Annotated in this window: 51 protein-coding genes; 28 read left to right on the top strand and 23 right to left on the bottom strand. The window is 67.7% G+C overall.

Going from position 1 to position 50,888, the window contains the following annotated elements:
• The 3 genes from ACK4HL_RS16330 to ACK4HL_RS16320 all read left to right on the top strand — a co-directional run.
• The coding region (locus tag ACK4HL_RS16330) for a (2Fe-2S)-binding protein (protein ID WP_409762349.1) at window positions 1–549 on the top strand (549 nt) is incomplete at its 5' end.
• Complete coding sequence (locus tag ACK4HL_RS16325) at window positions 533–1,408, top strand: NAD(P)/FAD-dependent oxidoreductase (RefSeq protein ID WP_409762346.1); 876 nt, start codon at window positions 533–535, stop codon at window positions 1,406–1,408. The genes ACK4HL_RS16330 and ACK4HL_RS16325, both read left to right, overlap by 17 nt.
• The gene (locus tag ACK4HL_RS16320; RefSeq protein ID WP_409762343.1) at window positions 1,405–2,838 is read left to right on the top strand and encodes an FGGY family carbohydrate kinase; all 1,434 of its coding nucleotides are present in this window, start codon (window positions 1,405–1,407) and stop codon (window positions 2,836–2,838) included. The genes ACK4HL_RS16325 and ACK4HL_RS16320 overlap by 4 nt, the downstream gene beginning before the upstream one ends.
• Here ACK4HL_RS16320 and ACK4HL_RS16315 read toward each other — a convergent pair.
• Window positions 2,835–3,362, bottom strand: coding sequence for a GNAT family N-acetyltransferase (locus ACK4HL_RS16315; RefSeq protein ID WP_409762340.1), 528 nt, complete (start codon window positions 3,360–3,362; stop codon window positions 2,835–2,837). The two genes, ACK4HL_RS16320 and ACK4HL_RS16315, sit on opposite strands and share 4 nt — an antisense overlap.
• Before the next feature lie 93 nt (window positions 3,363–3,455).
• On the bottom strand, window positions 3,456–4,592 hold the full coding sequence (locus ACK4HL_RS16310) for a type III PLP-dependent enzyme (protein WP_409762337.1): 1,137 nt from the start codon (window positions 4,590–4,592) through the stop codon (window positions 3,456–3,458).
• A gap of 332 nt (window positions 4,593–4,924) precedes the next feature.
• Between ACK4HL_RS16310 and ACK4HL_RS16305 the strand changes: the two genes are divergently transcribed.
• Complete coding sequence (locus ACK4HL_RS16305; RefSeq protein ID WP_409762334.1) at window positions 4,925–5,803, top strand: DMT family transporter; 879 nt, start codon at window positions 4,925–4,927, stop codon at window positions 5,801–5,803.
• Here the strand turns inward: ACK4HL_RS16305 and ACK4HL_RS16300 are convergent.
• The 7 genes from ACK4HL_RS16300 to ACK4HL_RS16270 all read right to left on the bottom strand — a co-directional run bounded on the left by ACK4HL_RS16300 (window position 5,763) and on the right by ACK4HL_RS16270 (window position 14,075).
• Window positions 5,763–6,380: a CDP-alcohol phosphatidyltransferase family protein gene (locus ACK4HL_RS16300; protein WP_409762331.1), complete on the bottom strand. Its 618-nt coding sequence runs from the start codon at window positions 6,378–6,380 to the stop codon at window positions 5,763–5,765. The genes ACK4HL_RS16305 and ACK4HL_RS16300 overlap by 41 nt on opposite strands.
• Window positions 6,373–7,017, bottom strand: a complete 645-nt coding sequence (locus ACK4HL_RS16295) for an ATP-binding cassette domain-containing protein (protein ID WP_409762328.1) — start codon at window positions 7,015–7,017, stop codon at window positions 6,373–6,375. The genes ACK4HL_RS16300 and ACK4HL_RS16295 overlap by 8 nt, the downstream gene beginning before the upstream one ends.
• Window positions 7,008–8,615: a hypothetical protein gene (locus ACK4HL_RS16290; protein WP_409762325.1), complete on the bottom strand. Its 1,608-nt coding sequence runs from the start codon at window positions 8,613–8,615 to the stop codon at window positions 7,008–7,010. The genes ACK4HL_RS16295 and ACK4HL_RS16290 overlap by 10 nt, the downstream gene beginning before the upstream one ends.
• Window positions 8,612–9,805, bottom strand: coding sequence for an ABC transporter substrate-binding protein (locus ACK4HL_RS16285; RefSeq protein WP_409762322.1), 1,194 nt, complete (start codon window positions 9,803–9,805; stop codon window positions 8,612–8,614). Before ACK4HL_RS16285 ends, ACK4HL_RS16290 begins: the two co-directional genes overlap by 4 nt.
• Before the next feature lie 99 nt (window positions 9,806–9,904).
• Complete coding sequence (locus tag ACK4HL_RS16280) at window positions 9,905–11,500, bottom strand: CRTAC1 family protein (protein WP_409762319.1); 1,596 nt, start codon at window positions 11,498–11,500, stop codon at window positions 9,905–9,907.
• Window positions 11,497–12,822, bottom strand: a complete 1,326-nt coding sequence (locus ACK4HL_RS16275; protein WP_409762316.1) for a vanadium-dependent haloperoxidase — start codon at window positions 12,820–12,822, stop codon at window positions 11,497–11,499. Before ACK4HL_RS16275 ends, ACK4HL_RS16280 begins: the two co-directional genes overlap by 4 nt.
• Window positions 12,819–14,075 carry an ROK family protein gene (locus tag ACK4HL_RS16270; RefSeq protein WP_409762313.1) on the bottom strand — a complete coding sequence of 419 codons (1,257 nt, stop codon included), beginning with the start codon at window positions 14,073–14,075 and terminating at the stop codon, window positions 12,819–12,821. The genes ACK4HL_RS16275 and ACK4HL_RS16270 overlap by 4 nt, the downstream gene beginning before the upstream one ends.
• 219 nt (window positions 14,076–14,294) lie before the next feature.
• Here ACK4HL_RS16270 and ACK4HL_RS16265 point away from each other — a divergent pair, with 219 nt between their 5' ends.
• From ACK4HL_RS16265 to ACK4HL_RS16230, 8 genes are all read left to right on the top strand, one after another.
• Window positions 14,295–15,341 carry a substrate-binding domain-containing protein gene (locus ACK4HL_RS16265; protein WP_409762310.1) on the top strand — a complete coding sequence of 349 codons (1,047 nt, stop codon included), beginning with the start codon at window positions 14,295–14,297 and terminating at the stop codon, window positions 15,339–15,341.
• A gap of 134 nt (window positions 15,342–15,475) precedes the next feature.
• Complete coding sequence (locus ACK4HL_RS16260; RefSeq protein WP_409762352.1) at window positions 15,476–16,822, top strand: sugar ABC transporter permease; 1,347 nt, start codon at window positions 15,476–15,478, stop codon at window positions 16,820–16,822.
• An 11-nt stretch (window positions 16,823–16,833) separates the two neighbouring features.
• Entirely contained in the window at window positions 16,834–17,661 is an 828-nt protein-coding gene (locus ACK4HL_RS16255; protein ID WP_409762307.1) for an ATP-binding cassette domain-containing protein, read from the top strand.
• A gap of 5 nt (window positions 17,662–17,666) precedes the next feature.
• Window positions 17,667–18,590, top strand: coding sequence for a sugar kinase (locus tag ACK4HL_RS16250; protein ID WP_409762304.1), 924 nt, complete (start codon window positions 17,667–17,669; stop codon window positions 18,588–18,590).
• A 149-nt stretch (window positions 18,591–18,739) separates the two neighbouring features.
• Window positions 18,740–19,216 (top strand): hemerythrin domain-containing protein, encoded by a 477-nt coding sequence (locus ACK4HL_RS16245; protein ID WP_409762301.1) that lies wholly within the window; start codon window positions 18,740–18,742, stop codon window positions 19,214–19,216.
• Between the two features lie 107 nt (window positions 19,217–19,323).
• A complete protein-coding gene (locus ACK4HL_RS16240) occupies window positions 19,324–20,934 on the top strand; it encodes a flavin-containing monooxygenase (protein ID WP_409762298.1) in 1,611 nt (536 codons plus the stop codon).
• A complete protein-coding gene (locus ACK4HL_RS16235; protein ID WP_409762295.1) occupies window positions 20,931–21,704 on the top strand; it encodes an MBL fold metallo-hydrolase in 774 nt (257 codons plus the stop codon). Before ACK4HL_RS16240 ends, ACK4HL_RS16235 begins: the two co-directional genes overlap by 4 nt.
• A complete protein-coding gene (locus ACK4HL_RS16230; protein ID WP_409762292.1) occupies window positions 21,701–23,257 on the top strand; it encodes an SRPBCC family protein in 1,557 nt (518 codons plus the stop codon). Before ACK4HL_RS16235 ends, ACK4HL_RS16230 begins: the two co-directional genes overlap by 4 nt.
• On the opposite strand, the gene betI is transcribed toward ACK4HL_RS16230, so the two are convergent.
• The 7 genes from betI to ACK4HL_RS16195 are packed head-to-tail and all read right to left on the bottom strand — an operon-like array spanning window position 23,241 to window position 29,882.
• Window positions 23,241–23,840: a transcriptional regulator BetI gene (betI, locus tag ACK4HL_RS16225; protein ID WP_409762288.1), complete on the bottom strand. Its 600-nt coding sequence runs from the start codon at window positions 23,838–23,840 to the stop codon at window positions 23,241–23,243. The two genes, ACK4HL_RS16230 and betI, sit on opposite strands and share 17 nt — an antisense overlap.
• A gap of 7 nt (window positions 23,841–23,847) precedes the next feature.
• On the bottom strand, window positions 23,848–24,846 hold the full coding sequence (locus tag ACK4HL_RS16220; protein ID WP_409762285.1) for a zinc-binding dehydrogenase: 999 nt from the start codon (window positions 24,844–24,846) through the stop codon (window positions 23,848–23,850).
• The gene (locus ACK4HL_RS16215; RefSeq protein WP_409762282.1) at window positions 24,843–25,694 is read right to left on the bottom strand and encodes an ABC transporter permease; all 852 of its coding nucleotides are present in this window, start codon (window positions 25,692–25,694) and stop codon (window positions 24,843–24,845) included. The genes ACK4HL_RS16220 and ACK4HL_RS16215 overlap by 4 nt, the downstream gene beginning before the upstream one ends.
• Window positions 25,687–26,553 carry an ABC transporter permease gene (locus tag ACK4HL_RS16210; protein ID WP_409762279.1) on the bottom strand — a complete coding sequence of 289 codons (867 nt, stop codon included), beginning with the start codon at window positions 26,551–26,553 and terminating at the stop codon, window positions 25,687–25,689. Before ACK4HL_RS16210 ends, ACK4HL_RS16215 begins: the two co-directional genes overlap by 8 nt.
• Complete coding sequence (locus ACK4HL_RS16205) at window positions 26,550–27,608, bottom strand: ABC transporter ATP-binding protein (protein ID WP_409762276.1); 1,059 nt, start codon at window positions 27,606–27,608, stop codon at window positions 26,550–26,552. Before ACK4HL_RS16205 ends, ACK4HL_RS16210 begins: the two co-directional genes overlap by 4 nt.
• The gene (locus ACK4HL_RS16200; RefSeq protein ID WP_409762273.1) at window positions 27,605–28,711 is read right to left on the bottom strand and encodes a PotD/PotF family extracellular solute-binding protein; all 1,107 of its coding nucleotides are present in this window, start codon (window positions 28,709–28,711) and stop codon (window positions 27,605–27,607) included. Before ACK4HL_RS16200 ends, ACK4HL_RS16205 begins: the two co-directional genes overlap by 4 nt.
• 40 nt (window positions 28,712–28,751) lie before the next feature.
• A complete protein-coding gene (locus ACK4HL_RS16195; RefSeq protein WP_409762270.1) occupies window positions 28,752–29,882 on the bottom strand; it encodes a PotD/PotF family extracellular solute-binding protein in 1,131 nt (376 codons plus the stop codon).
• Between the two features lie 164 nt (window positions 29,883–30,046).
• On the opposite strand from ACK4HL_RS16195, the gene ACK4HL_RS16190 reads away from it, so the two are divergent.
• Window positions 30,047–30,937 (top strand): DMT family transporter, encoded by an 891-nt coding sequence (locus ACK4HL_RS16190; protein WP_409762267.1) that lies wholly within the window; start codon window positions 30,047–30,049, stop codon window positions 30,935–30,937.
• On the opposite strand, the gene ACK4HL_RS16185 is transcribed toward ACK4HL_RS16190, so the two are convergent.
• Together ACK4HL_RS16185 and ACK4HL_RS16180 are read right to left on the bottom strand one after the other, a co-directional pair.
• Window positions 30,934–31,821 carry a fatty acid desaturase gene (locus ACK4HL_RS16185; RefSeq protein ID WP_409762264.1) on the bottom strand — a complete coding sequence of 296 codons (888 nt, stop codon included), beginning with the start codon at window positions 31,819–31,821 and terminating at the stop codon, window positions 30,934–30,936. The two genes, ACK4HL_RS16190 and ACK4HL_RS16185, sit on opposite strands and share 4 nt — an antisense overlap.
• 73 nt (window positions 31,822–31,894) lie before the next feature.
• Complete coding sequence (locus ACK4HL_RS16180; RefSeq protein WP_409762261.1) at window positions 31,895–32,269, bottom strand: hypothetical protein; 375 nt, start codon at window positions 32,267–32,269, stop codon at window positions 31,895–31,897.
• 253 nt (window positions 32,270–32,522) lie between these two features.
• Between ACK4HL_RS16180 and ACK4HL_RS16175 the strand changes: the two genes are divergently transcribed.
• From ACK4HL_RS16175 to ACK4HL_RS16135, 9 genes are read left to right on the top strand one after another with little or no spacing between them, the layout of a single operon-like run.
• Window positions 32,523–32,819, top strand: coding sequence for an STAS domain-containing protein (locus tag ACK4HL_RS16175; protein WP_409762258.1), 297 nt, complete (start codon window positions 32,523–32,525; stop codon window positions 32,817–32,819).
• The gene (locus ACK4HL_RS16170; protein WP_409762255.1) at window positions 32,816–33,181 is read left to right on the top strand and encodes a response regulator; all 366 of its coding nucleotides are present in this window, start codon (window positions 32,816–32,818) and stop codon (window positions 33,179–33,181) included. Before ACK4HL_RS16175 ends, ACK4HL_RS16170 begins: the two co-directional genes overlap by 4 nt.
• 14 nt (window positions 33,182–33,195) lie before the next feature.
• The gene (locus ACK4HL_RS16165; protein ID WP_409762252.1) at window positions 33,196–35,325 is read left to right on the top strand and encodes a chemotaxis protein CheA; all 2,130 of its coding nucleotides are present in this window, start codon (window positions 33,196–33,198) and stop codon (window positions 35,323–35,325) included.
• 5 nt (window positions 35,326–35,330) lie between these two features.
• The gene (locus tag ACK4HL_RS16160) at window positions 35,331–35,798 is read left to right on the top strand and encodes a chemotaxis protein CheW (protein ID WP_409762249.1); all 468 of its coding nucleotides are present in this window, start codon (window positions 35,331–35,333) and stop codon (window positions 35,796–35,798) included.
• The gene (locus ACK4HL_RS16155; RefSeq protein WP_409762246.1) at window positions 35,795–36,685 is read left to right on the top strand and encodes a CheR family methyltransferase; all 891 of its coding nucleotides are present in this window, start codon (window positions 35,795–35,797) and stop codon (window positions 36,683–36,685) included. The genes ACK4HL_RS16160 and ACK4HL_RS16155 overlap by 4 nt, the downstream gene beginning before the upstream one ends.
• Window positions 36,682–37,710 carry a chemotaxis response regulator protein-glutamate methylesterase gene (locus ACK4HL_RS16150; protein WP_409762243.1) on the top strand — a complete coding sequence of 343 codons (1,029 nt, stop codon included), beginning with the start codon at window positions 36,682–36,684 and terminating at the stop codon, window positions 37,708–37,710. Before ACK4HL_RS16155 ends, ACK4HL_RS16150 begins: the two co-directional genes overlap by 4 nt.
• A gap of 11 nt (window positions 37,711–37,721) precedes the next feature.
• Window positions 37,722–38,111, top strand: a complete 390-nt coding sequence (locus tag ACK4HL_RS16145) for a response regulator (RefSeq protein ID WP_409762239.1) — start codon at window positions 37,722–37,724, stop codon at window positions 38,109–38,111.
• 10 nt (window positions 38,112–38,121) lie between these two features.
• Window positions 38,122–38,640, top strand: coding sequence for a chemotaxis protein CheD (locus tag ACK4HL_RS16140; protein ID WP_409762236.1), 519 nt, complete (start codon window positions 38,122–38,124; stop codon window positions 38,638–38,640).
• Between the two features lies 1 nt (window position 38,641).
• Window positions 38,642–39,019 carry a hypothetical protein gene (locus tag ACK4HL_RS16135; protein ID WP_409762233.1) on the top strand — a complete coding sequence of 126 codons (378 nt, stop codon included), beginning with the start codon at window positions 38,642–38,644 and terminating at the stop codon, window positions 39,017–39,019.
• A 7-nt stretch (window positions 39,020–39,026) separates the two neighbouring features.
• Here ACK4HL_RS16135 and ACK4HL_RS16130 read toward each other — a convergent pair whose 3' ends face one another.
• From ACK4HL_RS16130 to ACK4HL_RS16115, 4 genes are all read right to left on the bottom strand, one after another.
• Window positions 39,027–39,785: an SDR family NAD(P)-dependent oxidoreductase gene (locus ACK4HL_RS16130; protein ID WP_409762229.1), complete on the bottom strand. Its 759-nt coding sequence runs from the start codon at window positions 39,783–39,785 to the stop codon at window positions 39,027–39,029.
• 28 nt (window positions 39,786–39,813) lie between these two features.
• The gene (locus ACK4HL_RS16125; RefSeq protein WP_409762226.1) at window positions 39,814–40,797 is read right to left on the bottom strand and encodes a hypothetical protein; all 984 of its coding nucleotides are present in this window, start codon (window positions 40,795–40,797) and stop codon (window positions 39,814–39,816) included.
• A 134-nt stretch (window positions 40,798–40,931) separates the two neighbouring features.
• A complete protein-coding gene (locus ACK4HL_RS16120; protein WP_409762223.1) occupies window positions 40,932–41,840 on the bottom strand; it encodes a hypothetical protein in 909 nt (302 codons plus the stop codon).
• Between the two features lie 199 nt (window positions 41,841–42,039).
• A complete protein-coding gene (locus tag ACK4HL_RS16115; protein WP_409762220.1) occupies window positions 42,040–43,074 on the bottom strand; it encodes a zinc-dependent alcohol dehydrogenase in 1,035 nt (344 codons plus the stop codon).
• Window positions 43,075–43,157: 83 nt separating this feature from the next.
• Between ACK4HL_RS16115 and ACK4HL_RS16110 the strand changes: the two genes are divergently transcribed.
• From ACK4HL_RS16110 to ACK4HL_RS16090, 5 genes are all read left to right on the top strand, one after another.
• Window positions 43,158–44,024 carry a helix-turn-helix transcriptional regulator gene (locus ACK4HL_RS16110; RefSeq protein ID WP_409762217.1) on the top strand — a complete coding sequence of 289 codons (867 nt, stop codon included), beginning with the start codon at window positions 43,158–43,160 and terminating at the stop codon, window positions 44,022–44,024.
• A gap of 14 nt (window positions 44,025–44,038) precedes the next feature.
• Complete coding sequence (locus ACK4HL_RS16105; protein WP_409762214.1) at window positions 44,039–45,235, top strand: PotD/PotF family extracellular solute-binding protein; 1,197 nt, start codon at window positions 44,039–44,041, stop codon at window positions 45,233–45,235.
• Between the two features lie 72 nt (window positions 45,236–45,307).
• Window positions 45,308–46,408, top strand: a complete 1,101-nt coding sequence (locus ACK4HL_RS16100; RefSeq protein WP_409762211.1) for an ABC transporter ATP-binding protein — start codon at window positions 45,308–45,310, stop codon at window positions 46,406–46,408.
• A 4-nt stretch (window positions 46,409–46,412) separates the two neighbouring features.
• Window positions 46,413–47,279: an ABC transporter permease gene (locus ACK4HL_RS16095; protein WP_409762208.1), complete on the top strand. Its 867-nt coding sequence runs from the start codon at window positions 46,413–46,415 to the stop codon at window positions 47,277–47,279.
• Window positions 47,276–48,085, top strand: a complete 810-nt coding sequence (locus ACK4HL_RS16090) for an ABC transporter permease (protein WP_409762205.1) — start codon at window positions 47,276–47,278, stop codon at window positions 48,083–48,085. Before ACK4HL_RS16095 ends, ACK4HL_RS16090 begins: the two co-directional genes overlap by 4 nt.
• Before the next feature lie 57 nt (window positions 48,086–48,142).
• Here ACK4HL_RS16090 and ACK4HL_RS16085 read toward each other — a convergent pair whose 3' ends face one another.
• Entirely contained in the window at window positions 48,143–49,747 is a 1,605-nt protein-coding gene (locus tag ACK4HL_RS16085; RefSeq protein WP_409762202.1) for an ABC transporter substrate-binding protein, read from the bottom strand.
• 262 nt (window positions 49,748–50,009) lie between these two features.
• On the opposite strand from ACK4HL_RS16085, the gene ACK4HL_RS16080 reads away from it, so the two are divergent.
• On the top strand, window positions 50,010–50,888 hold an 879-nt coding region (locus ACK4HL_RS16080; RefSeq protein WP_409762199.1), incomplete at its 3' end, for a sulfatase-like hydrolase/transferase.

The raw sequence follows: 50,888 nt of genomic DNA, 5'->3' as shown, positions 1-50,888 counted from the left end.
GAGGGGGGTGGGGAGGAGTGGGAGATTGCTGCCGGTGGTGGCGAACCTCTCTTTCGGCTGCGCAGCCGCGCCCTGGAAATCCTTCCCGCCCTGGAAGGCGTGGGCGTCAACGCCATCTATGCCGGGCTGAGGCCCGCCTCAGAGCGCAAGGACTACGTGATCGGGGCGCTGGCGGAGCGCAACTGGATCACCGTCGCCGGCATCCGCTCGACGGGTCTCACTGCGGCGCTGGGGATCGCCCGCCACGTCGAAGGCCTCTATGCCGCGCATTTCGGATCGCTTCCGGCAGCCCCCGCTCCGGTGTGGACGCCGGTCGCGAACCTCGCCGAGCACCTGCCCCGCCCCTACATGGCAGGCGGCGAGGTGGTCTGCCACTGCGAGCTGGTGACGCGCGAAGAGGTGGCGTCGGCGCTCTCCGGCCCGTTGCCGGCCGGCGATGCGGGAGGCCTCAGGCGCCGGACGCGGGCGATGATGGGGCGCTGCCAGGGCTTCTACTGCTCGGCCCATGTGCTGGCGATGATGCGGGAGACCCATGATGGAGCAGCGTGACGTCGTCATCATCGGCGGCGGCCCGGCCGGCCTCTCGGCGGCACGGCGGCTGGCGGCGCGCGGCATGTCCTCGCTGACGGTGATCGAGCGCGAGCCCGTGGCGGGCGGCATCCCGCGCCATTGCGGCCATGTCGGTTTCGGCTGGCAGAGCCACCGCCGCATCTGGAGCGGGCCGCGCTTTGCCGAAGAACTCCGCCGCAGCGTCGAGGGCCTCGACATCCGCACCGGAACCACGGTGCTCGGCATGAGCGCCGATGGCGTTCTGCGCATCCGTGATCGCGGCGGCCTCGGCGAGATTCGCGCCCGGCGCATCCTCATCGCCACCGGCACGCGAGAGACGCCGCGTGCGGCGCGCTTCATCGGCGGCAGCCGGCCTGCCGGCGTGATGACCACGGGCGCCCTGCAGCAGCATGTCTATCTTCACGCTCACCGCCCCTTCTCGAAACCGGTGATCATCGGAACCGAGCTCGTCTCCTTCTCCGCCATCCTCACCTGCCGGCACCTCGGCATCAGGCCCGTCGCCATGATCGAGGAGGGGCCACGGATCAGCGCGCCGCGCCCGGGCGATCTCGTCGCCCGCCTCGTCTATGGCGTTCCCGTCCTGCTTTCGAGCCGCGTCACCAAAATCATCGGCACACATTCGGTCGAGGCGGTCGAGATCGAAACCGCGGGACGCCGCAGCCGCATCGCCTGCGACGGGGTGATCGTCACCGGCCGCTTCGTGCCCGAGCGCGCGGTCTTCGCCCAAGGGCCCAATGTCTTCACCGCCGGGAACGTCAATGCGCCGCTCAAGACCTCGGGCCAGTGCTGGCGCGACGGCCGGGACGCGGCGGACCTGATCCTCGCGAGCCTGTCATGAAAGCGCTCGGCATCGACCAGGGAACGACCGGCACCAAGTCCGTGATCCTCGGCGAGGACGGAACACTCGCTGCGGGCGCGAGCTTCGAGCACCGCCAGATCTATCCCCGCCCGGGCTGGGTGGAACATGACCCCGAGGAACTCTTTGCGCATGTCGCAGGAGCGATTGCGGCAGCACCCGGAGCGGGCTGCATCGGCCTCGACAACCAGGGTGAGACCGTGATCGCCTGGGACGCCGCCACGGGCCGCCCCATCCACAACGCCATCGTCTGGCAGGACGACCGCACGCGCGGCTTCACGGAGAAGCTGAAGGCGGATGGCTCGGAAGACCTGACGCTGCGCATCGCCGGCCTGCCGCTCGATCCCTATTTCTCGGCAAGCAAGCTCCGCTGGCTGCTCGACAACGTGGCCGAAGCCCGCGGACTGCTGAGGCAGAGGAGGCTGCGGCTCGGCACCAGCGATGCCTTCTTCCTCGCCCGCCTCACCGGCCGCTTCTCGACCGACGTGACGACCGCCTCGCGGACAAGCCTCATGTCGCTCGACAGCCTCTCCTGGGACCCTGGGCTCTGCGAGCTCTTCGGCGTGCCGGTCGAATGCCTCCCCGAGATCCGCCCGAGTGCGGGGGAGTTCGGCGAGGCCGGCGGCGTGCCGGTGACGGCGAGCCTCGTCGACCAGCAGGCCGCACTCTTCGGCCATGGCTGCGCCAGGCCTGGCGACGCCAAGATCACCTTCGGCACCGGCGCCTTCGCCCTGGCGCTCACCGGCGGGCAGCGCCTCGACGGCAGCCGCTTCGGCATCCTGCCGACGCTCGCCTGGAAGCTGGGCGATGGTCCTGCGGTCTTCGCCGTCGAGGGCGGTGTCTACAATGCCGCCTCCGCCGTGAACTGGGCGCGGCAGCTCGGCCTGTTCTCAGGCTTCGGCGAGATCGATGGCTTTGCATCCCGGCCCGCCATCCTGCGTGAGCTCGCTTTCGTGCCGGCCCTCTCCGGCCTCGGCTGCCCGCACTGGGACCGCAGTGCCGCGGGCCTGTGGATCGGCCTCGGCCTCGACACCACCCGGCAGGACATGATGCAGAGCATGCTGGAGGGGATCGCGCTCCGCGCCGCCGAGGTCGTCGCTGCCATGGCGGAGCTGGCGCCGCTCGGCGCGACGATCTCCGTCGACGGCGGCATGTCGCGCAACGCCTACTTCCTCTCGTTCCTCGCCAATGTGCTGGAGCGCCGCGTGATCGTTCCCTCGACGGGCGAGCTCACCGGCCTCGGCGCAGCCCGCATGGCGATGCTGGGGCTTGCGGGCGCCGAGGAGCGGCTTCCGCCCCTCCCTGCGCCGCGCACCGCGATCGAGCCCACGGCGGGTTGGGGCAAGGCCGCCCGTTCCCGCTTCGCCGAAGCTCTCCGCAGGGCGAAGGGCTGGAAGGAAGCCGGGCCTTAAGCGGCGGCGGCCTGCCTCTCTGCCGCGCGTGCGCCGCAGCCGGCGACCAGCCCCTCCGCCCCGTCGAGGGCACCGGGGACGAGCTCGAGGCCGAGGAAGCGATGACGCTCGACGGGGCCCGGCAGGTGCAGGTCCGCCACGGGCGCATGATCGAAGCCGAAGCGCGCGTAATAAGGCGCATCGCCGACGAGGATGACGGCGCCATGGCCGCGCGCGCGGACCTCGGCGAGCGCGCGCTGCCTGAGCGCCGCGCCGATGCCCTTGCCCTGGTGGCGGCAGTCGACGGCGAGCGGCCCCAGCAGCAGCGCCGGCCCCGCCGAGCCGGCGAGCACGTCCCACAGGCGGAGCGTGCCGACGAGCCGGCCCTTGCCGTCCACAGCCGCGAAAGCGAGGCCTTCCGCCGGCAGGCGGCCCTCCCGCAGGCGCTCGGAGGTCTTGCGGCGGCGGGTCTTGCCGAAGGCGCGGTCGAGCAGCCGCTCGCGCGCGGCAGCGTCCGTGACGGTTTCGGAGCGGATGGTGAGCATGGCAACAGCCTTCCTGTCATCCCGGCGGAGCGCGCCGGAAACCAAAGAGCGGGGTTGGTCCCCCGGCGCGAAGAGCCGGGGGCGACGGAATTGTCAGATGACGTAGGCCTTGAGCGGCGAGAAGCCGTTGAAGGCCACCGAGGCATAGGTCGTCGTGTAGGCGCCCGTGGCCTCGATCAGCACCTCGTCGCCCACCGTGAGCGTGACGGGAAGCTCGTAAGGCACCTTCTCGTAGAGTACGTCGGCCGAGTCGCAGGTGGGGCCGGCCACGACGCAGGGTGCCTTGGCGTCGGCATCCTTCGCCGTCACGATCGGGTAGCGGATCGCCTCGTCCATCGTCTCGGCGAGGCCGCCGAACTTGCCGATGTCGAGATAGACCCAGCGGTGGTTGTCGTTGGCGTGCTTCTTCGAGATCAGCACCACCTCCGCCTTGACGACACCCGCATTGCCCACCATGCCGCGGCCCGGCTCGATGATCGTCTCGGGGATCGCGTTGCCGAAATGCTTCGTCAGCGCATCGTGGATGGCGTTGGCATAGGCGCCGGTGCCCGGCACCTCCTTGAGGTAGCGGGTGGGAAAGCCGCCGCCGAGATTCACCATCTTCAGCGTGATGCCGCGGGCCTGCATCCGGTCGAAGATCGCCTTCGATTCGGCCAGGGCCGAGTCCCACGCCTCGAGCCTCGTCTGCTGCGAGCCGACGTGAAAGGAGATGCCATAGGCCTCGAGGCCAAGCGAGCGGGCGCGCATCAGCACCTCCACCGCCATCGCGGGCTCGCAGCCGAACTTGCGCGACAGCGGCCACTCGGCACCTGCCCCGTCCGTGAGGATGCGGCAGAACACACGAGCACCCGGCGCGGCGCGCGCGACCTTCTCCACCTCTTCCTCCGAATCGACCGCATAGAGCGAGACGCCGAGGGCATGGGCGCGCGCGATGTCGCGCTCCTTCTTGATGGTGTTGCCGAAGGAGATCCGCTCAGGAGTGGCGCCCGCGGCGAGAGCCATCTCGATTTCCGGCACCGAGGCGGTGTCGAAGCAGGAGCCCATGGAGGCCAGCAGCTTCAGGATCTCGGGTGCAGGATTGGCCTTCACCGCGTAGAAGATGCGCGTGTCGGGCATGCTGCGCGTGAAGGCGCGGTAGTTCTCGGCGATGACCTCGAGATCGACGACGAGGCAGGGGCCTTCGGGGCGTCGGTCGCGCAGGAAGTCGCGGATGCGGGCGGTTGCGGCCATCTGGGTTCTCCCGGAAAACAAGTATGCGTTGCCTTCGCCGGTAGGATGACAACCTCCCCACGCTTTGGAGACGTGGAAATGCTGGCTCGTACTGACGTTTCGCCTTGGCTTGACCGGGAAACCCCGGTCGCACATGGGGCAAGGATAGTGGTGCCTCTCAGTAACCCCGGCCTTTGGAGGAGCCGGCAGAGACCAAAAAGCCCGCACCGTCGTTGCTTTGGGGAAATCCTTGAGGCACGTGCGACTCTGGGCGCGCGGTATATGATTCACTTCGCGAGTCGATTCAAGAATTTTCCGGGGAGGGAGGGGATTATTTTGCGGATGGTTGAGACATGGTGACGAGAGCCCGCGGAACCTTCTTCGGGGCGCTGGCGATCGCCGCGTGGTCGGTCTACGGCGTGCTGCTCGCCGCGGAGCGCGAGACGGGCCCCTTCCTCTCCATGGCGATCGTCTTCAGCTTCGCCGTGGCGACGCTGCTGCTCTGGCGCCTCGCGCGCGGCGAGGGCTTGCGCGGCCTGCTGCCCATGCCGCTGCCCACGCTGGCGCTCGGCTTCATCGGCCTCTTCGGCAGCAACATCCTTTACGTGGTGTCGCTGAGCCTCGGGGGCGAGCCCGTCGCCGTCAACATCGCGGCCCTGTCCTGGCCGGTGTTCATGGCGCTCTTCATCGCGGTTTTCGGCGTGGCGCGGCCCGGCTGGCTCGACGGGCTGGCGATGGCCGTGGGCTTCGCCGGCGTCGTGCTGCTCGTCACCAGGGGCCGGAGCCTTGCGGTCGACTGGGCGGTGCTGCCCGCACTTCTGGGTGCCGTGTGCTGGGCGGCGCTCTCGGCGCTGAGGACCAGGGTGCCGCCAGGCCCGCGCGATGCCATGCTGCACTTCGCGGCACTCTCCTGTCTCGTCGCCTGGGTGCTGGCGCTCACCCTCGAGGGCCTCAGCCTTCCACCGCCGGGCGAGTTCCTGCGGCTGGCGGTCGTCGGAATGCTGACGGTCGGGCTCGCCAACCACCTCTGGGATGTCGCCACCCGCTATGGCGATCCCGTGCTGCTCGCCTCCATGAGCTTCATGGAGCCGGTGGCCTCCACCGCCCTGATCGCGCTGGTGCTGTCCCAGCCGGTGACCTGGAGCGACGCGGGAGCGCTTCTCCTGGTGCTCGCTGCCGTGGCGGCGAGCTTCATGAGCGAGCGCCGCCGAACATCTTCCAGCCGGCGATGAGGCGCGTCACCACCGTCACCGCGCACATCGCCGCATAGACGAGCGCGATCAGGGCGAAATGCTGCGGCCACAGGCACATGGCAAGGAAGCACAACACGGTCTCCGTGCCCTCGGTGAGCCCGCCCAGGTAGTAGAAAGACTTGTTCGGATAGGCCGTGCTCCTCAATCCCCGCTTCTCGGCGATGATGGCGAAGGCGAGGAAGCTCGTGCCGGTGCCGAGAAAAGCCGCGAGCAGCACGGAGGCGGCGAGCGCATTGTCTTGCGGCGCGGCGAGCGCGAAGGCGAGCGGCACGGCGCCGTAGAACACGAAGTCGAGCGAGATGTCGAGGAAGGCGCCGCGCTCGCTGGCCCGCGTGAGCCGCGCCAGCGCTCCGTCGACGCCGTCGAGGGCGCGGTTGGCCAGCAGCGGAAGGATCGCGGCCCATGGCTCGCCGAGCGCGATGAGAAGCGCCGCAAGCATACCGAAGGCGAAGCCGATGAAGCTCGCCTGGTCCGCCGTCAGCCCGCGCGCGGCGAGGTTCTGCGCCGCGCGCTCGATGAGTGGCCGGAAGAGCTTCAGCGCCATCCGGTCAAGCATGCCGCACCTCGCCGTTCTCGATCAGCAGCACGCGCCCGCCCTCGGGCACGTCCGCCGCATCATGCGTCACCATCAGGCAGGGAATGTTGCGCTCCACGATGTGGCCGAACACGAAGCCGCGCATCGCGGCGCGAAGTTCCTGGTCGAGCTTGTTGAAGGGCTCGTCGAGCAGCATGGCGCGAGGCTCGGCGAGAAGGGCGCGCAGCAGCGCCACGCGCGCGCGCTGCCCGCCCGAGAGCGTGGCGGGGGGCCTCTCCGCCATGCCGCCGAGTTCCGCCGCGGCGAGCGCCTCGTCCACGCGCTTCAGCCGTTCCGCCCGTGGCCCGGGGGCCATGCCGAAGAGCAGGTTCTCGCCGACGGTGAGGTGGGGAAACAGCAGGTCGTCCTGGAACAGCCTGCCGATCCGGCGCCTTTCGGGGAGCAGCCCGTCCAGCCGCTCGCCATCGAGGAAGACGGAGCCCGAGGCCACGAAGGCCTCGTCGATGTCGCCCGCGATGAAGGAGAGGAGCGTCGACTTTCCCGCCCCGCTCCGCCCCATCAGCGTTACGATCTCGCCGGGCGCGATGGCGAGCGAGAAGGGCGCGATGAGCGTGTGCCCGTCGCGCGCGATCGACACGGCCTCGAGCCTCAGCGCCATCTGGGCTTCCCCAGCAGTGCGGCGAGGAGGAAGGCTGCGAGCGGCGGCGCGGCAAGCGCCAGCGCAAAGGCGGCGGTGAGCGGCCGCGAACCTCCCGCCGACAAGGTCACCGCCTCCATCGGCACCGTGGAATGGCGCCCGGCGGCCACGAGCTGCGCGGGCACGAATTGCGCCATCGACACCGCGAATCCGATGGCCCCCGCGGTGAGGAGCGGCGCCTTGAGGAGCGGCGCCTTGACGCTGAGCCAGGCCCTCAGGCTAGAGGCGGAAAGCGCCCGCGCCGCTGCCATGTAGCGCATGTCGAAGCCGCGATAGGGGCCCGAGAGCACGAGCACCACATAGGCCGCCGCCGGCGTCAGATGAGCGAGGAACAGGCCCGCCAGGGTGCCGCTGAGATGGAGGCCGAGGAGCAGCCGGTATTGCCCGGCGGCGAGCGCGAGTTGCGGCAGCGCCAGCGAGGCGAGCGCCAGCCCCACCACCCAGCGGTCCCGCGCGGGCGGCTGCGTCTCGAACCACAGGATGGCAATGACGATGGCTGAAGTCGATGTCGCCAGCCCCAGCCCGAGGCTGAGCCACAGCGGGTTCGGCGAGGCCGCGAGCGTCTCCCACGCTGCGCCGCTGAAGCCCGGGGGCAGCAGCGCCGGATAGGGCCAGCGCGGCGCAACCGAGAGCATGAGCAGCATCACGACCGAGAGCGCGAATACGGCGGCAAGCGCCAGGCCGAGAGACATGGCCTGCCGGCGCGGCAGGCCGAGAGCCGAAGGCCCGCCGGTGAGGAAGCGCCGCAGCGGCCGGCGCAGCGCGGCCAGCATCGCCGCCGCCGCACCGGCTGCGAGGGCGAGCGCAGCGGTGAGAAGCAGCGCGCCGACAAGCCCCATGCGGTTCTGCGCCGGCTCCGCATCGTTGAGCGCATGCCAGATCACCACGGACATCGTCGGCGGCTGGGTGGGGCCGAGCACCAGCGCCATGTCGACGACCGTCGCGCCATAGGTGAAGACGGCGAGGATGGGCCAGCGCAATTGCCTGAGAAGCTGCGGCAGCACCACGCGCAGGAAGGCCGAGCCCGGCCCGTGGCCGAGGCTCCGGGCTGCGCGGCACTGGGCCTCGAGCGCGCCTGCATGCTCCCCGCGCTTCAGTGTGGCGAAGGCCGCCGTGGTGAGGAAGGGAATCTCCTTCAGGGCGAGGCCGAGGGTGAGCGACAGGCCCCACGGGTCCTGCACGCTGATCCACGAGGGGGGTTCTCCCCCGCCCACGAAAATCCGTGCCAAAAGCCCCGAGGGCATGATGAGGAAGCCCGCTCCGATGGCGAAGGCGAGATGCGGCAGCGCCAGGCCTGCCGCGGAAGCGGCCTCGAAGCTGCGCCGGGCGCCGGAGCCATGGAGCCCGGCCAGCAGGAGGAGCGATGCAGCGAGCGCCAGCAGCGTCGCGGCCGCACCCGTGGCGAGCGACAGCGCGAGGCCGGGAGCGAGCTGCGGGTGCGCAAGGAGCAGCTGCCAGGCTTCCCCGTCGAGCGCGGGCAGGATCAGGAAGGGCAGGGCCAGCACCACAGGCCCGCCCCACAGCACGGCGAGCGGCAGCGCGCCCAGGCTCCTCCTCATGCGCCGTAGCGTTCGAGCCATGCCGCCTCGATGAGGGAAACCCAGCTGCCGTGCGGCTCTGGTATGGCCGGTGCGGGATGGCGCACCGCCCCCGGCGCATCGCCGCTTCCGAACAGCGCCCGCTCCTCGGCCGTGAGCTTCGCGAGGTCGAGCACGGTGGGATCGCCCCAGATGGCGAGATCGGCCTTGCGCGCCTGCGCCTCGGGCGAGAGCAGGAAATCGGCGGCAACCTGTGCCGCGGCCTTCGCCCGCGCATTGACGGGGATGGCGAGGAAATGCGTATTGCCGATGGTGCCGCCGGCATGCTGCCAGGCGATGGTCGTCCGGGGCAGCGTCCCCGCCGCGACGAGATTGGCGGGCTCGTTCGGGTTGAAGGTGATCCCCACCTCCACCTCCCCGTCGGCCAGCATCTGGGTGAGCTGCGCTTGCGACAGCGGGAACTGCCGCCCTTCGCGCCAGAGGTGCGGGTGGAGCGCATCGAGGAAATCGAAGAGCGGCTTCGCGGCGTCCGCGAACTCAGCCTTGCCGATGCTCAGGCGCAGCAGCGACGGCTCGCGGATCGTCTCGGCCAGCACCTGCTTCACGAAGGTAGTGCCGTGGAAGTCCGGCGGTGCCGGATAGCTGCAGCGGCCGGGATTGTCGCGCGCGAAGCCGAGCAGCGCCGGCATGGAGAGGGGCGGCGCCCCGAGCCTCGCGCCATCGCCGAAGAATGTGAGCTGCGCCATGCCCCAGGGCGATTCGAGGCCTTCGGTCGGCTCCGCGAAGTCGATCCGCGTCGTCGGCTTTCCCGCGGTGTCGACGAGCGCGAAGTTGGGCAGGGTTTCGGCGAAGGGCCCGAAGAGCAGCTTCTCCTGCTTCATCGCCCGGAAGTTCTCGCCGTTGATCCAGATGAGGTCGGCGCTGCCGGGGCTTGCCGCCCTCACCTCCTCGCGCACCCTGCGCACCGCTTCCGCGGTGTCGGCAAGCTTCACGTGAATGAGCGTGATGCCGTGGCGCGCCTTCAGCACGTCCGCGGCCCAGGCGATGTAGCCGTTGACCTGCGGCGAGCCCGCCCAGGCGTTGAAGTAGACGGCCTGGCCGCGCGCCTCCTTCATGATCGCCTGCCACGCCCCTTCGGCCCTTGCCGCCGTCCGGAACGGCGCGAGGCCGATCAGGCCAAGAAGGCTGCGGCGGGTTATGGCGAAAGGCATGTCTCGGGGCTCTCCGTCTCTGCCGCTCGTCTTAAGCGTGTTCCCCGCAAAAGGAAATCACGGCGCCTCCACCGGGCATCAGCTTCCCGTGAACGACCTTCAGCGTGGCGGCGCCCAGCTCTCCACCGCCGAAACGCCGGGCCTGACCAGCACGAAGCCATTGGCCTTCACGCCGAGCGGCTTGCTCCAGCCGCCGCCCGGCCAGCGCACGCGGACCTGCGCCTCCGGAGCCTCGCCCAGCCCGAAATGCACCCAGCCCATCTGCCCCGAGACATGGCCTCCGCCGGCGGTGATCTCGCGTCGCTCCGCCCGGCCGCCCGCCTTCACCTCGATGAAGGCGCCGACGGCGTCCGCGTTGGGAGCCCCGGCGGCGAGCCGCAGCATGAGCCAGTTCCCGGCTGGCTCCGTCACGTTGCGCCAGACCTGCGCCGTCTCGCGCCGGTTCACGACGAGCAGGTCCACGCGGCCGTCGAGGTTGAAATCGGCGAGCGCTCCGCCGCGCGACATCCGCGTGCTGGCCACCCCCGCCTGGTCCGCCCCCTCGGCGAAGCGGCCGTCCTCTTGCTGGACGAGGAGGTTGTTGGGGTCGGCGATGGCGAAGTCCGGCATCTCGTCCACATTGCCCTTGGCGATGAAGAGATCGGCGCGGCCGTCGTTGTTCACGTCCTCGAACTCCGTGTGCCAGGCCGTCGAGGGCTTGAGGTCCTCTCCCATGAAGGGCCGGTGCGCGGTCACGCCCTTGGCGAAGGCGATGTCCTTGTAGTCGGGGCGGGGGCGCGAGGCGTCCTTCGGCGGCTTCGCCAGCGTCTGCAGCTTGTTGTCGGCCATGCTCGTGAGGAAATATTCCTGGTAGCCGTCGCCGTCGAGGTCGTGGCCCGCGAGGCCCATGCCCCAGATCCGGAGATATCGCCAGCCTTCCTCCCTGGTGTAGAGCGCCGGCGGCTTGCCGGGCGAGATCCGCCACATCTGCTCCTGCCCGCCCTCGTAGTATTCGCGGTCGTTCGAGACGCGGAGATCGGCCTCGCCCGAGTTGCTCCAGTCGGTGAACAGCATGGAAAGCGGACAGTGACTGGGTGCCAGCGTCACAGGCGGCGCGAACCCCTTCTCCCCCGCCTCAGGCCGGTGCAGCCAGTTCGCCGTGCAGGAGCCCCAGGGCTCGAGCTCCTCGTTGCGGTCGATGTAGTTGCCGATGGCGAGGGTGGGCCAGTGCTGCCCCTCTTCCCAGGTCGCGGCAAATGCGGTGGACCAGCCGTCGCCGCCATCGAAGCCCCAGGCCTCGTTGGCGCGCGTGAAGCGGCAATCGCCTTCCCCGCGCATCACGATGTTCTCGCCGACGCGCAGGACGACGAGGTCCATTCTGCCGTCGCCGTCGATATCGAGCGGGTAGGCGCCGGTCACGGCGCCGAACTCGAGCCCGCTCTCACGCCTGGCGAAGGAAAGGGGCCCGCCGCGCGCGCTGCGGTTCACATAGAAGGTGGCGGGATTCTCCCCTCCGGCGATCAGCACGTCTTCGAAGCCGTCGCCGTTGCAATCGAACACGGCGGCCCCGCCGCCCACCATGTATTGCCATTCCCCGGCATAGACGCTGTCGATGCCGGCGCTTGCCGTTTCCTCCACGAAGCGCGGCGTGACCGGTGCTGCGGCGGCGGGCAGCGTGAGCCCCAGTGCCGCGAGAGTGGACAGGAGAATTTTCATGTCGCTCCCCGGCTGCGCAGCTTCAGCGCATGCGCCGCCACGCAGCGGCCCTGCTCGAGGCCGCGCACGATGGCGGAACGGAAGTGGATGCCGCCGTAGAGCCGTGAGATGCCGGCCTCTTCGGCCGCCGCCGCGAAGCTCGCGAAGCGGCGCGGCTTCAGCCCGTCGCGCACATGCGTGCGGTCGGTGAAGGCGAAGGTCTCCCCGAAGGCCGCGCCGAGCACCGCTGCCGCGGCACCGGACTGCGTGCTGTGCCCGCTCGGGTATTCCGGGAAGGGCGGGGTGATGAGGAGCGGCTCCCATGCGGGGTCGATCACGCGGCGGATGTAGGTCACCGGCCGCAGCAGGTCATGCTCGAACTTGCTGTTCCAGCATGCGATGAAGGCGTCCGCCACGGCGACGCCGAGCCGCATCAGCACCTCGGACGTGCGCGCGAGATCGGCCTTCTCCGCTTCGAGGAGGTCGAGCGCGATCGCGATCCAGTGGCCTCCCGGCGTGGGCGAGAGCATCGGGTCGTCCGACCAGAACCGCGCGATCTCCTCCTGCTCGGGGGTGAGCTTCAGCACGGCCTCGCGCACCTCGAGCGCCTCGCGGTAGAAGGCGGAGGAGGGCTCTTCGCTGTAGGCGGGCGGCGGCGGCACCGGGCAGGCCGAACCGCTCGGCATGGCGAAGCTGCGGTTCCTGCCCCAGCCGGGAAGAAGCGGCGCCTGCTGCTGGCGGATGGCGCTCGTCGGCACCCAGCGCGCGGGGCCGGGCGTCAGCGGATAGTCCATGGGAAATCCCATGTTCTCGATCACCGCGCCGCCATCGCCTTCCGACCAGGCGAGGATCGCCGCGCTGAGCGCCTCCGCATAGGCGATGCTCTGTGCGGTGACCTCCGCCGGAACGCCGCGTGCGGCCTCCGCCTTCAGCTTCTTCTCGCTCGCCGTGAGCACGCGCTGCCCGGTGGGGCCGGTATTGCCGAAGAAGGCCTTGACGGCGGAGGCGAGCACGCAATGGACGATCACCGCGTCGTCATGGGCAGCGCCCGCCGGGCGGACGGGAAGGCTGGTCAGGCCGTTGAGCTGCCCGGCGAGCGAGGCGAGACCTGGCGAGCCCGAGGCCACCGCCTCGTAGGCGGCGACGCCGAGATAGGCGAAGGCGCGGCTCGCCACCGGCGGCGAATAGGTGGCGGTGTGCCGGACGAGGCGCAGGACGAGCCTGTACCACTGCCTGAGCGCCGCGCCGGAGGCGGCACCGGAGGCTGCCGCGGGAGCAGCCGCGCGCTTGAACAGCGCCAGCGCCGCCGCCCCGAGGAGTGCCTCCCGCCGCGACAGTCTCATGCGATGCTCTCCGCCACACGCGCCCGGCGCCCGAAGGGACCATGGGCGAAGATCTCGCGGTCGACATGGCGCAGCGCCCCGTCGATCGTGCCCTTGATGATCATGTCCATGCCGATCGGCACCGTCTCGATCTCCACGTTGCGGCGGAGCTCGTCGACCACACCCTCCTCGAGCGCCTTCCTGAGGTGGGGCGCGATCAGTTCCATGGCGCGGGTGCCGGGCCCCGCCAGCACGATGCGGCTGGGCGTGAGGATGGCGATGAGCCGCGCCAGCCCGAAGCCCAGCGCCTCGCCCGCCGCGGCATAAGCGCCCTTGGCGCGCGGGTCGCCCGCCCGCGCCGCCTGTTCGAGGGCCAGCATCTCCTGCTCGGGTATGGCGTTGAAGGAGGGGGCCTGCGTCTCGGCCGCGCCGGAGGCCCAGCGCAGCAGGCTGTAGTCGGCGACATAGGCCTCGACGCAGCCGCGCCGGCCGCAGCGGCACATGGGCCCGCCGGGCCGGTGGTTCATGTGGCCGAACTCGGCGGCAGCACCCGTCGGCCCGTGATAGACCTGGCCGTTGAGGATCAGCCCCATGCCGACGCCGTAGCCCATGAAGACCACCGCAGCCGTTCCGCCATAGCGCGCCCGGTCGGAGCCGATCAGGCCCTCGGCGATCATGTTGGCGTCGTTGCCGATGCTGCAGGCGATGCCGAGCCGATCCTGCACCGCCGCCGAGACGGGGATGTTGCGGGTGCGGAAGGCAGGGCTCCACACCACCGTGCCGGCCTTGGAATCCGCGACGCCCTGCACCGCGAAGCCGATCCGCGCCACGCGCTTGGCCGGTACGCGCGCCCGCGCGAGGAGCGCGGCGATCTCCTCCGCCACGCGCGCGCCGAAGGCTTGCGGTTCGGCACCATAGGTCGAGATCCGCGAGGTGCCGCGCGCCAGTATGCCGCCCCGCCCGTCTGCCAGCGCCATCTCGATGCCGTCGATCGAGATCTTCACCGCCACCACGTGGGCGGCGCGGGGATTGATGTCGAGCTGGGTGATGGGCCGGCCGCGCCGCATCGGAGCAGCGTGCTGCTGTCCGTCCGGGACTTCCTGCAGGATGCCGTCGGCAATCAGCTGCGAGGAGATCGAGGTGATGGAGGCAGGCGAGAGCCCGCTGTGGCGGCCCATCTCGACCCGCGCCAGCGGTCCGTGCTGGCGCAGCGCCTCGAGCAGCAGAAGCCGGTTCTGCCGCCGCACGAGATCGGTGTCCGCCTTCTCCCGCATGGCCCTCCCTTCGCGACTGCAGCAAAGTTTTGCGCTGCACTATTTTGTTTTTGTTGGTTTTGCATATTGACTCATGCTGCAGTTTGTCGCAACATTTTTTTGGACGCCGAAATAAAACAACAGAACGTCCATGGCCCAGGACCCCGTGCAACGGCTGCGACAGCCGCTTCAGGGAGGCGTCTCACGGGGGCCATCGCGGCTTGGAGGAGGACCCTACGAATGTATCGCAAGTTTCTGACCGTGGCGGCCGGGGCGCTCGTGCTCGGCCTCTCGTCGCTGTCGGCGCAGGCCGAGGGCAAGAACATCTGCGTGTCCTGGAAGACCTTCCAGGAAGAGCGCTGGAAGACCGACGAGGCGGCGATCAAGGCCGTCGTCGAGGCGGCCGGCAACAAATACGCCTCGGCGGACGCCCAGGGCTCCGCCGCCAAGCAGCAGGCAGACATCGAGGGCCTGATCACGCAGGGCTGCAACGTCATCCTCGTCGTCGCCTTCGACTCGGATGCGATCCTGCCCGCCTTCCAGGCCGCGGCCGATGCCGGCGTGAAGATGATCTCCTATGACGTTCTCGTCGAGCACCCGGATGCGCTCTACGTCACCTTCGACAATGTGGGCGTCGGCCGCCTGATGGCCCAGACCATGCTGGAGAAGGGCAAGCAGGAGGGCAACTTCGCCTTCATCAAGGGCGACAAGGGCGATCCCAACGCCACCTTCCTCTTCCAGGGCATCATGGAAGTGCTGAAGCCCAATATCGACGCGGGCAAGATCAAGAACGTCTGCGAAACCTTCACCGACGGCTGGAAGCCGGACGCGGCCCAGAAGAACATGGAGCAGTGCCTGACCTCGGTCGACAACAAGGTCGACGCGGTGATCTCGGAGAACGATGGCATGGCGGGCGGCGTCGTGGCGGCACTCGAGGCCCAGGGCCTCGCCGGCACGGTGCCGGTCACCGGCCAGGACGGCGACAAGGCGGCGCTGAACCGCGTGGCGCTCGGCACCCAGCTCGTCTCGGTCTGGAAGGACTCGCGCGTGCTCGGCCAGAAGGCCGCCGAATTCGCCAACATGATCGCCGACGGCAAGGCCCTCACCGAGATCCCCGGCGTCGGCAAGTTCTCGGGCGGTGCGAAGGGCGTCGAGGTGAACGCCGTGCTGATCCCGCCGAACCCCATCACCCGCGACAACCTCAACGACGTGATCGACGCGGGCTGGGTGACCAAGGAAGAGGTCTGCGCCGGCGTGGCTGCGGGTGCCGTCGCCGCCTGCAACTGATCCGCCGTTGATCTCGGGCGGTACTTGAAACATCATGACCGCGCCTCCCCCTCGTGGGTGGCGCGGTTTTCATGAGGCGGAAGCGCCAGGAAGAAGCGCCACGCCTGACCGGCATCCAGGATGGGGAGATCCCGATGGCAGCAATCGACAATACCCACAATCCGGCGCTGGCCCAGGAGGGCGCGCTGACGCGCTTCCTGCGCGCCACCGAGATCGACTCGCGCATGCTCGGCATGATCGGCGCCCTGCTCGTCATCTGGATCGGCTTCGACATCTACAGCGGCCTGCTGCGAGGCGGCGAGGGCCTGTTCGGCGGCAGCTTCCTCACGCCCCGCAACCTGTGGATCCTGCTCGTCCAGACCTCCTCCATCGCGGTGATGACCACCGGCATGGTGCTGATCATCGTGATGCGCCACATCGACCTTTCAGTGGGCTCGATCCTCGGCTTCACCGCCGTCTGCATCGGCACCATGCAGGTCTATTGGCTCGGCCCCGCGCTCGGCGTGGGGCACCCTTCGATCTGGATCGTGACCTTGGTTCTCGGCCTTGCCATCGGCGCGGCGATCGGCGCGCTGCACGGCACCCTCATCGCCTATTTCGGCATTCCCTCCTTCATCGTGACGCTGGGCGGCCTCATCGTCTGGCGCGGCGCCGCCTGGTCGGTGATCCGCGGCGAAACCGTCGCCCCCATGGACAAGAACTTCAAGCTCATCGGCGGAGGCATCTCCGGCATCACGCCCGGCTCGATCGGCGCCACCGCGAGCTGGATTCTCGGCCTCGCGATCTGTGCCGCCATCGTGGCGCTGATCTGGCACGGCAGGAAGCAGAGGAAGCGCTTCCATTTCGCCCTGCGCCCCATGTGGGCGGAATACGTTCTCGCCGGCGCCGGCTGCCTCGTGGTGCTGGGTGCCACCTGGCTCGTCAATTCCTATTACTGGCCGAAAGGCGTGGTGGACCGCTGGGCGCAGCAGACGGGCGCCACGGTGCCTCCCGAAGGTCTCGACATCGCCTTCGGCTACTCGATCCCGGTGCTGATCGCGCTGGGCGTCGGCATCGGCATGACCTTCCTCGCAAACCGCACCCGCTTCGGCCGTTACATCTACGCGATCGGCGGCAACCCGGAAGCCGCCGAGCTCGCCGGCATCAACACACGCAAGATCACGGTGATGGTCTTCTCGCTGATGGGAACGCTCGCCGCCATCTCGGCCTCGATCTCCTCCGCCCGCCTCGACTCCGCCACCAATGCCTTGGGCCAGTTCGACGAGCTCTACGTGATCGCCGCCGCGGTGATCGGCGGCACCTCGCTGGCGGGCGGCCTCGGCACCATCTACGGCGCCATGCTCGGCGCCCTCGTCATGCAGTCGCTGCAGTCCGGCATGACGCTGCTCAATTTCGAGTCCGCCACCAAGGACATGGTGGTGGGCTGCGTGCTGGTCTTCGCCGTCTTCGTCGACCAGGTCTACCGGCGCCGCGTGAAGTGAGGGAGGAAGAGATGACAGCGAAGCACCCGCACAAGCACCCCACCCGCGTGGAGCGGAAGGGCCCGCCGCTGATCGAGATGAAGGACATCTCGATCGCCTTCGGCGGCATCAAGGCGGTGGACCACGCCTCGGTCGACCTCTACCCCGGCGAGGTGGTGGGGCTGCTCGGCCACAACGGCGCCGGCAAGTCCACCCTCATCAAGATTCTCTCCGGCGCCTACAAGCGTGACCACGGCGAGATCTTCATCAATGGCGAGAAGGTGGAGATCTCGAACCCGCGCGACGCCAAGGCGCTCGGCATCGAGACGATCTACCAGACGCTGGCGCTCGCCGACAACGTGGACGCTGCGGCCAATCTCTATCTCGGGCGCGAGCTCCGCACCAGCTGGGGTACGCTCGACGATGCCGCGATGGAATCCGAGTGCCGCAAGGTGATGGGCCGCCTCAACCCCAATTTTCGCCGCTTCAAGGAACCGGTGAAGGCGCTCTCGGGCGGTCAGCGGCAGTCCGTGGCGATCGCCCGCGCCATCCACTTCAACGCCCGCATCCTCATCATGGACGAGCCGACGGCGGCGCTGGGCCCGCAGGAGACGGCCCAGGTGGGCGAGCTCATCAAGCAGCTCAAGGCGGAGGGAATCGGCATCTTCCTGATCAGCCACGACATCCACGACGTCTTCGACCTCGCCGACCGGCTGACCGTGATGAAGAACGGCCGCGTGGTGGGAACGGCGCTGACCAGCGACGTCGACCATGACGAGGTCCTCGGCATGATCATCGCCGGCAAGTGCCCGCCCGGCGCCATCCCCGGGCCCGGCGCCCTGCAGACCGCGGCCGCCTGACCCCCGTGCCGCGCTTCGACGTCGTCGCGCTGGGAGAGCCGCTCTACGAGCTGAACCGCCAGCCCGACGGCCGCTATCTCCCGGGTTTCGGCGGCGACACGCTGAACGTGAGCGTCGCCGCCCGGCGCCTGGGTGCGCGCGCGGCCTATGTCACGCGGCTGGGCGGCGACATCTTCGGCGCGGAGATTCGCGAACTGATGATCCGCGAGGGGCTGGACGTTTCGGGCGTTGCCACCGACGCGGAGGCCCCGACCGGCCTCTATTTCGTGACCCACGGCCCCCAGGGCCATGTCTTCACCTACCGCCGCGCCGGCTCGGCGGCGAGCCTCATCCGGCCCGAGGACCTGAAGCCGGAGCTGATCGGCGACACGGTGTTCTTCCATGCTTCCGGCATCAGCCAGGCGATCAGCGAAACTGCCGCCCGCACCGTTTCGGCCGCGATCGCGATGGCGAAGGAAAATGGCGCCCGCGTTTCCTTCGACACCAATTTCCGGCCCCGCCTGTGGAGCGCCGAACGCGCCCGCCCGGTGATCGCGGAAGCCGCCGCGAAGGCCGACATCCTCAAGACCTCGCTCGAGGATGCCGTGGCGCTCGCAGGGCTCTCCGAGCCCGCCGCCATCGCCGCGCATTTCCGGGGCCTGGGGGCGGGGGCCGTGGTGGTGACGCTGGGGCGCGAGGGCGTGTTCCTTTCGCATGCGGATGGCGAGGAATTCTTTCCGGGACGTTCCGTGTCCTCGGTCGATGCCACCGGCGCCGGAGACGCCTTCACCGGCGCCTTCCTCGCCGAACTCGCGGCGGGCCGCGGGCTTGCCGAGGCGGCGCGCTTCGCCAATGCTGCCGCAGCGCTCTCGACGCTCGGCTATGGCGCGATCGCGCCCCTGCCGCTGCGCGCTGCGGTGGAAGAGGCGCTGCACGGGCGTTCCCGTTGATTTCGCGCCGCCGAAATGATTGATCTGGATCAATGTTCTGCAGGGCGAGCGGCTTGAAGCTGAGCGCAATCTTTCAGGAAAACCCTCTGCCCATGCCGCAAGCCTTTCTCAGTGAGAGACCGAGTCCCTTTGCCAGGAATCCACTGGACATGATCGCCAATGCGCATGCCGTGCAGGTGCAGATGTGCGATGCGCTGGAGCGGATCGCAGACGGCCTTCCGGACGAAGTGGACCGCCGCCTCTGCGCGCAGGTCGCCTCCTGTCTCCAGTTCGACCTGCCGCTGCATCACCATGACGAGGAGGCGGCGCTCTTTCCGCTGCTCCGCGAACGCGCCCTGCCCGAGGACGGGCTTGCGCAGATTCTCGACCGCCTCGCCTCCGAGCACGCCTCCGACAACGACTTCGCCTCCGAGATCGCCGAGGCCCTGGAGCTTCTGGGGCAGGGCGGAAGGCCGGACAACCCCGACATGCTGGGCTACATGCTGCGCGGCTTCTTCGAGCGCTACCGCCGCCACGTTCACTGGGAGAACACCCTCGTCATGCCGATCGCAAGGATGCGGCTGACGCCGGAGGATCTGGAGCAGCTCTCCGCCCGGATGGACGAGAACCGCCGCCAGACCGGCTGATCCGCCATCCTCTTCCGCTTTTGGCTTGTGCGGAAGAAAATTGGATGCTTATCTAAAAGACCATGAACGCAAGCACCGGCGGTATCCGTGGCCGGGAAGGGAGGCCTATGGCCAGGCTCGACGTCCTGATTGTCGGAGCCGGCTTCGCCGGACTCTACATGCTTCACCGGGCCCGCCGGGCCGGGCTCTCCGCGCATGTGCTGGAGAAGGGCGGCGGCGTCGGCGGCACCTGGTACTGGAACCGCTATCCAGGTGCGCGCTGCGACGTGGAGAGCATGAGCTACTCCTTCTCCTTCAGCGAGGAACTGCAGCAGGAGTGGACGTGGAGCCACCGCTATGCCACCCAGCCCGAGATCCTCGCCTATGCCAACCACGTGGCAGACCGCTTCGACCTGAGGCGCGACATCACCTTCGGCACCAGCGTCACAGCCGCAAGCTGGAACGAGAAGGAACTCTGCTGGGAGGTCGAGACCGCGGGCGGGGGGCGCCGGCAGGCGCGCTTCCTCGTCATGGCCACTGGCTGCCTCTCCGTGCCGAAGCTCCCCGATCTGCCGGGTCTCGCGACTTACGAAGGCCGCGTGCTCCACACCGCCTCCTGGCCGAGGGAAGGAGTGGACTTCACCGGACATCGCGTCGGCATCATCGGCACGGGCTCATCCGGAATCCAGTCGATCCCGCTGATCGCGAAACAGGCCGGGCACCTCACCGTCTTCCAGCGCACGCCGAACTTCTCGATCCCCGCCTGGAACGCCCCGATACCGCCCGAGCGGGAGCGCGAGATGAAACGCCGCTATGCCGATCTCCGCGCCAAGTCGCGCGCCTCCTATGCGGGCGACTATGCCGACGAGGGCTACGTCACCATCCTCGACCTCGGCGAAAAGGAGCGCGAGGAAGCCTTCGAAAAGCGCTGGCGCGAGGGCGGCTTCAACTATCAATACGCCTTCTCGGACATCATGGTCTCGGAGGAGGCGAACCGCCTCGCCGCCGAATTCGTCCACAACAAGATCCGTGAAATCGTTCACGATCCGAAGACGGCGGAGAAGCTCTGCCCCAAGGATCACCCGATCGGCGCCAAGCGCCTCTGCGTCGACACCGATTACTACGAGACCTACAACCGGCCCAACGTCAGCCTCGTCGACCTGCGCGAGGAACCGGTCACCGGATTCACCGCGCAGGGCCTCCGCACCGCCAAGGCAGAGTATTCCTTCGACACGCTGGTGCTGGCCACGGGCTTCGACGCCATGACCGGCGCCCTGACGGCGATCGACATCCGGGGCAGCGAGGGCCGCCTGCTGCGGGACGCCTGGAAGGACGGGCCCGCCGCCTATCTCGGCCTCGCCATCGCCGGGTTTCCCAATCTCTTCGCCATCACGGGCCCTGGAAGCCCGTCGGTCTTCGCCAACATGGTGCTCGCCATCGAGCAGCACGTGGAATGGCTGGGCAATCTCCTCGAACACGCGAAGCGCCATGGCATCGCCCGCATCGAGGCGGAGGAGACGTCCCAGGCGGAATGGGTGCGACGCGTCACCGAAGGGGCGGACAGGACGCTCTTCCCCAAGGCCAATTCCTGGTATGTCGGCGCCAACGTGCCGGGCAAGCCGCGCATCTTCATGCCCTTCGCCGACGGCTTCTGCGTCTATGAGCGGATCTGCAACGACATCGCCGCCGCGGGTTACGAGGGCTTCCGCCTCAGCCATGTCGAGGAACATGCCGCATGAGCCGCAGGCTTGCCGTCGCCCGCCAGTGGTATGAGATCGCGGAGGTGGGCCCCGGCGTGAGCCGCATTCTCGAAACCCACGTCGCCTCCTGGATGAGGTGCAACATGTGGCTGGTGCGCGGGCGGAACCGCGACATCCTGATCGACAGCGGCATGGGGCTCCGGCCCCTCAAGGCTGAGATCGCGGCGCTGCGCGAAAGGCCCGTCACCTCCGTCACCACCCATTGCCACTTCGATCACATCGGCTGCACCCACGAGTTCGACGAGCGGCTGGGGCATGCGAGCGAGGCCGACATCCACGCCGATCCGGACAATCGCCGCACCTGTGCAGCGCCCTGGCTCGGCGCGGAACTCCTCACCGCGCTTCCGCACGAGGGTTACAGGCTCGAGGAGTTCCGCATCACGCCGGCACCGCTCACCGGCCATCTCGACGAGGGCGACGTGCTCGATCTCGGCGACCGTCACTTCCGCGTCTTCCATCTTCCCGGCCACTCGCCCGGCTCGGTCGCGCTCTACGAGGAGAAGACCCGCATCCTCTTCTCGGGCGATGTGATCTATGACGGGCAGCTGATCGACACCGCCTGGCACTCGGACGCCGCGGCCTATCGCGAATCGATGGCGCGGCTGCGCGAGCTTCCGGTGGAGATCGTCCATGCCGGCCACGAGGCCTCCTTCGGCCGCGAAAGGCTCCATGCGCTGATCGACAGCTACCTCCGGGGCGAGCTCAGCATGCCCTCGGTCGAAAGCTGGCTCCAGGGAGTCTCGGCATGAGGTTCCACCATCACATGGTGCATGTGCGCGACCTTCCCCGCGCCACCCGCTTCTACTGCGATGCCCTCCATCTCGAGCCTGCCGACCGGCATTCCTATGATGGCACGGAGCTCGTCTATCTCCGCGGCAGGGACGGGATCGAGGTCGAGCTGATCCGTCCGGCGAGCTGGACCTTCGACGATGGCCCCTCGCGCGGCCACAGCCACATCGCCTTCACGGTGGAGGATCTCGCCCGCGAGCACGCCCGCCTCGCCGAGTGCGGCCTCTCGCCCGGGCCCATCGCCGACTACGTGGCCGAAGGCCGCCTCCAGACCCGCTTTTTTTATCTCCATGATCCGGAAGGAAACGAGATCGAGTTTCTTCAGGGCATGGGCCGTTATGCGCGAGCAGAAGGAAACACAGCGATGCCGCTCACCAATCCAGCCGGTTCCGGCTTCACCGAGGATGCCGCCCGGAGCTTCACCCCCGATGCGAGCTTCTACTTCGACGAGGCGGTCTACAAGGCCGAACTCCGCGGCATCTTCAGCCGCAGCTGGCTCTATTTCTGTCACGGCTCCGAACTTCCCGAGCCCGGCGATTACGTGACGGGCGAGATCGCCGGCCAGTCCGTCTACGTGATCCGCGGCCGCGACGGGATGATCCGCGGCTTCTTCAACGTCTGCCAGCACCGCGCGCACCAGCTGCTCACCGGCTCCGGCAACGTGAAGAACGCCATCCGCTGCCCCTACCATTCCTGGACCTACGAATTCGACGGTGCGCTGAGAGGCGCCCCCAAATGCGAGGAGGTCGAGGGCTTCGACAGGGCGAGCGTCAGGCTGGCCCAGATCGGCGTCGACGTCATCGGCGGCTTCGTCTTCGTGAACCTGGACAAGTCGGCCCGCCCGCTTCGCGAGTCGGTTCCGCACTTCGGCGAAAAGCTCCTCGCCATGTGCCCCGAGGCCGAGCGGCTGCGCTTCGTGAAGCGCCAGGACTTCGCCATCAGGGCGAACTGGAAGGTGGTGGTGGAGAATTTCCTCGAGAACTACCACAGCTTCTATTCCGGCCCCGCTCATCGCCAGCTCTCGGACGTCATCGACCAGGACACCTACCGCTGGAGCATTGAAGGCAAGGTGATCGAGTTCCTCGGCCGCGGCGGCTCGGCCGAGAGGCTGCCCTACGCGATGCGCGGCGAGCGCCGCTTCACCGGCCGCAACGAGGGTTTCCAGATCGTCTTCCTCTGGCCCAACATGGCCTTCCTGATCCTTCCGGGCGCCAACATGCTGCTCGTCTTCCTGATGAATCCCGACGGGGCGGAGAAGACGGCGGAGCCTCTCCTCTATTTCGGGCTCGACGGCGGCATGGACGAGGGCACCGAGTCAGCGGTCGAATGGTTCAACGACATCCTGGGCCCGGAGGACGTGGAGCTCGTCGAGAGCGTGCAGCGCGGCCTTCACTCCATGGGTTACACGCGTGGCAGGCTGATGGTCGATCCCGGCCAGAAGGAGGCCTGGAGCGAGCACTTCATCCATCATTTCAACCAGCTGAACGTGAAGGCCATCACCGCCGCGGCTTGACGGCCGCGAGCCGCGCGTCGACCACCTCCTCGATGTGGCGGATAGCGGCGGCGGCGTTGTACTGGTCGTTCGACTTGGCGTGGCGGATCCACAGCCCGTCGATCATGGTGGCGATGGTCTGCGCGATCTCGCGGGCCGGCGCTTCCGCCGTCATCTGCCGCAGCGCATGCATCAGGTTGCTGTGCACGCGCCGGTCCAGCGCGTTCTGCATGCGCTCGAATTCCGGGTGCTCGCCGATCATCGCGTAATAGCTGACCCAGGCGCGTGCGATCTCGCGGGTGAAGATGTCGTCGGTGAAGTTCGCCCCGATCACGGCGCTGATCCGCTCGCGCGGGCTCTTCGCCGCCCGAAGCCTGCGCGCCCCGTCCGACAGGATGAGGAAGTTCGCCTTGCGCACCACGGCACTCAGCAGCTCGGCCTTGGTCTTGAAATAGTAGTTCACGATGCCGTGCGACATGCCGGCGCGCTCGCCGATCCGCGCCATGGTCATGCCCTTCATGCCGTGGTCGAGGAAGGTGAGATAGGCCGCCTCGACGAGGTCGCGGCGGCGGATCTGCTCGATGCTGGTGCGCGTTCCTGCCATTTCGGCCTCAAGCCATGTGGAGCGTGACCTTGCCGGTGGCGCCGCCGCTCTCGAGCAGCGCCTGCGCCTTGCCCGCCTCGGCGAGCGGGAAGCTCGCGGCATGGCGGATGGTGAGCTGGCCCTGCGCCACGATGGCGAGCAGCCTCCGCACGATCTCCGCCTGCTCGGCCAGCCGCGAGCCGAGGCCCTTCCACATCGGCGTCAGCATCATCACGTTATGGATGGTGAGGTTGAGGTTGTAGGCGGTGAGATCGGGATCGTCGCCCGGCGTTCCCATCAGCGTCACCACGCGCCCATAGGGCGCCATGGCGCGGAATGTCTTCTGCATCGTCTCCGCCCCGGCATTGTCGAAGGCGACGTTGACGCCGCCCGACCAGTCCAGCGCGGCCTCCACGAAATCCGTCTCGCGGTAGTTGATCGCCTCCTCCGCGCCGAGCGATATCGCGATCCTCGCCTTCTCGGGGGAACTCACCGTGGCGGCGACGCGCGCGCCGGCGAGGCTGGCGAGCTGCACGGCGACATGACCGGTGCCGCCCGCGCCGCCATGGATCAGCACGAATTCGCCGGGCCGGAGCATGGCGCGGTCGTGGAGCGATTCCCAGCAGGTGATGCCGACGAGCGGCAGTGCTGCGGCGGTGAGATCGTCGACCTCGTCGGGCACCTTCGCGAGCTGGGCCTCCGGCACCACGGCCGCCTCCGCATAGGTGCCCATCGTGCCGCCGATGCCGCCGTTGCAGAAGCAAACGCGCTCGCCCGGCCTCACCGCCGTCACCTCCGCACCCACCGCCTCCACTGTGCCCATGCCGTCATGGCCGAGCACGAAGGGAGCGGGCCCCTCGATGTAGCCGCCGAGCTGGCGGAAGAACACGTCCGCCGGGTTGAGCGCGGCGGCGCGCAGCCGCACCAGCACGTCCTTCGGTCCCTGCGGCCAGGCGAGTTCCACCTCCCGCGGCACGAGAACCTCGGGGCCACCCTTGCCCTCCGTGACGACGGCCTTGATCTTCATCGCGACACCTTTCGCAGTTGTCTCACATACCAGAACATGATCAGCGCCAGGCAGGCGAAGACGGTGAGCGCCAGGATCACCGAGGCGACCGCGAGCCGCGGCGTTCCGGCGGATCTGAGGCTCAGCCACATCAGCACGGGAAGCGTCTGCGTGTCCCGGTCGGTGAGGAACAGCGCCATGACGAACTCGTTGAGCGAGATCACGAAGGCGAAGAGCGCGGAAGAGATGATGCCGGTCGAAACCATCGGCAGCACGATCTCGAAGAAGGTCTGCACCGGCCTGCCGCCGAGGTCGTAGGAGGCTTCGACCACGCGGTGGTCGATGGTGCGGAAGGTCGCTTCCATCAGCATGAAGACGAGCGGCATCGCCCACAGCGCATGCGCCAGCATGACGAGTCCCTTGGTGCCGTAGACGCTGAACCCCAGGAACTGCAGGTTGCCCACCGACATGGCGACGCCGAGCCCCAGCACCACGCCCGGCATGAACAGCGGCAGCATGATGACGAGGTAAAGGGGTCCCCGGAACGGGAAGTCGAAGCGCTCGAAGGCCCAGGCGGCCATCACCCCGGCGGAGGTCGAGATCGCCGTGGTGCCGAGCGCGATCAGGATGCTGTTGTAGAGCGCATCGGTCCATTGCTGGCTGCCGAAGAAATCCTGGTACCACCTGAACGACCACTCGGCGATCGGAAAGCGGATCATCGCTGCGTCGTTGAACGACATCACCAGCGTCACGGCGATGGGCACCAGGATGTAGAAGACGATGAACACGGTGAAGGCGGCCGCCAGCGCCCTGAGCAGCATGGGCTCGGCGCTGCGGCGGGGAAGGGCCGTGAGGACCGCCTCAGACATGGAAGGCCTCCCGCTTGGACATCAGCGAGCGCGTGGCCGCCATCATCACCGCGACGCCGAGGACGAGGATCATCGAGAAGGCCGAGGCCATCGGCCAGTTGTTCTTGCCCAGCATCTGGTCCTGGATGAGGAAGCCCATGGTCCACAGCGTGTCGGGCCCCAGCGCCGAGGGTGTCGCATAGGTGCCGATCGTCCAGATGAAGGACTGCGAGAAGGCCACCGCAAGCCCGGTGCGCGTCATCGGCAGCAGCACCTCGCGGAAGGTCTTGAACGGCCCCGCGCCGAGATCGGCGCTCGCCTCCAGCACCCGCCTGTCGATCCCGTCCATCACCGAGAGCAGGATGAAGAAGCAATAGGGCAGGGTGATGTAGACGAGCCCCACGAAGGCCGCGAACTCGGTGTACATCAGGCTCACCTTGTCGGTGATGAGCCCGGCGGAGAGCAGCGCATAGCTCATCAGCCCGTTCTTCGGGAAGAACATCCACCACCCGAAGATGATGGCGATCTCGGAGATGAGCAGCGGGCAGAGGGCTAGGCCCACGAAGAGAAGCCGCCAGCCGGCGGGCTTCAGCCACACCAGCAGCGCGAAGCCGTAGCCGATGACGACGGTGGCGAAGGACGCCGTCAGCGCCAGCTTCACCGTCGTCCAGATGGCGCCGGTGAACAGCGGGTTGGAGAACAGCTCGCCGTAATGCTCGAAGGTGAAGCCCGGCACGTAGAGCCGCTGGTCGATGTGCAGGTTGAAGCTCATCCGCAGCATGTAGGCCATGGGGATGCCGAAGAAGACGAGCACGATCACGAGCGCCGGAAGCATCAGCAGCCAGGGCGCGGCCGTGCCCCCCTTGCGTGCCCCGCTCATCGGAAGGCCTGCATGTCCTGGCGCGCCCAGCCCACCGCGATGTCCTGCCCCGGCTCGACCGAAAGCGGCCCTGTGTGGTCGGCGAAGAGTTCGAGTGCCCCCGCCTTCAGGTGATAGCGGTAGATGTCGCCGAGGAATTCCATGAAATGGAAGCGCGCGGCGAGCCGGTTGGGCAGCCCCTCGGCGTCGCCCCCGATCCTGAGGCGCGATGGCCGGATGTAGAGCCGCCAGTCGCCGTCCTCGAGGCCGCGGTCGAGCGTCATGGAAAGGGGCTTGCCGGCCTTGTCGCTGAGCTGGCCGCCTCTTGCGGCGACGGGGAGCACGCAGCTCTCGCCGATGAAGGTATAGACGAACTCGTTCGCCGGCTTGTGGAAGATGATCTCGGGCCGGTCGATCTGCTCGATCCGGCCGCGGTTCATCACCGCGACCCGGCTCGACATCGCCATTGCCTCGCCCTGGTCGTGGGTCACGTAGATGGCGCTGAACTTCAGCTCGTCGTGCAGCCGCTTGATCTCGGCGCGCAGCTGCAGCCGGAGCGACAGGTCGAGGGCGGAGAGCGGCTCGTCGAAGAGCAGGATGGCGGGCCGCACGGCGAGGGATCGCGCCAGCGCCACGCGTTGCTTCTGCCCGCCCGAGAGCTGGGCCGGGTAGCGCCCTTCGTAGCCGCCGAGCCTGACGATCTCGAGCGCCTCCTTCACCCGCGCCTCGATCTCGGGCCGCGGCACCTTGCGCATGCGCAGCCCATAGGCCACGTTCTCGGCCACCGTCTTGTGCGGGAACAGCGCGCCCGACTGGAAGATCGTCGCGGTGTCGCGCTGATAGGCCGGCAGATGGTCGATGCGCCGGCCCATGATGTGGATTTCCCCCGCATCCAGCGTCTCGAACCCGCCCACCAGCCTGAGCGTCGAGGTCTTGCCGGATCCCGAAGGCCCGAGCAGCGTCACGAACTCGCCCTTCTGCATGTCGAGCGACACGTCGTCGACCGCCAGCACCGGCCCATAGCTGCGCCTTATCCCCTTCAGGGAGAGCGCCAGATCTCCCGCCACCGCGATCACCCTTCGGTCGTCCGGGCGATCGTGGTCTTCATGCGCGCGTCGAGGGCGTCCCAGTGCGCGCCGAAGATCTCCCAGCCCTTGAGGCTGAACAGGCTGAACATGCGCGCCATGTCCTCGTTCGAGGCCGGGTAGTTCGGCCAGTGCGGAGGCGCCTTGAGGTCTGATCGCGACATGAAGTCGGTCGCGACGTCGAGGAAGCGCTGCTGCGTCTCCTGCTCCATGAGATAGGCCATGAACAGGTCGGCAAGCTCGGCATGCCGCGTGCCCCTCACCTTCATGAACCAGTTGGTGTAGGAGGCCGTTCCCTCCTTGGGGATTGCCGCCTCGAACTCCGCGCCGTGCTCCTTGATGAAGCCGTGGGCGTCGGCGGAATACATCATGGCCACCTGCGCCTCGTCCTGCAGCATGAGGTTGGCGAGTTCCGCGCCGTCCTTGTACCACTTGGCCATCTTCAGCTTCTCGAGCTCGAGGAAGAGCGGTTCGAGCTCCTCGGGCGTTCCGAACACCTCGTCGATGCCGGGTTTCGCGTCCGAGAGTATCGCCGGGATGCAGAGGTCCCAGTAGAAGGCGGCCGCATCCATCGTCGTCTTGCCGCGAACGCTCTCGGCCCAGAAATTCTTCCAGCTGTCGGGCCTCATGCCGGTCGAGCGCGCGGTGAGCATCCACAGCGAGCCGCCGCCGAAGGGAACGCCGTAGTCCCTGGCCTCGCCCCGCGTCTCGTCGAACCACGGATGGACGGCGGAAAAGCCCGGGATCTTGCTGCGGTCGGTCTTGAGGAAGATCTTCTCGGCGAGGCCGGCGGACGTCGTGTACTCGTCGGCGATGGTGATGTCGAAGGGCGGGTTGTCGGCCGGGGCGGCGACGATCTGGGAAACCATCTGGTCCCAGCCGCCCACCGTCTCGGCCTTCGTCCCGTATTTCGCGTTGAACGGCTCGATCACGGCGGAGCGGAAGCTCAGCTCGTGATTGCCCGACCACGACACCACGATCAGCTGCTCGCCCTCGAAGGCCGCGCGCGCGGTCGAAACCGCGGCGCGGCCGATGATGGCGGGCGCAAAGACGGCTGCGGCCCCCTTGAGGATCTTGCGGCGGTTCAGCTTCATCTCTGCTCCTGTCGTGACGTCGTGGCGAGGTCTTCGAGGGTCAGCCCGAAGTGCGCTGCACCGTGAGCTTCATGCGGTCGTCATAGGCCTGGTAATTGGCGTTGATCTTGTCCCAGCCGTCCATGGTGATGATCTGGAACATCTTGTGATAGTCCTCGTTCGACTTGGGATAGTTCGATCCCCAGTGCTCGGGAACGGTCACGTCCTTGCGCGCCATGAAGATCATGGACTTGGCGAGGAAGCGGTCCTGCGTTTCCTTCTCCAGCATGTAGTTGAGGAAGAGGTCGGCGAGGTCGTTGTGCTTCGTGCCGCGCACCTTGAAGTACCAGTCGGCCCAGGCGGAGGCTCCCTCCTGGGGAAGTGCCGCGAGATATTCGCCGGGGCTTTCGGTGAGGAAGGTGTAGACGTCGGAGGAATAGCTCATCGCCGCGTCGGCCTCTTCCTGGTTGAGGAGGTTCGCCTGCTCAGCGCCATCCTTGTACCAGCGCGCCACCTTGAGCTGGTCGAGCTTGGCGAAGAGCGGCTCCGCCGTCGCCATGTCGTACATCTCGTCGAGGCCCGGGCTGGTCTTGTCCATCACGGCGGGGACCGAGAGCGTCCACCACCATGCGGCGCTGTCGGAGGTCACCTTGCCGGCGAGCTTCTCGTCCCACAGCAGCTGCCAGCTCGTCGGCTCGAGGCCGAGCTTCTTGCGGACGAGCAGCATGCAGGTGCCGCCGCCGAAGGGGATGCCGAACTCCTTCGCCTTGTCGGGGCGCGTTTCATAGAACCAGGGGTAGACGGCCTCGAGATTGGGAATCTTGGAGCGGTCGGTCTTGAGATAGAGGTTCTCGGCGAGGCCGGCGGAGGAGATGTACTCTTCGGCCACGGTCACGTCGAAGGGCGGGTTGTCGGCAGGGGCGGCCTTGATCTGGCTGACGATCTGGTCCCAGCCGCCGACGGTTTCGGCCTTGGTGCCGTACTTCGCGTTGAACGGATCGATCACCGTCTCGCGGAACACCTGCTCGTAATTGCCCGACCACGACACCGCGATCAGGCTTTCGCCTTCGAAGGCCGCCTTGGCGGTGGAAATCGCCGCGCGCCCGATGATCGCCGGTGCGGCGAGCGCGGTTGCTCCCAGCGCCGCGCCCTTGATGAAGCGCCGGCGGTCGAACTTATGCATATTCGGCATAGGATTGTCCTCCCTGGACAGTTGATACAGTTCTTGCCTAATCCCCCTGAACTGGATGATCATCTAATCAAACAAGTTTCGAAGCGGTCAAGGATTTTCGCTCGCCGAAGGTGCAGACAGGGATGCGCCGGCCGGCTCGTCCTGAGGGCCGGGAGCGAGGTGGAATGAGCGTCGAGGCCCAGCGCGGCTCCAACATCCGGATCTGGGCTTCGCTTGCCGTAGCGGGAAGCGGGGCGATGTGGGGCGGCTTCTGGCTGCCGCTGCGCTGGCTCGAGGAGCAGGGCCTCGGCGGCGCCTGGGTGAGCGTCATCTTCTTCGCCGTGGCCGCCGTCTCCCCGCTGCCGTGGATGCTGCGGCGGAGCGCCTGGGAAGGCTTCGGAACGCAGCTCGTCAACGGCGCGCTTCTGGGTCTCGCCTTCACGCTCTACACCGTGAGCCTGGTGCTGACGGATGTGATCAACGCCATTCTCCTGTTCTACCTGACGCCGGTGTGGAGCACGCTCGCCGGCATCGTGCTGCTCGGGGAACGCCTCTCGTTGAGCCGCGGGCTGGCCATGCTCTTCGGCTTCGGCGGCATGGTGTTCATCCTGGGCTTCGATCACGGCCTGCCTCTTCCGCGCAACGCCGGAGACTGGCTGGCGCTGCTCAGCGGCATGCTGTGGGCGGCGGGCACGCTCCGGAGCTTCCTCAAGCCCTCCCGCGGCGTCTCGCTGCCGGTCCTGACCTTCTGCATCGGCGGGCTCTGCGGTTCGGGTGCGGTGGTGGCGCTGGCGGCCCTGATCGGCTCTCCCATCGCGGCGATCGGCAATCTCGGGGTGGGCCTGCCCTGGGCGGTGCTTTTCGCGCTGATCTTCTTCGTGCCTCCCAATTTCCTCGTCCTCTGGGCAGCCCAGCGCATCGATTCCGGCCGGGTCGGCATCCTGCTGATGACCGAGGTGCTGGCCGGTGCCGTCACCGCCGCCCTGTTCTCCGGCGAGCCCTTCGGCCTCATGGAACTCGCCGGCACGGCGCTGATCCTCTGCGCGGGCCTCGTCGAGGTGCTGGGCCGGCGCTAGGCGTTCGCCGTCTCGTGCCGTTCGTTCCGCGGGTCGGGAATGAGGCCCTCGATGCGCGCCCCCTTGGCCTCGAGGATGGGGCGCAGCTCATTGAAGGCCGCCTCGTAGCGGTAATAGGGAATGGCCGGCAGCATGTGGTGGATCAGATGGTAGTTCTGGCCCTGCAGCAGGAAATTGGCGAAGGGGAAGAGCGAGACGCGGGTGTTGCGGTAGCGCCCCGTCTCGTGATGGTCGTGGTGCGGCGTCCAGGTGAAGAAGGTGAGCATCACCGTCTGGCCGATCCACCATGGCACGAACCACAGGAACAGCACCTCCTTCCAGTAGCCCGCCGCCAGCAGCCCGAGCAGCGCCGCCCAGTAGGCGGAGAAGCTCAGCGCGGTGTAGGCGATCTCCCGGTTGGTGCAGTTGAAGCGCCTGCAGTCGCGGTATTGCTGCACCGGATTGAAATAGTTGATGAGCGCCACCGGAAGCCTCAGGAACACCCAGCCGGGGAAGCTGCCGCGGGCATAGATGTCGGGGTCGGTCTCCTCGTTGGTGTGGGCGTGGTGCGCCATGTGCTGGCGCTTGTGCTGGTGGTAGTTGAGCCACAGCGGCACGCAGGCCACGATGCCCGCCGCCGTGTCGAGCCAGCGCAGCTCCTTGCGCCGCGAGCTGATGTTGGCGTGCACCGCCTCGTGCACCACCGTGTAGAGCGCGTAGATGAAGACGGTGTTGGCGATGAAGCCCGCCCACATCGGAATGATTCCCATCACCGTGAGCGCCGTCGCCGCGAGGAACAGCGCGAAAAGCTCGATCTCCAGCAGCAGCGTTCGGCCGCCGAAGTCGGGCGTGTGCCGGCGGCCGATCTCGGCCTCCTGGCGAACGGTCGAAGCCATCTGGTCCATCGGCAGCCTCCGTAACCAAAAAATTGGATGATCATCCAATAAGGCCTGAGGCGGGCTCCGTCAAGTGCGGAAATCACGTGTCGGGAGGGGCGAACAGGCAGTAGATGCCACCCTGCACGTTGTCGCGCCGGTAGGTCATCAGGCAGATGTGGTAGTTGCCGTCCTCGGAAGGCTGGATGCGGTCCCAGGTGACGATGGCATCGATGGGCGCCACCGAGAAGGGATTGATCTTGCGCGTCTCCTCGATGGAAAGCCGGATGCGGTAGCCCTCGGGCTCCGCGGTGAGAACGTCCCTGCTCACCACCAGCATGCCGCAGTCGGTTCCCCCGCAGCAGGCGAAGCCATAGACCGGATCGCTCTTGTAGGCATACCAGCCATGGGCGTGGACCGGAGCGCCCATGCCGAGCGCGGCCAGAAGCACGGCGGAAGCGGAAGCGAGTTTCTTCATGGGGCGGGTCTTTCGCAACGGGAACTGTGACCGAAAGCCCGCCGACGGCCTCCTGCAGACGCCTCAACGCGGCGCTTTCCGCGAGGGTTCCAAACTGCACGTTTGAGGCCGCTCCCCGATCGCTCCGCTGTGGCATTTCGGCGTCACCTCCAGCCTGGCACAAACTTGGCTCCCTAGCTTGCCCTCAGATCAATCGAGGAGCCGGAGCAATGACTCTTGTGCGCGCCACCATCGTCAAGCCGGGCCCCGCCCGATGACCGAAGCGGCCGGCATCACCGTGCTGACGCTGAAGCCGTCGCTCGACCTCACCGCCATCGAGGAACTGCTGCGCGATCTCAGGAAAGCGCGCAACACCGCCGTGGTGCTCGAGGCGGGCGCCGTCACCCGCGTGTCGACCATCGCGCTCCAGGCCCTCCTGTCGGCATGGGTCACGTGGAAGTCCGATGGCCATGACTTCCATGTCGCTTCCTCCTCCCCGGCCCTGCTCGACGCGGCCAGCCTCCTCGGCTTTCCGCCGGACTTTCTTCAAGGCGAAGGACTCTCCTCATGACAGTGACCATCCTGACCGTCGATGACTCCCGGACCATGCGCGACATGCTGCGCATGGCGCTCGTGGACGCCGGCTTCCGTGTCGTCCAGGCCGAGGACGGCCTGCACGGCCTCGACGTCCTGCGCAGCGAGACGCCGCAGGTCGTCATCACCGACATCAACATGCCGCGCATGGACGGCTTCGGCTTCATCGAGGCCGTGCGGCAGGACCAGAAATACCGCGCCGTGCCCATTCTCGTGCTCACCACCGAGAGCGACGAGGAGAAGAAGATGCGGGCCCGCCGCGCCGGCGCCACGGGCTGGATCGTCAAGCCCTTCGATCCCGCAAAGCTCATCGCCGCCATCCGGCGCGTGGCCGCCTGAGGGAGAATCGCTTCATGGATGCGATGGCCGAGATCAGGCTGACCTTCTTCCAGGAATGCGAGGAGCAGCTCGCAGCGCTGGAGAACGGCCTCCTGAGCATGCAGGAGGGCAATGCCGATCCGGATACCGTGAACGCTGTGTTCCGCGCCGTGCATTCGATCAAGGGCGGCGCGGGCGCCTTCAAGCTCCACGCGCTCGTGAGCTTCGCCCATGTCTTCGAGACGGCACTCGACCGGGTGCGCTCCGGCGAGCTCACGCCGGACGCCGATGCGATGAAGCTCTTCCTGCGCGCCGCCGACGGCCTCTCCGACCTCGTGGCGGCGAGCCGCGAAGGCGAGATCGGCGACACCGCGCCCTATGCCGCCCTCGAGGAGGAGTTCAACGCGCTGATCGGCGGCGGCAAGGCTGAGGAGGACGACCTCGCGGGGCTCGATTTCGAGGTGGTCACCACTGCCTTCGACGATGCGCCGGCCGCGCCTCCGGCACCCGCCCTCAACGTCTTCCACATCAGGTTCAGGCCGCTTCGCGAGCTCTTCGCCAAGGCCAATGACCCGATCGCGCTGTTCCGCGAGCTCTCCCGCCTCGGGCAGGTGACGAGCCACTGCGAACTCAAGAACCTTCCCTTCCTCGACACCATCGAACCGGAGGAGAGCTACCTCTCCTGGGATCTCAGGCTCGAGACGGCGAGCGAAATCGCGGCGGTGAAGGAGGTCTTCGACTTCGTCGACGGCGACTGCGACCTGTCGATCGAGGCCGAGGCACCGGCCGCACCGCCCGCCCCGGAAGAGAGCGCGGCCGAACTCGACATCGTGTCGATCATGAAGAAGGTCGAGGAGGAGGCACCCGGAATCGCCGCCGTCAAGGCTGCCGCGCTCGCCGCGAGCGCCGCCGCGCCGGAGTCGGGCGAGCCCGGCGCCAGGCCTGCGAGGGCGGCGGTCCAGCCGACGATCCGCGTCGATCTCGACCGCGTCGACCGCCTCATCAACCTGGTGGGCGAGCTGGTCATCAACCAGGCCATGCTCACCCAGCGCGTCCTCCACTCGAGCCACGTGCGCGACCGGGAGGTGACGAGCAGCCTCGAGGAACTCGAGCGGCTCACCCGCGAGATCCAGGAAAGCGTCATGGCGATCCGCGCCCAGCCGGTGCGGCCCTTGTTCCAGCGCATGTCGCGCATCGTGCGCGAGGTGGCGGACGCCACCGGCAAGGACGTGCGCCTGCGCACTGACGGGGAGGCGACCGAGGTCGACAAGACCGTGGTCGAACTCCTCGCCGATCCGCTGACCCACATGATCCGCAACGCCGTGGACCACGGGCTCGAGGGCCCGGAGCAGCGCATGGCGCTCGGCAAGCCGCCCGAGGGAACCGTGCGGCTCGCCGCCGCCCACCGCTCCGGCCGGGTGATCATCGAGGTGAGCGACGACGGGGCCGGCATCAACCGCCCGCGCGTCCTGCAGAAGGCCATCGCCAACGGCCTCGTCGCACCCGATGCGCAGCTGAGCGACGGGGAGATCGACAACCTTCTCTTCCTTCCGGGATTTTCCACCGCCCAGACCGTCTCCAACATCTCCGGCCGCGGCGTCGGCATGGACGTGGTGAAGCGCTCGATCCAGGCCTTGGGCGGCCGGATCTCGATCGCCTCCTCGCCGGGCCAGGGTTCCACCTTCACCCTGAGCCTGCCGCTGACGCTCGCGGTCCTCGACGGCATCGTCGTCTCGGTGGACGAGCAGACCTTCGTCATCCCGCTCACCGCCATCGTCGAGACGGTGAAGCATGAATCCTCCCGCATCCATCACATGGGCGAGCATTCCTTCGTGCTCAGGGTGCGCGACGTGCTCGTGCCGCTGATCGATGTGGGCGCCGAACTCGGCGTCAGGCCGCGTTCGGGCGAGGTGACGCAGGGCGTCGCCATCCTCATCGAGACGGCCAACGGCACCCGCAGCGCGCTCCTCGTCGACAATATCCAGGACCAGCGCCAGGTCGTTATCAAGAGCCTCGAGACCAATTACCGGCGCGTCGACGGAATCGCCGCGGCCACCATCCTGGGCGACGGGCGCGTGGCCATGATCCTCGACGTCGATGCGCTGGTGGGCCTCCGCCACCACGACCGCAGCCCGGCCGAGATCCCGTTTGCAAAAGCGAGCTGACAACCATGATCGAGAAATCCCCCCACGACCTTGCCCACGAGGCCGAATTCGTCGCCTTCCGCGCCGGCGGCCTGGAGTTCTGCATCAATATCATGTCGGTACGCGAAATCCGCGGCTGGACGCCGGCCACCGCCATCCCGCGCGCGCCCTCCTACATCCGCGGCGTCATCAACCTGCGCGGCGTCGTGCTGCCGATCGTCGACCTCGGCGTCAGGCTGGGCCTGCCGGGCACCGAGCCCACCGCGCGCCACGTCATCATCGTGGCGCAGGTCGGCGACCGCGCCGCCGGCCTCCTGGTCGACTCCGTCTCGGACATCCTCTCGGTCGAGGATTCGAGCATCCAGCCGACGCCGGACGTGGCCTCCAACCTCGCCCGCACCTTCGTGCGCGGCGTCATCGCCATGGACGGCCGGATGATCTCGGTGATCACGCTTGACTATGTCCTGCCGGCCATGGAGCTCGAAGCCGCATGAAGCCTGGTGCTGCGACTTACAGCCTTCCGGCGAAGCCGCAGCCGTTGCCGGCGGGTGAGTTCGGGTTCGAGAAGGAAGATTTCCAGTTCATCGCCACCACCCTCTACGAGGATGCGGGCATCCACCTGCCGCCCACCAAGGCGAACCTCGTCTACTCTCGGCTCACCAAGCGGCTGCGCAAGCTCGGCCTCGAGAGCTTCCGGGACTACTGCGCGCTGGTCGGCTCGGAAGAGGGTTCGGAGGAGCGCGCGCAGATGATCGCGGCGCTCACCACCAACGTCACGCGATTCTTCCGCGAGCCTCACCATTTCGATCACCTCAAGTCGCGCCTGGTGTTGCCGCTCATCAGCGAGATCAAGACGGGGCGGAGGTTCCGCGTCTGGTCGGCGGGGTGCTCGAGCGGGCAGGAGCCTTACTCGGTCGTGCTGTCGGTGCTCTCGCTGCTGCCCGAGGCGCGCTCGCACAATGTCCGGGTGCTGGCCACCGACATCAATCCCTACGTGCTCGAAACGGCGCGCAAGGGCGTCTATTCGGCCGAGGAATCGGCGAGCGTTCCGGCCGAGCTGAAGCGCAGCTGGATGGACCCCGCACCGGGCGGCGCCCACCGCCTCGATGAAGGCGCGCGCGCACTCGTCACCTTCCGCCAGCTCAATCTCATGGGCGCCTGGCCGATGAGCGGCCCGTTCGACGCCGTCTTCTGCCGCAACGTGGTGATCTATTTCGACGAGAAGACGCAGATGCGCCTGCTGAGCCGCATGGCCAGCCTCATCCGGCCCGGGGGCTATCTCTATCTCGGCCACTCGGAGCGCCTCATCGGAGCGGCGGAGGCGTTCTTCAAGATCGATGGAACAACTGTCTACCGCAAGCTCGGAGGAACAACGCCATGAGCAGGATCAAGGTGCTCGTCGTCGACGACTCTCCCACCATGCGCCAGCTCGTGACACGGGTGCTGGAGGACGACCCGGAGATCGACGTCGTCGGCTCCGCCCGGTCGGCCCAGCAGGCGCGCGAGCTGATCAAGCTGCTCGACCCGGACGTCATGACGCTCGACGTGGAGATGCCCGAGATGGACGGCCTCTCCTTCCTCGAGCGCGTCATGCGCCTCAGGCCCATGCCGGTGGTCATGGTCTCCTCGATGACGGCGCGTGGAACCGACACGGCGGTGGCGGCGCTGGCGCTCGGTGCCGTCGACTGCGTGGTGAAGCCGACGGCCCAGAACCCCCGGAGCTTCGAGGAGCTTCCCGAGAAGGTGAAGGTCGCCTCGAAGGTGCGGCGCCGGAAACCCCAGGCCCCAGCCGCCGATTACGCGCCGCGTCCCTCCGGCCCCTATGAGCCCGACGGCAAGCTCGTGGCGATCGGCTCGTCGACCGGCGGCGTGGAGGCGCTGATCTCGATCCTCAGCAGGTTTCCCGAGAACTGCCCGCCTACCGTCGTCACCCAGCACATGCCGCCCGTCTTCACCAAGAACCTGGCCGACCGCCTCGACAAGCTCTGCGCCCCCTCGGTGCAGGAGGCGACGATCGGCGCGCCGCTCCGCCCGGGGATCGTCTACATCGCGCCGGGCGGCGATCTTCATCTCGAGGTCGCCGGGCGGACCACCTTCGCCTGCGCGCTCAAGCCCGGCGTGCTCGTCAACGGCCATTGCCCCTCGGTCGACCGGCTCTTCTCCTCCATGGCGCGCGCCGTGGGCCCGCGCGCCATCGGCGTGCTGCTCACCGGCATGGGCCGCGACGGCGCCCAGGGCCTGCTCGACATGCGCCAGGCGGGTGCCCGCACCTTCGCCCAGGACGAGGCGACCTCCGTCGTCTACGGCATGCCGAGGGCTGCCATGGAGCTGGGCGCGGTCGAGTCGCAATACCCTCTCGAGCGGATGGGCCATGTCATCATCGAAGCGACGGCCAACAGGAATTAGCGGAGCCTTTCATGCCCTACATGCAGCACCTGAGGGTGATGGTCGTCGACGACACGTCGGTGAGCCGGATGCTCCTCGTCGACAGCCTGAACGAGATCGGCATCAAGAACATCGTTCTCGCGGGCGATGGCGAACAGGCGCTCCAGTCGATGATGGCGAATCCCTGCCACATCGTGTTCTCCGACATGAACATGCCGAAGCTGAACGGGCTGCAGCTGCTCAAGGCGCTGCGCGAGTTCGGGCCCACGCGCCAGTGCTGCTTCATCCTCGTCACCGGCAAGGGTGACCGCGCCATGATCGAGGAGGGCAAGAAATTCGGCCTCAACAACTTCCTCGCCAAGCCCTTCACCTCCGCCACGCTGAAGGCGGCGATCGAGGCGGTGGTCGGCAAACTGGTCTGAGCGGCAGTCAATGGACATTCAGCGCATCAATATCGTTCAGGGCGAATATCACGTGAGCGGCGAGCCCAACCTCGCCATCACCACGCTGCTCGGCTCCTGCGTGGCGGCCTGCATCAACGATCCGGTGGCGAAGGTGGGCGGCATGAACCACTTCCTGCTGCCGGGCGAGGACACCTCCTCGCCGCTCGTGGCGCGCCACGGCGTCTATCTCATGGAGCTGCTGATCAACGGACTTCTCAAGCTCGGCGCCGGCCGCCACCGGCTGGAAGCCAAGCTCTTCGGCGGCGCGCGCACGATGCAGGGCCTCGGCGACTATGGCGCGGAGAACGCCCGCTTCGCCCAGGAATTCCTGCGCCGCGAAGGGATCGCCGTGGTGGGCGGAAGCCTCGGGGGCGAAATCGGCCGCCGCATCCAGTTCTGGCCGGCGACGGGGAGGGTGCGCCAGAAGCTGGCGCGCGCCACCGAGGAGGCGCCGCGCTTCCCGGCCGCAAGTCTTCCCGATGCGGGCGGCGACCTGGAGCTTTTCTGACATGGCCGTTCCCGGGCACAGGATTCCGCAGCTCAGCATGCCCGAACTCCTCGAGCAGCTTGCGAGAGAGCTCGCCGCCCTGCAGGCGATGGTGGCCGAGATGGAGGGTGCCGTCGACGACATGATCGAGCGTCAGTCCGGCATGCTGGATTCGCGCAGCATCCGCAATCTCCAGCTCCTCGACATCCTGAGCCAGACGCTTGCAGCACTCTCGGCCTTCGCGGGGCTCACCGCCAGCCTCTCCTCGGCCGACTGGCGCGTCGATGCGGGGGCGGCGACGGCGGGGCTCAAGCTCGCCAGCCTCGCCCAGCGGCTGGCGCGCGGCGCGGTGCGCGAGGAAGAGGAGACCGCCGACGCCTACGAGCTCTTCGGCGACTAGCCCCGGATCAGATCCAGCCCCCGTCGACGACGTATTGCTGGTTGGTGCAGGCGGAGGCTTCCTCGGACGCGAGGAAGACGGTGAAGCGCGCCACCTCGTCCGGCATGATCTTGCGCTTCAGGCACTGGCGCTGCTCGAGCTCCCTCAGCGCCTCGGGCGTCAGCCACTTGTCGATCTGGCGCTGTGTCATGATCCAGCCCGGCGCGATGGCGTTGACGCGGATGTTGTAGGGCCCGTAGTCGCGCGCCAGCGAGCGCGTGAGGCCGAGCACGGCCGACTTGCAGGCGGTATAGGCCGCCATGCCGCCCTGTCCGATCATCCAGGAGATCGAGCCGAAGTTGACGATCACGCCCTGGCGCGCCTCCTGCATGCCGGGCAGCACCGCCTGCGCGGCGAAGAACTGGTGCTTGAGGTTCACCGCGATCCGCTCGTCCCAGTATTCCGGTGTCACTTCCGGCGTGGCGTGGCGCTCGTCATGGGCGGCGTTGTTGATGAGCACCTCGACTGGCCCGAGCGCCGCTGCGATGCGGGCTATGGCAGCGCGCAGCGCCGCGATGTCGCGCAGGTCGGCATGTTCGAAGCGCACGCGGTGGCCTTTTCCCGCGAGCTCGTCCGCCAGCGCCTCCGAGGCCTCGCGCGCGATGTCGATGAAGGCCACCTTGCAGTTCTGTTCGGCGAAGCGCCGCACGATCGCCTCGCCGATTCCCGATCCGCCGCCGGTGACGAGCACCACCTTCCCCGCGAGATCGCCGTAGATTGCCGCCATGTCCTTCTCCCGTTTGTTCCCATGCGCCTCAGGCGGCGAGCTGGCGGGTCTTTTCCACCAGCACGCGCGCGATCACGTCGAAGGCGCCGAACTGCGCGATCATGCGCTGCCGCCCCAGCTCGAGCGCCGCCTCCTCGCCGTGCTTGTCGGCCTCGCCGAGTTCCAGCCGGAGGTTGATGCCGCCCGACTGGCGCGAGGAGAAATGCCACGTGTTGCCGCCGGGATTGCACTCGATGAAGTGCAGCCGGCCGGTCTTCGCCTCGCGCAGCATGTCGATCGCCAGCAGCGGGACCTCGGCGAACGCTCTGCCGACGGCGCGGGCCATGTCCAGCACGTCGGGCAGGGCGTGCCAGGCCCTCCGCCGCTCGGCGGACTGGATGGCGATGTTGGCGGAGGCGAGCACCTCGTCGCTCGCCTCGAGCGGCGGGCGCGGCGTGGTGAGCTTCCCCTCCACGGCATAGATCGGTTCGCCGAAGAAGGTGATCACCCTGTTCCAGGCGGGATGCTCGCCCGTGTCGATGAATCTCTGGACGATGTAGCCCTCCGCGTCCCGGTGGATGAGGTGGGATTTCGGAAAGTCGGCGAGGCGCATCTGTTCGAGGCGGCGGCGGCGGAACAGCTGGATGCCCTCGCCGCTCGAGGTGAGGCTCATCGGCTTGATGATGACGTAGTCGCCGAACAGGATCGGATCGAGCTTCATGCCCGGCCGGAAGGGCAAGGCCGGCGGCGTGGCGATTCCCGCGGCGCGGGCCATCGCCGCCTGGGTGAACTTGTCGATGGCCTGGTTCCGCAGGATGGGTCCGCGCCGGATCACCGTGCCGAAGGCGCTCGTCAGCGCCACGGTGAGGGCGGGCCTTTCCCAGGCCGACTCCGGCAGCGGCGCCGTCATTTGCACCGGAACGCAATAGACGGTGATCGCGGGATCGCGCGCGAACACCTTTTCCGCGATCTCCTCGAAATCGCGCTGGTACTCGGGGCCCCGGTGAATCAGGATGAGGTTCAGTCTGTCCATGCGGAATTTCGAGGGCGGATGCCGTTCTGCGGCCCCCGAAGGCCCTGCCTAGTCCGGGCCTCCGCCCGGGTCAAGGCTGGGAAGGAGAGGAACCGCGGCCCGGGCGAGGGCCGCGTCCTTCGCGTGCTGGTGCGTCAGTCGTTGCGGTAGTCGTCGTACTGCTCGTCGTACCGGCTGTCATAGCCGGAGCCGCCCGAACCGGTGCCGCTGCCGCCGGAGTTGGACCCGTAGCTGTCGCGGCTGTCATAGCTGCGGTTGCGGTCGTAGTCGGAGGAGCGGTCGCTGCCGTCGAAGCCCGGCACCGCGTTGCGCCCGGACCGGCTCTGCCGGTCCTGGTAGTACCAGTTGGGATCGTTGCGGCGGCTGTCGTAGCTGTCGTAGGAGCCGGAACGGTCGTCATACCGCTCGGAGTCCCAGCTCCGGTCAGAGCCGGAACCGCGCTGGCCGCGATCATAGCCGAACCGGTCCATCATGTAGGGGTGCCATGGGTGATGCCAGCCCATGCCCATGCCCCAGCCAGGACCCCAGCCCATGCCCATCTGGCCCATTCCCATGCCCATGCGGTCGGCCGGGAAGCAGGCGAATGAGCCGGGCCCGCCCATCGGGCCGGGAGCCGGGCTGACGCAGAACATGTTGCCCTGCATGCCGCCCATGCCCTGACCCCACTGCCCGCCATAACCCTGGGCAGACCCCTGCCCGCCCGAGCCGCCATAGATGTTGGGGTTGGGCGACTGCGCCGTACCCGTCGAACCGGAGGTGCCGCCCGTGCCGGTGTCGGTCGTGCCCGAGGTGGTGCCGGTTCCACTTGTCGTGCTGCTGCCGGAGGTCGTGCCGGTGGAACTGCTGCCGGAGGTCGTGCCGGTAGTGCTGCTGCCGGTGGTTCCGGTGCCTGTGGTTCCGGTGGTCGTGTCGGATTCCGTGGAGGGCGTAACGGTCGTGCCGCTGCCGCTCGTGGTGTCGGTCGAGGTGCCGGTCGACTGTGCAAAGGCACCGGTGGCCAGAGCGGTCGAGGCGGCGAATGCCAGTAAGAGACTCGTCTTCATCGTCATTCTCCTGGTTGGGTGGTGATCTGCCTGCCCGCGGGAAGGCGCAAGGCATGGCGAGGGGCCGGGCCTCGCGAAGCCTCCTGACAGAACACGGCTCCAACCGGGGAGTTCCGGTCTTTCCCGAACGAAAACGGCCCCCGCCAAGGGGGGCCGCATCTCGATTGCCGTGGAGAAACGGCGCGCGCCTGGCGGGAACTCAGGCGAGCTTCAGCACCACCCGGCCCACGATCCTGCCCTGGCGCATCTCCTCGAGCACGGCGTTGATATCTTCCAGTGCCGCCGTGCGGATCGTCGCCTTGACGAGGCCGTTGGCGGCAAAGGCCACCGCCTCGTTGAGGTCGAGCCTGGTGCCGACATTGGAGCCCCGCACCGAAAGCTCCCAGTTGGTGATGGCGGAGATCGAGGCGCGGATCTCGTCCGCCTTGCCGCCCGGAAGCCCGATGTAGGTGACGGTGCCCGCTGGCCTCAGCATCAGGATCGCCTGCTCGAAGGCCTTGCTGGCGACCGCCGTGACCACTGCCGCGTGCGCCCCGCCGATCTTCTCCTGCACCGCCGCCACGGGATCGGTCTCGGCCCCGTTCACCACCACCTCGGCGCCGAGCGATTTCGCCAGCGCGAGCTTTTCGGGAGCGACATCCACCGCCGCAACCCGAAGCCCCATGGCGCGGGCATATTGCACCGCGATGTGGCCCAGCCCGCCGATGCCGACGATCGCCACCCACTGGCCGGGCCTGGCCATGCTGCGCTTCAGCCCGCGGTAGGTGGTGACACCGGCGCACAGGATGGGCGCCATGGCGTAAGGGTCCGTTCCCGCCGGAAGCCTTCCCACGAAGGCGGCCGGCGCCACCATGTATTCGGCATAGCCGCCGGGCTTGGTATAGCCCGTGGCCTCGCCCGCCTTGCAGATCGTCTCCATGCCGGCGAGGCAGAACTCGCACTGGCCGCAGGAGGAATACATCCACGGCACGCCCACCTCGTCACCTGCCTTGAAACCGCTGACGCCGGGCCCGACCTTTTCCACCTTGCCCGCCACCTCGTGGCCGGGAATGAGCGGGATCACCGGCGGCGGCGTCCAGTCGCCGTCGACCGCGTGGAGGTCGCTGTGGCAGACGCCGCAGGCCGTCACCTTGATGAGAAGATCGCCGTGGCCGGGCTCCGGCACCGGCACCTGCTCGATGCGGAGCGGCGTCTTGAGCGCGTGCAGAACGGCGGCTTTCATCGTCTTGGTCATGAAGGAAGTCCTCGTTGTCGTCCGATTGAGCATAGATTTCCGCGGCCCGATGTGGCCATATCCCCAAAGCGATAAGGACAGAGATGCCGACACGACCGTCGAACAAGCTCCTGCTGCTCGGGCACTGGAGCAGGGGGATCGCCGAGATCGCCGCCGCCCAGAGGACGCCGCGGTTCATCCCCGCTCTGCTCGCCAGCGTGAAGCGGCTGGTCGACTTCGACTTCATGATGGTCTTCGCCTATTCGGGAACGGCGCGTCCCATGATCCTGGGCGACACGCTCGACGCCCCGCGCCACCGCATCATCGCGGAGGACTATGCCGGCGGGCCCTTCCTGCTCGATCCCTTCTTCCGCCTGGTCGAGGAGGGCCGCCGCTCCGGCTGCTACCGTCTCCATGACGTGGCGCCCGACCATTTCCGCCGCAGCGAGTATTTCCGCGTCCACTACAGCCGCACCGGCATCGGCGAGGAGATCGGCATTTTCTTCGACATGGGCCAAGGCCTCACCGGCGTCACCTCCTTCGGCCGCTGGGACGACTCTCCCCGGCTCACCCGCGCCGATCTCGACATCCTGCGCGCCCTCGAGCCGGCGGTCGCCGCCCTCTGTGCCGGCCACTGGATGAGCCTGCATGGCGGCCGCCTGCGGAGCCCCCTCCCGGAGCGCGGCACGCATCCCCGCTTCGGGGCGCTGACGCTGCGCGAGCGCGAGATCGTCACCATGATCCTCCGGGGCCACTCGACGGAATCGATCGCCATGCAGCTCGGCATCAGCCCCGGCACGGTGAAGATCCACCGCAAGAACATCTACCGGAAGATGAAGGTCTCGACCCAGGCGGAACTCTTCGCCGCCTTCCTCGGGCTCGCCGCTCCGTCGCAGGCGGGCCCCGCCTATTCCCCCGGGGATATGGAAGAGGCCCCCGGAATACCGCAGTTTCGAAACTCGTCGCGATAATCGGAGGAAACCCCATGTCGAAGAACGTCTCGAAGAGCTGGTACAGCGACCTGCCGCACTATTACCAGAACCAGATCCGGGCCATGGGCCTCGACGAGGCGGGCCTCGCCCGGCGCCGCGTGCTGAAGGGCATGGCCGGTGTCGCGGGCGCTGCCGTGCTCGGCCTTTCCTCCTCACGCCAGGCGCAGGCCGCCACGCAGATGACCTACATGTGCTGGGAAGGCTACAACGACCCGCGCATCATCGATCCCTTCAGCAAGGCGAACGACGCCGAGATCAGCTTCGACCTGATCGTCGACAGCCCCGGCGGCTTCGCCAAGCTCCAGGCCGGCGCCTCGCGCGAGGTGGACATCGTCTCGAGCGACATGCCCTGGATCACCCGCATGGGCCCTGCGGGCCTCGCCCTCGAGCTCAACCCCGAGGACTATGCCGAGGTCTATGCGACCTTCTACGACCAGTTCAAGCCGCCCTTCGAGCCGCTGCTCACCGACGGCAAGACGATCGGCGTCGCCACCCGCTGGGGCTGGGTGGGGCCCTGCGTCAACACCGACGTCACCAAGCCCGAGGCCTGGAAGACCTATGACCCGGTCTTCGACCCCGCCAACAAGGACAAGATCTGCGTCATGGACTGGGGCGACTGGCCGATCCTGCCGATGGCGCTCCACGCCGGCATCAATCCCTACGAGGAGCTCGACCAGGCGGCCCTGGACGAGGTGCGGAAAGTGCTGCGCGCCATGTTCAAGAACACCCGCACGCTGGTGGGCGACCTGACCCAGGCGCAGAAGGGCCTGCTCGACGGCTCGCTCCTCGGCTGCATCGGTGCGGGCTCATACCTCACCTCTGCCGTGAGGAAGCAGGGCCACAAGAACATCCTCGCCCTCGTGCCGGACCCCAAGAACGGCCTGAAGCAGGGCATCATCTGGGTCGAGGCCACCGCCATCCTCAAGGAAACGGATCAGCCCGAACTCGCCCAGAAGCTTCTGAAGCACGTCGTCTCGAAGGAGTCCGGCCACATCCTCTCGCTGCTCGACACCACCTGCAACGTCGTCACCAACAAGGCGGTGGAGGAACTCTACACGCCGGAGGAGCGCGACATCCTGCAGATGGACTACATGTGGCACGCCTACGACAATTCCCAGATGCACCGCATCGCGCCCAACATCGACGAGATGCTGGCGATCTGGCAGGAAGAGCTCGCCGCCGCGCAGTAACCAGAACAAGGCAGCGGGCCGGGTGTGCTGCTGGGCGCGCCCGGCCCGGGCCTCCATAACCATCACGAGCGCATGACCGCCCCGATCCTCGAGATTACCGACGTCCACAAGTCCTATGGCGGCTACCCGGCGCTGAAGGGCGTTTCGCTCGCCGTCAGGCCCGGCGAGTTCATCGCCCTCGTGGGACCCTCCGGCTGCGGCAAGACCACGCTCCTGAAGCAGGTTGCAGGCTTCGAGGACACGACCTCCGGCTCGATCCGCATCGAGGGCCAGGACATGGCGGGCGTCCCGGCGGCACTCCGGCCCACCTCCATGGTGTTCCAGAAGCTCGCGCTCTTCCCGCACATGACGGTGGCGCAGAACATCGGCTTCCCGCTCAAGCTGCGCAAGGCGGAGCCTTCCGCCATTGCCGCCAAGGTGGACGAGATGATCCGCCTCATGGAGCTGAAGCCCGAATATCTCACGCGCTATCCGCGCGCCCTCTCGGGCGGCGAGCAGCAGCGCGTGGCTCTCGCGCGCTCGATGATCTCCTCGCCCAAGCTCCTGCTCCTCGACGAGCCGCTCTCGGCACTCGACGTGAAGCTCAAGAAGGTGCTGCAGGCCGAGCTGAAGCGGCTGCACCGCTCGGTGGGCGTCACCTTCGTCCATGTCACGCACGATCTCGAGGAGGCGATGATGCTCGCGGACCGCATCTGCGTGATGCGGACGGGAAAGATCCTGCAGCTCGGCGAGCCCGCCGACATCTACTATCGCCCGGCCGATCCCTTCGTCGCGGGCTTCATCGGCGAGACCAACCTGCTGCCCGTCACAGTGACCGCGAGGGATGACCAGCGCGTCGCCTACCGGAGCGAGGAGGTCGAGGACCGCGACGGCACCGTTCCGGCAGCCATGGCGGCCGAGGGCGTGGGCCCGGGCCCCGCGCTGATGATGGTGCGCCCCGAACTGATCCGCCGCTGCCGCGAGGGCGAGGAGATGGCGTGCGCGCTTCCCGCCACCATCACCGAGCTTTTCACCAAGGGCGGCACGGTGCAGTACCGCGCGCGCACGCCGAAGGGCCAGGAACTCGCCGTCGAGATCCAGGGCACCTCCGAGCTTCCCATGAAGCTCGGCGAGGCCGTCCGGCTCGGCTGGGAAAAGAAAGACATCTGGCTCCTCGAGCCCGGGGAGGCCTGAGACGGTGGAGAGCGAGGTTGCCAGAAGCTGGCGCGACCCGGAGCTCTGGGTGAAGGCGCTGCCCAGCGTTCTCCTGCAGACGACCTGCTTCCTGGCGCCGCTGCTGATGACCTTCGTTCTCACCTTCCAGCGCACCAGGGATTTCCAGCTGCGCTGGACCTGGGACCTCTACACCTGGACGGACGTCTTCTCGAAGCCGCATTACTGGACGATCCTCGGCCACACGCTGGTGATGGCGGTGGCCTGCGTCGTGATCTGCCTCGTGCTGGCCTTTCCCATCGCCTATGGGCTCGCCACGCGCTTCAGGAGCTACGACAACGAGATCAAGGTTCTCATCACATTCGCCTTCATCACCGACGCGACGCTGAAGACCTTCGGCTGGGTGCTGTTCCTCGACAAGAACGGCGCGGCCAATTACCTCCTGGCCCATCTCGGCTTCCCGCCCGACACGGTGTCGTTCCTCTTCACCGACTGGGCGACGCTCCTGGGCATGGTCTACAATCTCCTGCCCTTCGCCATCTTCACGATCTATCTCTCGATCGACAACATCGACCGCTCGCTGATCCTCGCCGCCTACGATGCAGGGGCGGGCAAGTTCCGCGCCTTCTGGGAGGTGACGCTGCCGCTCTCCAAGCCCGGCATCTGGGCCGGAAGCGTGCTGATCTTCCTCCTGGGCGTGGGCGTCTTCCTCGAGCCCAAGGTGCTGGGCGGCGGCAAGTCGCCCATGTCGGCGGAACTGATCCGGCAAACCTTCGAGACGCGCGTCAACTGGCCCCTCGGGGCGGCGCTGACGCTGGTCTTGATGGTAGTCGCCGTCTTCGTGGTGCTGCTCTTCACGCGCGTCGCGGGAATGCGGAGGGCAGCGCTGTGAGCCACCGCCTCGAGGCCTGGATCGCCGACGTCATCCTCTACGGCGCCATGGCCGCCGCGCTCCTCTTCTTCTATGTGCCGATCTTCACGCTGATCGCCTTCTCCTTCCAGGAGGGCCGCTTCCTCACGCTGCCTTTCGAGGGCGTCTCCCTCAAATGGTACGGCGAACTGTTCCGCAGCGGGCCGGCACTCACCGCGCTGTGGAACTCGACCGTCATCGCCGTCGTCGCCATGCTGCTGGCCACCGCCATCGGCACCATGGCGGCGATCGTCGCCGTGCGCTACCGCTTCCGCGGCAGGCGCGCGTTCCAGGGGCTTGCTGGCGCGCCTCTCGCCTTCCCGCAACTTCTCCTCGGCATCGTGTTGCTGCTGTGGTTCTCCGTGCTCGGCCGCTGGTTCGGCTTCAACACCGGTGTCCTCACCGCCATCATCGGCCACGTCGTCTACATCGCGCCCTTCGCCATGGTGATCGTGGCCGTGCAGGTTTACAATTTCGATCCGGTTCTGGAGGACGCCGCGCGCGACTGCGGCGCCACCACCTGGGAGGTCTACCGCCACGTGACGATCCCGCTTCTGTGGCCGGGCATCTTCTCCGCCGCGATCTTCGCCTTCCTGCTGAGCTGGGGAAACTTCTACATCACCTACAGCCTCGCCGGCTCGACGCGCACCATCCCCACCTTCATCTTCAGCGGCATCGCGGTCGGCTCCTCGCCGCTCTATCCGGCGATCGCCACGGTGGTCTTCGTGCCTGGCATATTGCTGGTGATCCTCGCCAACCGCCTGAGGCTCCGCGCCGGGTCCGCCTAGGAAAGCGAAGAGCCGCCCGAAGGCGGCTCCCGTTGCTTGTCAAGCTGTGCCCGCCCGTTACGTGGCGATCCACCAGCGCTCGGCGATCTTGAGGCCGTCGTTCTCCCAGTTGGGCGCCACCTCGCCATGGCCGAGCCGCTTCGAGGCCGCGGTGATGAAGTTGTTGAAGACCAGCACGATGTTGCCGTTGTCGTCGTGGTTGATCTGCTGCATCTCGGCATACATGGCCGCGCGCTTGGCCGTGTCGGTTTCCGCACGGGCCTGGACGAGGAGCTCGTTGAAGCGCGGGTTGTTCCAGTAGGTATCGTTCCACGCCGCGCCCGCGGCATAGGTCGTGGTGAACATCCAGTCCGCCGTGGCCCGGCCGCTCCAGTAGGAGGCGCACCAGGGCTTCTTGAGCCAGACGTTGTCCCAGTAGGAATCGGAAGGCTCGCGGATGATGTTCACGTTGATTCCGCACTTGGCGGCGGACTCGCGGATCAGCGAGGCCGCGTCGACGGCGCCGGCGAAGGCGGCGTCCGACACCGAGAGGTCGACGCTCAGCGTCTCGAGCCCGGCCTTCTTGAGGTGCTCCTTCGCCTTCTCCGGGTTGAACTCGAAGACGGGCTCCGGGTTGATCGCATATTTGATCGAGGGGGCGAGCGGGTTGTCGTTCGCCACGGTGGCGTGGCCGAGGAAGATCTTGTCGGCGATCTCCTTGCGGTTGATCGCCCACTTGATGGCGAGCCGCACGTCCTTGTTGTCGAAGGGCGCGATCGTGACGTTCATCGGCAGCGTGTAGTGGCCGTAGCCGGCGATCTCGGTGATCTCGATGTCCGGGTTGGCCTTCAGCATGTCGAGCGTCTTGAGGTCGGCGCGGCCGATGTAGTCGACCTCGCCCGCCAGCAGCGCATTGGTGCGCGCCCCCACGTCGGTGATGGCGAGGAACTGGACCTCGTCGAGGTAGGGCTTGCCGGACTTGTAGTAGTTCGGGTTCTTCTTGAGCCGGGCGGAGATGCCGGGCTCGAAGCTCTCGAACACGAAGGCGCCGGTGCGCACGCCCGACTGCCAGTCGGCCTTGCCGTCCTTGGCGGGCATGATCGGCAGGTGATAGTCGCTCACCACGTAGGGGAAGTCGGCGTTGCCGGCATTGAGCGTGAAGACCACGGTGTCCGGACCGTCGGCCTTGATGTCGGTGATCGATTCGAGGAGCGACTTCGCCGCCGACTTCGAATCCTCGCCGCGGTGGTGCTGGATCGAGGCGATGACATCCTCCGGGCTCACCGTCTTGCCGTCGTGGAAGGTGGCGCCCTTGCGGATCTTGAAAACCCAGCGCTTGGCGCCGTCGGCGGGCTCGAAGCTCTCGGCGAGGTCCGGCTGGATCTCGCCCTTGGCGTCCACCTCGGTGAGGCTGTTCGACATGGCGCCCCAGAAGGCGGTCTGGGTGAAGGTGTCGGGCCAGCTCGCCGGGTCCAGCGTGTCGGTGGCAGAGCCGTGCGCCATTCCGAACTTGGCCGAACCGCCGGACTTGGGCTGCGCCCGCGCCGTGCTCGAGTAGAGCGAGGTGGCGCCGGCAGCCGTCATGCCGGAGGCGATCGCCAGCTGCACGAACTCGCGCCGGGTGATCCGGCCGCTGCCGATCATCGCCATCGCCCGGTTGAGCTTGTCTTTCTGTTCGCTCATGTAGTCCTCCCTGGAAAAAATTTCCTCGTGCACGCTATCAATCAAGCGCGCGGTGCGAAAGCTGAGAGCCGCCGAATTCTGGCAGATGAGCGACCTCGGCTCTACCGGGGAGCCCGCGAATAACATAGCAAAACGTGCATGAAAGTGAGACGCGCAACCGCTGACTGATGCAATCTCCGCGCTGGCTTGACGCAGGTCAATGCAACCTGCCTTCATTTGGTCTAATTCCTGCGCTAGGAATGAAATCCGAAAGGGGGCGGGCATGGGACGGTTCTTCCGCTTTGCAGCGATCTTCGCACTGGCGACCTGGCTCATCGGCGGCCTGGCGGGAGCTCAGGAGGCCCAACCGGCGCCGGGCGCGCCCGAAGCCACCACCACGATCGCGGGTGACCGGCTTCCCGCGCTTCCCCCGCCATTCGGCGGCGTGATCAAGGAGCGCGGCAGCGACTCCAAGCCCTGGTGGCAGCCGCGCGTGGTGCCGCCCAGGGGCGCGCCAAACGTCCTCCTGATCCTCACCGACGACCAGGGCTATGGCGTCTCCGGCACTTTCGGCGGCGTCATCCCGACCCCGGCCATGGACGACATCGCGGCCCAGGGCCTGCGCTACACCCAGTTCCACTCCACCGCCCTGTGCTCGCCCACGCGCGCGGCGCTGCTTACCGGACGCAATCATCACTCCGCCGGATTCGGCATGGTGAGCGAGGGCTCGACCGGCTTTCCGGGCTACAATTCGGTGATCCCCCTCGACAAGGCGACGATCGCCACGACGCTGAAGCATCACGGCTATGCCACCTCGTGGTTTGGCAAGAACCACAACACGCCGGCCTTCCATCTGAGCGAGGCCGGGCCTTTCGACCAGTGGCCCTCCGGCATGGGCTTCGACTATTTCTACGGCTTCATGAGCGGCGAGACCAGCCAGTGGACGCCGTTCCTCTTCCAGGACCACAAGCAGATATTCCCATTCGTCGGCAAGCCCGGCTGGAACCTCACCACCGCCATGGCCGACGAGGCGATCGGCTACCTCCGCCAGATCAACGCCGCAGCGCCCGACCAGCCCTTCTTCATCCATTACGCGCCGGGCGGCACGCACTCGCCCCACCAGCCCACCCAGGAGTGGATCGACAGGATCCGCGCCATGAAG

This window comes from Aestuariivirga sp., assembly GCF_046294715.1.
Lineage (GTDB): Bacteria > Pseudomonadota > Alphaproteobacteria > Rhizobiales > Aestuariivirgaceae > Aestuariivirga.
This window is presented reverse-complemented; position numbering and strand designations above follow the sequence as displayed.

Coding starts and splice junctions, on each gene's coding strand:
- ACK4HL_RS16325 (WP_409762346.1), top strand. CDS start 533: ATGATGGAGCAGCGTGACGTCGTCATCATCGGCGGCGGCCCGGCCGGC.
- ACK4HL_RS16320 (WP_409762343.1), top strand. CDS start 1,405: ATGAAAGCGCTCGGCATCGACCAGGGAACGACCGGCACCAAGTCCGTG.
- ACK4HL_RS16315 (WP_409762340.1), bottom strand. CDS start 3,362: ATGCTCACCATCCGCTCCGAAACCGTCACGGACGCTGCCGCGCGCGAG.
- ACK4HL_RS16310 (WP_409762337.1), bottom strand. CDS start 4,592: ATGGCCGCAACCGCCCGCATCCGCGACTTCCTGCGCGACCGACGCCCC.
- ACK4HL_RS16305 (WP_409762334.1), top strand. CDS start 4,925: ATGGTGACGAGAGCCCGCGGAACCTTCTTCGGGGCGCTGGCGATCGCC.
- ACK4HL_RS16300 (WP_409762331.1), bottom strand. CDS start 6,380: ATGCTTGACCGGATGGCGCTGAAGCTCTTCCGGCCACTCATCGAGCGC.
- ACK4HL_RS16295 (WP_409762328.1), bottom strand. CDS start 7,017: ATGGCGCTGAGGCTCGAGGCCGTGTCGATCGCGCGCGACGGGCACACG.
- ACK4HL_RS16290 (WP_409762325.1), bottom strand. CDS start 8,615: ATGAGGAGGAGCCTGGGCGCGCTGCCGCTCGCCGTGCTGTGGGGCGGG.
- ACK4HL_RS16285 (WP_409762322.1), bottom strand. CDS start 9,805: ATGCCTTTCGCCATAACCCGCCGCAGCCTTCTTGGCCTGATCGGCCTC.
- ACK4HL_RS16280 (WP_409762319.1), bottom strand. CDS start 11,500: ATGAAAATTCTCCTGTCCACTCTCGCGGCACTGGGGCTCACGCTGCCC.
- ACK4HL_RS16275 (WP_409762316.1), bottom strand. CDS start 12,822: ATGAGACTGTCGCGGCGGGAGGCACTCCTCGGGGCGGCGGCGCTGGCG.
- ACK4HL_RS16270 (WP_409762313.1), bottom strand. CDS start 14,075: ATGCGGGAGAAGGCGGACACCGATCTCGTGCGGCGGCAGAACCGGCTT.
- ACK4HL_RS16265 (WP_409762310.1), top strand. CDS start 14,295: ATGTATCGCAAGTTTCTGACCGTGGCGGCCGGGGCGCTCGTGCTCGGC.
- ACK4HL_RS16260 (WP_409762352.1), top strand. CDS start 15,476: ATGGCAGCAATCGACAATACCCACAATCCGGCGCTGGCCCAGGAGGGC.
- ACK4HL_RS16255 (WP_409762307.1), top strand. CDS start 16,834: ATGACAGCGAAGCACCCGCACAAGCACCCCACCCGCGTGGAGCGGAAG.
- ACK4HL_RS16245 (WP_409762301.1), top strand. CDS start 18,740: ATGATCGCCAATGCGCATGCCGTGCAGGTGCAGATGTGCGATGCGCTG.
- ACK4HL_RS16240 (WP_409762298.1), top strand. CDS start 19,324: ATGGCCAGGCTCGACGTCCTGATTGTCGGAGCCGGCTTCGCCGGACTC.
- ACK4HL_RS16235 (WP_409762295.1), top strand. CDS start 20,931: ATGAGCCGCAGGCTTGCCGTCGCCCGCCAGTGGTATGAGATCGCGGAG.
- ACK4HL_RS16230 (WP_409762292.1), top strand. CDS start 21,701: ATGAGGTTCCACCATCACATGGTGCATGTGCGCGACCTTCCCCGCGCC.
- betI (WP_409762288.1), bottom strand. CDS start 23,840: ATGGCAGGAACGCGCACCAGCATCGAGCAGATCCGCCGCCGCGACCTC.
- ACK4HL_RS16220 (WP_409762285.1), bottom strand. CDS start 24,846: ATGAAGATCAAGGCCGTCGTCACGGAGGGCAAGGGTGGCCCCGAGGTT.
- ACK4HL_RS16215 (WP_409762282.1), bottom strand. CDS start 25,694: ATGTCTGAGGCGGTCCTCACGGCCCTTCCCCGCCGCAGCGCCGAGCCC.
- ACK4HL_RS16210 (WP_409762279.1), bottom strand. CDS start 26,553: ATGAGCGGGGCACGCAAGGGGGGCACGGCCGCGCCCTGGCTGCTGATG.
- ACK4HL_RS16200 (WP_409762273.1), bottom strand. CDS start 28,711: ATGAAGCTGAACCGCCGCAAGATCCTCAAGGGGGCCGCAGCCGTCTTT.
- ACK4HL_RS16195 (WP_409762270.1), bottom strand. CDS start 29,882: ATGCCGAATATGCATAAGTTCGACCGCCGGCGCTTCATCAAGGGCGCG.
- ACK4HL_RS16190 (WP_409762267.1), top strand. CDS start 30,047: ATGAGCGTCGAGGCCCAGCGCGGCTCCAACATCCGGATCTGGGCTTCG.
- ACK4HL_RS16185 (WP_409762264.1), bottom strand. CDS start 31,821: ATGGACCAGATGGCTTCGACCGTTCGCCAGGAGGCCGAGATCGGCCGC.
- ACK4HL_RS16180 (WP_409762261.1), bottom strand. CDS start 32,269: ATGAAGAAACTCGCTTCCGCTTCCGCCGTGCTTCTGGCCGCGCTCGGC.
- ACK4HL_RS16175 (WP_409762258.1), top strand. CDS start 32,523: ATGACCGAAGCGGCCGGCATCACCGTGCTGACGCTGAAGCCGTCGCTC.
- ACK4HL_RS16170 (WP_409762255.1), top strand. CDS start 32,816: ATGACAGTGACCATCCTGACCGTCGATGACTCCCGGACCATGCGCGAC.
- ACK4HL_RS16165 (WP_409762252.1), top strand. CDS start 33,196: ATGGATGCGATGGCCGAGATCAGGCTGACCTTCTTCCAGGAATGCGAG.
- ACK4HL_RS16160 (WP_409762249.1), top strand. CDS start 35,331: ATGATCGAGAAATCCCCCCACGACCTTGCCCACGAGGCCGAATTCGTC.
- ACK4HL_RS16155 (WP_409762246.1), top strand. CDS start 35,795: ATGAAGCCTGGTGCTGCGACTTACAGCCTTCCGGCGAAGCCGCAGCCG.
- ACK4HL_RS16150 (WP_409762243.1), top strand. CDS start 36,682: ATGAGCAGGATCAAGGTGCTCGTCGTCGACGACTCTCCCACCATGCGC.
- ACK4HL_RS16145 (WP_409762239.1), top strand. CDS start 37,722: ATGCCCTACATGCAGCACCTGAGGGTGATGGTCGTCGACGACACGTCG.
- ACK4HL_RS16140 (WP_409762236.1), top strand. CDS start 38,122: ATGGACATTCAGCGCATCAATATCGTTCAGGGCGAATATCACGTGAGC.
- ACK4HL_RS16135 (WP_409762233.1), top strand. CDS start 38,642: ATGGCCGTTCCCGGGCACAGGATTCCGCAGCTCAGCATGCCCGAACTC.
- ACK4HL_RS16130 (WP_409762229.1), bottom strand. CDS start 39,785: ATGGCGGCAATCTACGGCGATCTCGCGGGGAAGGTGGTGCTCGTCACC.
- ACK4HL_RS16125 (WP_409762226.1), bottom strand. CDS start 40,797: ATGGACAGACTGAACCTCATCCTGATTCACCGGGGCCCCGAGTACCAG.
- ACK4HL_RS16120 (WP_409762223.1), bottom strand. CDS start 41,840: ATGAAGACGAGTCTCTTACTGGCATTCGCCGCCTCGACCGCTCTGGCC.
- ACK4HL_RS16115 (WP_409762220.1), bottom strand. CDS start 43,074: ATGACCAAGACGATGAAAGCCGCCGTTCTGCACGCGCTCAAGACGCCG.
- ACK4HL_RS16110 (WP_409762217.1), top strand. CDS start 43,158: ATGCCGACACGACCGTCGAACAAGCTCCTGCTGCTCGGGCACTGGAGC.
- ACK4HL_RS16105 (WP_409762214.1), top strand. CDS start 44,039: ATGTCGAAGAACGTCTCGAAGAGCTGGTACAGCGACCTGCCGCACTAT.
- ACK4HL_RS16100 (WP_409762211.1), top strand. CDS start 45,308: ATGACCGCCCCGATCCTCGAGATTACCGACGTCCACAAGTCCTATGGC.
- ACK4HL_RS16085 (WP_409762202.1), bottom strand. CDS start 49,747: ATGAGCGAACAGAAAGACAAGCTCAACCGGGCGATGGCGATGATCGGC.